We start from the raw sequence: 44,022 nt of genomic DNA, 5'->3' as shown, positions 1-44,022 counted from the left end.
CTCAAGGGAATCGGGATAACGCCCGGTGTCGCCGTAGTAGTGATCCAGCGCTTCGCGCATCGCCGACAGGCTCTGGTGCAGGGTGGTCTCTTTGGAGGCCTCCAGGGTGTTGAAATAGCGTGGCAAGGCGATCGTCATCAGGGTTGCGATGATTGCCATGACCACCATCAATTCCAGCAGGGTAAAACCCTTTTCCCGACGCATATGCTCACCACTCCCGGTAGGCGATGCCATTGAGACCCTTGCCCCGAGCCTTGGAGTAGACGTCAAAGACGTCTTCGCCATCGCGAGGGTTTTCGGCCGAACTGTCATAGGAGCGCAAGCCCCATCCACCCTCGTCGTCACGCTTGCTCAGCGTCAGCGGGTCGTGGGGTATGCGCCGCAGAAAGTAGAACTTGGCGCCCTTGGCATTGCGCACGTCACGCACGCCATCGACCAGCACTTTCAGGTTCGGCGGGTAGCCGTTGCTGTCGAGCGTCTTTCGATATAACCCGCGTCGAAAGCGCGTTTGTAGGCGTCGATGGCATCGCGGATCTGGTACAGCGCGGTACGCAGATCCTGCTCTTTGCCCCGGCGCACCACGGTCTCGGTCAGCGGCGCGGCCATGCCGGCCAGCAGGCCGATCAAGGCCAGCGTCACCACGACTTCGATCAAGGTAAAACCGCGTTGCGAGGCGTTCATGATCAAGGCTTCCCGACGCTGACTTGCACGTTGGTTGCGGCGACTGGCCGACCGATAGGCTTAGCCTGTACTGAAGGCTTAGCCTGTACCGAAGGCTTAGCCTGTACCAAAGACTTAGCCTGTACCGAAGACAGATGTTGTTCCGGAGACTCAGGTTGTTCCGGAGACTCCAGCCGGCGATCCGGCGCCTGGATGTGCATGCTGCTTTCGGTGCCGGTAGTGAATTCCATGTCCGACGGGCTCTGGTACGGCAGGTTGCGCACGATCCGTGGCGTGATCGACAGCACCAGCTCGGATTTGCTGACGTCGTCCTTGTTGCTGCCGAACAGACGACCCAGGCCGGGAATGTCGCCCAGGCCAGGAATCTTGTTGCCGGTGGCGCCATGGTCGTTACGCATCAGCCCGGCGAGGATCTGGGTTTCGCCATCGTGCAGGCGCAGTGTGGTCTGGGCGTTGCGTGTATCGACCTGCACCGGAATCGTGCCCTGGCGGGTCGGTTCCAGCGGCGTGGCGTTACTGACCTCAAGCGCGATCTTGATCGCCACTTCGTTGTTCAGGTGCACGGTTGGCTGCACCTCCAGTTTCAAACCGACATCGAGATAAGTCACGCTTTCGGTGATCACCGGTCCCTGGGTCGACGGCACCGAGGTGGCACTGATGATCGGCACGCGCTGACCAATGTGGATGCGCGCCTGTTCGCGGTTGCTCACGCGGATCACCGGGCTGGCCAGGGTGTTGATGTCCTTGTCCTGGGCGTTGATCTTGGCCTGAGGCGATGGATTGATGGTGATCCGGCTGGAGTCGATGCCTTTGAGCTGGTCAAGCAGGGTCACCGCCGAACCGTCGCTGTTGAGCACGCCGAAGGTGTTCGGCCATTGCAGGCCGAGATCGAGAATCCGCTGGGTGGCGACTTCCATCACTTCCACTTCCAACACCACTTCGGGGTTTGACTGGTCTTGCGATTGCAGAAGTTTTTCCGCCATGCGCACAGCGTCACCGGTGTCGCGCATGGTCAGGGTATTCAGGCGTTCATCAACGAATACGTCGCGGGTCTTAAGCATGGTCTTGACCATGTTGAGCGCGGTGTTGGCATCAATGCTGGTCAGGTAGAAAGTACGCATCACCAGCTCCTGATAATCCTTGAGCTTCTGTGGCGAGTCCGGGTAAATCAACAGGGTGTTTTCGTTCACCACCTTCTGGTGCAGCTGATTTTGTTGGAGCAGCAGTTCCACGGCATCTTCGATACGCACGTCACGCACGAAGATCGTCGCTTTCATGTCCGGGCGCAGGTCTTTGTCGAAGATGAAGTTCAGACCGGCGACCTGTGACAGCACTTCGAAAATGGTTTTCAGGTTGGCGTCGCGAAATTCCAGAGTCACCGGTTTGTCCAGGCGGGTGCGCAGTTGCGGATACGGCACCACGTTGCGGCTCTGTACCAGGCGAACATTGCTCTGCAGTTCCAGGGCGCCTTCATTGTTCGGGTCCAGTTCGAGGATCTGTTTCACCTGACGGTCTGCGGCGTAATGTCGCCGCGACGCAGGTCGCCACGGGCCAGTTCGAGTTTTTCATCCAGATTGCGCATGTGCTCAAGCTGGCGCAGCGCGTCCTGGGCCCGGCGGTTGTTCGATTCAATGGTCAATACCCGGCCGTAAGCCGTGCGGGCCGAAGCGAAATCGCGCTGGGCACGGTCCATGTCGCCCTGGGTCAACAGTGCAGTCACCGCACGGGCACGGTTGGTGTTGAGTGCCAGGTGCAATTCGGTATCGCGAGGGTTTTCCCGCAACCCCTCCTGAATCCGCGCCAGACTGGCTTCGTACTGACCCGACTCCATCAGGCTCGAAGCTTCGTCCCTGGCAACCTGCGAAGAACTGCACGCGGCCAGCCCGGCACACAGACCAATGCTTAACAGCAAACGGAATTTGTTCATTGCGCGCTCCCCACAGACAACGTCTGGGACAAATGCAGAGGCAAATAGACCAGGCTCAGTTCCATGTCGGAATCCCCTCGATCTTCCATGTTTCGTCGATCACATCCCCTTTGCGCACGACGTAGATTTTCTCGCCGTTCTGCAAGAACACTTGCAGGTCGGTGTGGTTATCCATCCTGCCGATGAACTGGAAAGGCATGGTCGGTGCAGTGGGGACCTGCGCGACCGGGGCTACGTTAAGAGCTTGTTCGTCGACGCTGGCCAGGGTCGGCGCCGCGTTCCAGCTGCGGGCGGCGAACAGGTCGCCGGCCGGGCTCAGATCCTTGATCACCACTGGCGCACCTACAGCTTTGGCGGCATTGGCGGCTGACAGCGCGCCATGGGTCTTGCCCTTGGCAGAGGTGGCTGCCGCGCTCACTTCAACGTCAGTGTCGTCGGCCTGCTTGAAATAATCGGGCAACCAGGTCAGCGCCGCCGCCACACCGAGGAATGCCACCCAACCCACTACTCGTTTGTTGTTCATCATGACCTCGACAGGTAAAGGGTCATGCGGATCCGCCCGGACAGGTCGGTGTCGGCGATCTTCTTGCGTTGCAGCTCCAGGTCCTCCACCACCACCGCCGGCAACTGGGCAAGCAAGGCGTGCATGAAGCGCCGCAGTTGCGGGTAGCTGCCACGCACCGGCAGCAGAATCTGATAACGGGCCAGGTGCGTCTTGGGATCGATGCCCAGCGAGTACTCACCGCGAGAGAGAGTGATGCGCTCCTGGGCGGCCAGCGCGTAGATCTTGTCGATGGCGATGGTGGCCTGAGGCTGGGAGGGCAACTTGCTGCGAAAATCATCGAGCTGACGTTGCGGAACAACCGGGGCGGCCACCGTGCCGTCTTCGACCTTGGCCAGGTACTCGCGGGCTTCGCGGGTCTGCTGGCTAAGGCCTTGCAGTGACTGCCAGTCCGGCAACAGCCCGGCCAGGCCCAGGTCAGCGCCAGCACCACCAGGGCCAAACCTGCCAGACCGGGCACGCCCAGGCGTTGCAGGTATTCGTGGACGATCAATCTAGGGATTTGCATCGCCAATCTCCCAGGTAGCCGACAGGTTGAAACGGACCGGTTGCTCCGGCACGTTCGCGACGATTTCGTGGCTCAGCAGCGACACATCGGACAGCTCATCGGTGGCTTCCAGGCGCCGGTGAAAGTCGAGCATGGCCTCCAGGTCCCGCGCTTCGGCGCTGATTCGCACCTGACCTTTTCGGGCGTCAGGGGTCAGGGTCAGCAAGGCAATGTTGTCGCGGGGCATGGCTTCGAGCGTGGCGAACAAACGTTCCCAGGGACGACGAAGTTGCTGCGACACCTTGCGCATCTCGGCCAGGTTCTGCGCCTGCTCGCGAGTTTCCGCCGGGGTCAGGCTGACCTTGGTGCCAGAGCCGGTGCTGGTATCGCCACTGAGGACACGCTGGGTGGTTTGCAAGTGACCTTGCTGTAGCTCGACCTCTCCGCTGAGGTGTTGCTGGATCACGATGCAGGTCAGCGCCAGCACCACGCCACCGGCCAGCAGGCTCCAGCCCAGAGGGGTCGAGCGGCGGCGCGGCTGAAAGTCGAGCGTCAAGGCGCGCATGTCAGGCCACCGCCCGGGACATGACGTACAGGCAATCGTGTACGGATGTCCGGTCCTCTTCGAGGGTTCGCAGGTGCACACCGGGAACGTCCGGGTGCGAGTCGATGCGCGCCGGAGCGTGCAGGTATACGTTCAGCGGCCGTTCGCTGGTGGAGGCCTGTAAATGGCTTTCGCGGCCGATCAGCGCGGCCAGTGCGACATCGCTATCGCTGCTGCCCACCGAACGTACCGATGCCCAGCGCCCTTCGCGGGCCACCAGCAACACGCTGCGCACTGGTTCCGCGACCACGAACAGGAAGTCCCCGGCGTCGAGGCTTTTATCGAAATGATTGAATGCAGCCATCAGGTACGGCTGCACCGAACGCAGGCGCAGGCCACGACCGCTGACCAGGGTGCGCAGACGCTCCAGCAGCTCTTGCGGCAGCGCGGTGGCGATCCGGTCGTAGCCTGCAGGCTCGGCTGAAAGCACCAGGCTCCAGGGTTGGCCCGGGGCCCCATAAAGGTCTTCGAAGCACAGCTGGGCAAAGCCTTGCAGCTCGTCAGGACTGCTGATCTGGTCGCTCCAGGGCACCAGGCAAAAACGGCTGAAGTGGCCGGAGATCACCACGGTCAGGTCGGAGCCTGCGCGGGCATGTTCGCCCAGCAGGCAATCGAGGGTTTCCAGGGCCACGGTCCAGGCATGGAAACCTTCATCGATGAAGCCGACGCTGCCCAACCACAGGGTTTGACTGCCCTGCCGCTGGCCGAGGCCGACACCACTGGCGCCGATGACGGCGACATAACGCTCACGAGATAAAAGTGACACGATTGATCTCCTCGAGTGTGGTCCGGCCTTGTTGCACCAGTTCCAGCGCTGATTCGCGCAGCAGGCGCAAGCCACGTTTGCACGCGTGGGCCTTGATTTTTGAAATGGGTTGGCGCTCGACGATCATTTGCCGCAGTTCGTCGTCCAGGTGCAGCAGCTCGGCGATCGCGCTGCGCCCGCGGTAACCGGTGCCGCGGCAATGACCGCAACCCTTGCCATGGACGAAGTGGTAGTGCGCGACCTGTTGCGGATCGAGCCCCGAGGCTTCCAGCTCTTCTTCGCTCGGGGTGTAGTGGCTGCTGCAGCTGGCGCAGACCAGGCGAATCAGGCGCTGCGCCAGGACGGCATTGAGCGCGCTGACCAAACTGTAGGGATCGATTTCCATTTGGGTGAAACGGCCGATCACATCAAACACGTTGTTGGCGTGGATGGTGGTGAACACCAGGTGCCCGGTCAGTGCCGACTGCACGGCGATCTGCGCGGTGTCGGGATCGCGGATTTCACCGACCATGATCTTGTCCGGGTCGTGCCGCAGGATCGAGCGCAGGCCGCGGGCGAAGGTCAGGCCTTTCTTCTCATTGACGGGGATTGCAACACGCCCGGCAGTTGATATTCCACCGGGTCTTCAATGGTGATGATCTTGTCCACACCGTGGTTGATCTCGGTAATCATCGCGTACAGCGTGGTGGTCTTGCCGCTGCCGGTGGGGCCGGTGACCAGCACCATGCCGTAGGGTTCGGCGGCCAGGCGGCGCAGTTGGCGCAGGGTGTCCTCTTCGAAACCCAAGGCCTGTAGTTGCACGCCGCTGACCTTGTCGGCCAGGTCCTGCTTGTCGAGCACCCGCAGCACCGCGTCTTCGCCAAAAATGCTTGGCATGATCGAAACCCGGAAGTCGATCTGCCGGCCGCTGATGCCGATCTTGAAACGACCGTCCTGAGGCACGCGCTTCTCGCCGATGTCCAGTTCGGCCATGACCTTGACCCGGGAAATCACCTGTTCGGCGAACTCGCTCCCCTGGATTTTGCTGATGTTGTTCAATACGCCGTCGATGCGGTACTTGATCACCAGGCCGCTGCCAGTGGTGCCCAGGTGAATGTCGCTGGCGTGCATTTTCAATGCGTCGTAGAGGGTCGAGTTGACCAGTTTGACCACCACGCTGGAGTCTTCGCTGATGCTGGTCAGTGACAGGCTTTGCAGGGTATCGATTTCGGTATTGCCGTCGGCCTGGGCGTTGAGCGATTCCACCGCGTGAAAGCTCTCTTCGTGGCGCGCCAGATACGCTTTCAGGTCGTCGGTGTGCACCAGGTACAACGGCGCGCCGTGCAGGCAATCGTCGATCCAGGCCAGGCGAGCCGTGTCGAAGGGGTCGGCAAATACGCCGATGACCGCGTCGTCGTGACGCAGCAGCATGAATTCACGCTTAAGGCATTGGGCCAGGGTGATCCGGTCGAACACCGGGGTGGATTGAAACAGGCTGTCGGTGTCGAGCACCGGATAATGCAGGGTAGCGCCCAGGCACTGGATGAAGGGCATGGGGGCAGTTCACACAGCTGCGCGAGGGCTGCCAGGACTCGCTCGCCAGAACTGGCGGCCAGGGAGCGCGCCTGGACCAGTTGTTCACTGGAAAAACGGGTGGGTACACAATCCAGCGGCACTGCATCGATGACAAGTGATAGACGGTCCATGGCTTGCTCTCCAACGCCCGGGGCTTTGAGCCCTGTCGGCGCGGCGAGCAATTGCGGCGGGTGCCGGAACGTCTTGTCGCGCCACTACTCCCCGGTGAGCAATTGTTCGTCGTCTGGCGACTTGGAGACCGTACTTCGTCGGCGATCTGCAAGCACCCAACTACCGTCGTACAACTGCAGCGGGAAACTTTCGGTCCTGCTCTGGCGTCGTTCGACGAATCCTTGTGAAGTGCTCGCACCCGCTTTGGGTTCGCGCTGCATCCCCAGAAGATCGCAGACTGCCCGGGCCAATTCCGCCATCGGAAACGGTTTGAACAGGATGTGGCTGACTCCCAGTTTCCGGGCCTCTTCGCAAACTTCTGCGGTCGGGTGCCCTGTGATCAGCACAAAATGACAATTCCTGTTCTGGCGGACGGCATCGAGTACCTCAAAGCCTTTCATATCGGGCAAGTGGTAATCGAACACCATCACATCGGGAGAAAAACTTTCGGCTTCGCCGATCGCCGTCTCACCGTTGTGAGCTATCCGGACTTCCAGCGCTTGCGCCTGCAGGTAACCCTGGAGGTTTCCGCCAGCAGCTGTTCGTCTTCAACAACCAGTACTTTGTTTAACAAGGTGGACTCCTTGAAACCGCAGATCCGAATTCCGAACCTGGCGGAGTGCGCGCCTTGATAGGTCTAACGCACACTTCATGCCAGGCTGAACAACGGTAATTTTAAGTCTTCATGTCCTTGAATCTACTGACAATGCCTTTTCGTCCACGTATTTCACCCCCCAAAAGCGGGGAATACCGAACGGGTGTGCATTGAAGCTTTCCCCCACTTTTGGGGGACCGCTCAATCATCGTCGATCCTTTCGATTTGATTGCTGGAACGCAGTTGTGCCAGAACCTGTAGACGAGCTTTAATCTGTTTCTGTCGGGCAAGGTAAGCCCGAACCATGTCAAGTCCTTGCAACTCTGTGACATTGGTAGCCTCCATTCGGTTCTGTACATAAATCAGATGCCAGCCCACCGCCGTGCGTACCGGCTCGCTAACCGCTCCCGGTGCCAATGCGAAGGCAGCCGCTTCGAACTCAGGCATCATTCGACCACGGGGAAAGTAGCCCAGATCGCCCCCTGGCTGGCCGAAGCGTCTTCAGAACTGCTGCGGGCGACACTGGCGAAGTCTGCTCCCTTTCCGATGTTTTTACGCATCACCTCTAAGCGTAGCCGCGCTGCCTCGACAGTGGAAGCATCCGCACCCTGAGGCACTTTGATCAGGATATGCCTGACCTGTATCTCTTCAGGCCGGTTCATCTGCGCGCGGTACTCTTCATAAAACGCCCGAATCTGATGTTCGTCCGGCTCACCGACTCTCTTGATCTCGGCAATGTTGAGTTCGGCAAACATCTGCTGCGCAGCCAGATCACGGCGGGTGTACTCGATATAAGCGGCCTCATCGAAACCGGCGTCTTCCAGGCGGCGGGAGAACACTTGCGCGCCGCCCATGGCCTGACGCGTCTGATCCACCTGGCCTTGTACCGTGGCATCGCTGATCACCACCCCGTGCTTGACCGCTTCCTGCCAGAGCAATTCCTTGTCGATCAAGGCATCCAGCGCAGCCTTGCGCAGCTGTTTGTAAGCGCTGGGACTGCGGATGCTGGCGACCGCCCGGCCTTGATCCTCCAGATACTCGGTGAAATAGCGCTCCAGGCGCAGCTGGGAAATTTCCTCGCCATTGACCCGTGCCGCGACCTGGCTATTGCTGCAAAAGGCCGCCGGCACCCGCAACGTCAACAACACCAGCAAAGTATTGAGCTTCATCTTCAGCCTCCGATCAGGGCATGGCGGCAATGGGCTTGTAAGGGGCAACCAGGTAGAAACGCTGGTCGGACAGGTCCACCGTGACAACATGGGCGCCATTGAGGCCCAGCCTGCGGCCCGGTCCGAAGCTGATCAGCGGGGTCAGGCCGGTATCGAAGTCATGCAGGCCCTCCAGGGCACTGACCAGTTTTTCGCGGCTGGCATCGCGCCCGGCCTGCTTCATGCCTTCGCTGAACAACATCATCGAACTGAACGCACCGACCTGCAGTACCGCATGTTCACCGCCGAGCCGCTGGTGTTGGCGTAACTGGGTCAAGGCCAGGCGCCCCGCGATCGTCCAGTCGCTGGGTACGAACGGATAGGCCAGAAACACTCGCCGGGAAAAATCGTCGGGTATTTGCAACAGGTCACCGGCGACCTGATTCGACGCGGCGAACAGGTAAGGCACTTGCCCCGCCGTTTGCAAGCGTTCGGCCAGGCGACTGAAACCGTTGCTGCTGCCCAGGTAGAACACCGAGCGTGAGCCCAGTGGCAATTCGTTATGCGCCAACGGGTAGGTTTGCAGGCGCACTTTTTGCCACGCGTTGTCTTGCAGGTACCGGGCGAGTTTTTCCGCTGCCAGCCGGAGGCCGGGCTCGTCCGTGAAGGCGATCAGCGTCGGCCCCTGCAGCACCCGCAGACTGGCGGCAGCGTAATTGGCCAGGGCGATCATCTGCTCGCGCAACCCCGGCAGCGGTTCGAATATCTGCCGGCTGACCTGGGCCGTGCCTTGCAATGACAGGGGGCCGATCAGGGGCACACCGGCCTGTTCCAGACGCGGCGCGAGCTGCGAATCGAGTGCCGGCACCAGCGGGGCGATCAGGGCGAACACTTGTTCCTGTTCGATCAGTTGATTCAGCGCCCGCTCGGCGCTGGCTCGGTCGGGACCCGGGTCGAGGATGGTCAGGCGCAATTGCCGTCCATGAATTCCGCCCGCTTCATTGATGCGCGCCACACTACCCTTGAGCACCGACGCCACCGTGGCGCCCTCTTCGCCCAACGCACCGGTGCTCGGCAACAACGTGCCCAGGTGCAGGCTGTCGGCACTCAAGCCCGGATCGCGGTCATCAGCCAGACGCTTGAGGTACGCCGTGAGGTTGCTTTGATCACGCATCGACAGCACGAAGCGCGGCATCGCCGGGTCGAGGCGATTGTTGCCGGGATCGCGCCCCTCCTGCACCGCTTTGGCCAATGTGGTTTCCGTATAGGCCGGTAGGTGCGCCCGTTGATCTGCTGCTGTCCATAGGTGCTGGTAAGCCGCGACCAGCTCAGATCCGGTGGTCGCACCCCGCCCTCGGGACGCCCGAGACCATCGGCGCCATGGCAATTGGCGCACGGCAGACTGGTCGCCGGCAGTAACATGCCCGCCGCCCCGACCCGGGCCATGATCGGCTCACCACTCGCTGACACACCCTCGCGGTACAGCCGTTTGCCGGCACTTTCGCTGGGGGTCAGCGGCAGTGCCTGGGCGGTCACGCTGGCACTTTGCAGAACAAGCAAAGCGAGCATGAACAGGCCGGCGTTGAGGGCGTTTTTCATGGCGCAGCTCAACGACCGGCCACGGGCATTGCCAGCAGCTGCAAGCGCTGGGCAATGACGGCGGCCGGGGCGTCGGGGCGAATTTTGCTCCAGCGTTTGTTGGCCACATCACCGACGATCAACTGCGTGGAGTGTTGTTCGGGAGTCGGCACGATCTGGCCGATACGGCCCAGAACCAGATCCATTTGTGCCTTGTCGCCAGTAAGAAAAAGCCAGTGGGGCCCATCGACGCCCTGTTTCAAGGTGTAAGCCTTGAGCACCGCCGGAGTATCCCGCAGCGGATCACTGGTAAGGGAGATAAAGGTGATGCCGTCCGCCTTGTCGCCCAGCACTTCACGCACTTGCTTGAGCTTTTGGGTGATCAATGGGCAGGCATCGTCGCAACTAGTAAAATCACATTGAGCAGCACCACACGGTTCTGCAACGCGTCGCTGTAGAAGCGCTGGGTATTGCCGTTCTGGTCCTGCAACGGCGTATCGGTGAACCAGGTTTTCGCGTCCCGGGTGCCACCCGCCGGTTGTGCGGCAACCGCTGCTGGCGCGGCCGCTTCAGAGGCAGGCGCGGGTTGTCCATGCTCTTCGTGGGCAAAGGCCATGAAGCTGATAACGCAATAACACATGGTAAGGAGGATCAACACGAGTGCTTTCATGGCTGTTGCTCCATGGCAATGGCAGTGTGCTTGGCGTGGGTGTTGCGCTGGCCGCTGAGCTTCTCGACTGCACGGCTGAGCACGGCCGGGTCGGTGAAACCGTAGTAGCGGGTCCAGTGGCGGCTGTTGCCGTCGCCCACCAGGATCAAGGGTTGATGGTTCTTGAAGTCGCCGCTGAAACTGCCCAGCCCCTTGAGGGTTTCGTTGACCGACTGCGGGGAGCCGGTCAGCCAGCTCCAGCCCGGACCGCTCTGGAAGTTGCGGGCGTATTCATTCAGGCGTTTGGCGTCGTCGCGTTGCGGGTCGATGCTGATCGACACCATTTGCACCTCGGTGCCGACCCGTGCACCCAGGTGTTTCTGCACCTTGCCCATGATCGACGACACCACCGGGCAGACCGTGGTGCAACTGGTGTAGATGAAGCTCATGACCACGATCTTGTTGCTCACCAGGTCTTTTTCCAGGCGTACGGTCTTGCCGTTCTGGTCCACCAGCGCCACGTCGGCGAACTTGACCTGGGCGCTCTCCGAACTGGCGCTTTTGGCCGGTGTGTGGCCGGCATGTTCATCCGCTGAGTGAGCCAGGGCCTGGCCGATCCCGACGGCCAACAGGCAGAGCGTCAGCAGTCCACGATGTGCAAATCGGTTCATGTCGATGTCCTCTTCAATGAGCGTCGCTCGGCAGTACCCGAACGCTGGCAAACGTCTGGTCGCCGAAGGTCGCGCCCAGGGATGCCGCACGCACGTGCAGGTACCAGGCGCCTTTCTGGTCGAGGGTCACCGGGGCTTCATAAACACCGTTGCCGACGTCCCGTGCCGCGACCAGCCGAGGCCGTGAACTCGGTGCCAGGAAGTAGCGCACCTGCACGTCCTTGACCCCGCTGCGCTCGGCCTTCTGTTTGCCCTGGACGATGCGAAAACGCACCGTGTAAGGGCTGCCCAGTGCCGCGGTGGATTTATCGAGCATGAATTCCACTTTCGGCACGCCTGCGTGTTGCGCAGTGCTCTTGTTCGCCTCAATCACGGTGCTGAAGCAATGGATGATGTTGGGTTGATTGAGCAGGAACGCCACGTCGAAACGTCCGGCCGGTGGCAGTTTGATCCGCGCGCTGTACAGCCCCGGCTCGATTTCGCGCAGGCTGCGGTCGATCACCAGTGCCGCCCGCGCCACTTGCCCGCGATTGGGGTAGCCGGACATCGGCGCGTTCATGCCTTCGGCGTAGAAGTAGGTGGTGTTGTCCGACGGATTGACCACGAACACCGAATTTTCGTCCCGCGATACCGCCAGGCTCGACGCCAGCGGCAGATCACCAGCCAGCCGTGGCGGCTGGGTCCCGGCTTCAAAGCCCTGGCTGATCGGCTTGCGGCCCTCACCCAGCGACGACAGGTTGATCATCGTCACCTTGGGCGATGCAAGCCCGCGAACGTAGGCATAGGCCTTGGTGAATACCACTTGAAAGGGTTCGGCGGACACGTCCAGTTCATGGATCAGCGAATCGGTGGCCGCGTCGATCACCGAGGCCTGGTTCTCCAGGGTGTTGAGCACGATGCCCAAACGTCCGTCGGCGCTGAAACCCATCGGGCCGATACCCTGCTTCATCTTGATCACCCGCCGCACTGACTGGCTCGCAGCGTCGACCACGGTGACCGTGCCGTCCTTGCCATCGGCCACATACGCGGCGCCGGACAGCGGTGAGTACACCACTGACAACGGGTGCGAGCCGGTCTTGAGCTGTTTGATCAGGGTCAGGCTGGCGATATCGATGATGCTCAGGGTGCCGTCGTCGCGATTGGTGACAAAAGCAAAGCGGCTGTCCTTACTGAAGGCAATTTCGTGGTGCCCGCCACCGGTGGCCAGGTGTTTGAGGGTTTTCAGGCTGGCGGTGTCGATCACCGTGACCCCGGATCGCTCCGCGGATTTGGCATTGTTGCCGACCCACAGCAGGCGTTCGTCCGGTTGCAGGGCCACGCGCACCGGGTTGCTGCCGGCTGCTACCGAGTCGACCACCTTGAACTGTTCGCTGTCGATCACCGCGACCTCATTGGCGGTCGGCATCGACACGAAGACTCGCTTGTTGTCTCTTGGGTTGACCCAATCCATCGGCGGTTGCTTGATGTCGATCCGTGCCATGGTGCTGGTGATGCCGCCCACTGACACTGAAGGATCGATTACCGAAACGCTGGCATCGCGGTTCATCACCAGCAGGAAGTAGCTGTTGAGATCGAGCAGCGGCCGCGCGCCGATGCTTGATTTAAGAAACACGCCGACCCGGGACTTGCAGCTTTTTTCGCGGCCCTGGGCCTGGTCGGCAGCAGTGGCTTCAGGGTCGAGCCAGGCGCCGGGGGCGACGCCCGCCAGCGGTTGTCCCGATGCCTTGTCTGTGACACGAAATTGCACGTCGGCAAATTCACCTTCGCGCAGCACGCCGTCCTCGGCCAGTGGCCGCACGTCGAGAACCACCGATACGCCGTCGCGTTCAAGGGTCTGGCCGGTCCAGGTGTTGGGCAGCGCAACCTCGTTGAGCATGACCGGGGGGACGTGCGCGACACTCCGAGCCATATCAGCGCCACCCCGACGGCTAGCGCACAACTGGCGAATTTGATGGTCCTGTTCATGTCACTTCTCCCCTTTACAGATCTGTACCTGCCTCACCGCCGTTCTTCTGTAGGAGCGAGGCTTGCCCGCGAAGGCGTCATCTGTCGCACCACCACAAACCGAGGCCACCTCGCCCTGTAGGAGCGAGGCTTGCCCGCGAAGACGTCATCCGCCACACCGCCAAACCGAGATGACCCCTTCGCGGGCAAGCCTCGCTCCTACAAAAGCGGCCTGTAGCGAAGGCGTCATCTGCCGCACCATCACAAACCGAGGCGACCCCTTCGCGGGCAAGCCTCGCTCCTACAGGGAACGGTGTTGTTCCCATTCCGGCGTTACGGCACCGGTGCCGGTTCCAGCTCGTTGGTCACCCGCAGCAATCCCCATAACCCGGCGGTATTACCGAAGGAAGCGTTGTCGCGGTACAGGTAATCCCCCGCTATCGCATTGCTGCCCCCGGCGCTCGGGTGCATGAAGCTGAAGTGCGCCGCTGGCAACACGCTTTCCCGGGCGCCGATGTACATCGACATTGGGTTAAGCCCGAACTTCACCGAACCGACCCCCGGCGTGCCCATCGGGTAGCCGCCCACATCGCTCTTCTCCGACTGGAACGGGTTGACCGACCAGAGGTGGCCATCGAGCTGGAAGGTCGAACCGCGACTGCCACCGGACGGCATCAGGATGTGCGTACGGAACGGTTGCCCCGGTTTGACGTAGAACACCGGCGTCTGCGGATCGCTGCCCACCAGCGCGTTGCTGTAGGCCATGTGCACGTTCGGCACATCGCCGTAGCCATGGCCATCGGCGCGACCGAACGGTGCATCCGGCGCCAGGCCGAAGCGGAACCACATCGGTTCGACCTTGTAGTTGATGGCCATGCTGGCGTTGTCTTTCGGATCGTTCGGTACACCGTTGCCTTCCGAAGCAATGCCTTCCACCGGCCGCCCATTGGCCCAGCGCGTGTTCAAGGCGCGCTGCCAGACCATCGCAAAATCGCGGTAGGTGGTCTGGCCCGACGCCGTGACCGTGGCCGACGCGCGCTTGGCATCCTCGACCCAGGTGGCGCCGACCGGCAGCACGCTCATCGCACCGCCCAGGCCCTTTTGCGGCTGCTTGATGACGTCCGCCGGGGTGAAGTTCAACCCGCCGAATTCCACCGCCGTGGCGTTGATGTTGTCGACGTTGCGCCCCAGTTGGGTGATCGGTTTGCCTTCACGCTCCAGGTGCCCGGCGTAGTACTGGTAGGTACGGGTCGGGTATGCGCCAGTGTTGCCAACGCGAGGCGGCACGGTCTGGATGGGGTTGGCGCCGACGTTGGCGCCGTCGGATTTGGTGATGTCATAGGCCAGCAATTGTGCGTGCAGGCCGACATGGCTCGATGGCCGCAACAGGTTGTTGTTGAAGGTGGTCGAGCCCATGCCGTCGTTGCGGTCACGCTTGGCCAGGCCCTGCATGATCGCGGTCTGGGCCAGGTCCGGCATCACCGTTGGCAGGCGGTTTTCCAGGGTGATGTTGATGCAATCACCGGCCGCTGCACGCAGGATCAACGGTTCGACAGGCACACCGGGTTTCAGCTTGCCGGTAGTCGCGTCGAGGTCGCCCTTGCGCACATACAGGATCGCGGTCGGGTCATGCAGCGGCCCGCTTTTCCCGCCGATGGTGAAGGTCTCGCCATCTTCAGGATCGGTCACCGTGACCTGCGGGATGCTCATTGTCCGCGAGTTCAGCACCAGGGTGCCCCCCGTCGGTTTCAACGGCCCGCCGACATGTTGCCCGATACCCGCCGGGTCGCCGAGGGACAGGCCCAACGGGTTGGTCAGGATGTCATTGGCCAGCGCCGCGACCACATCGTAATTGCGTTGCACGGTTGGCCGGGTACCAATGCCATTGGGGTTGGCGCCGATCCGTGGGCAAATGCCGTCGAACGCCACGGTGTTGCGCATGCCGGTCGGTTTCGCGTTGTTCGGCAGCGCGAACAGATCGCTGCGTTGCGCGGTGTAGTTGCGCATCACACCCCATATTCCGTTCCAGTAACCCTCGATGGACGCGTCCATGGTGTACAGATAGTCACCGGTGGTCGCCGCGGCACTGGAGATCATCGACACCGGCGCATTGAAGCCCATCTGCTCGGAAATCCCGACCATCTGCGAGGCGCGCCAGCCGGAGTTGGAGCTGTTGCCGAAACCGGAACCGCTTTGCAGCCATTTCACGCCGTGCAGGGTGACGTTGTGCTCCTCTTCGTGGCCGCCCGCATGCACCCGCAGCCGCACGTTGTCACCGGTGTAGGTGCGCAGCATCGGGGTGAACGGATCGCCCGGCTCCGCGCCGCCCTTGTTGATGTGCGGCGGGAACAGCGTGGTGCCACCGGTTGGACCGGTGGCCGCGGTGATCAGGTTCGGCGCCAGGTTCATCGCCGGGATCGCACGGTCGGTGCGGCTTTGCATGGCGTACGCGAGGTCACCGCCGAGGCCATCGGCCTGCATGCCGCGCTTACCGTCCGGGCCGACCTTGTTCGGGTCGAACACCCGCAGGGCCAGCGGTTCGTTGCGGTAGTTGACGACGAACATGCCCGGATCATCCACCGAGATCGCTTGTGGACAAGGCCGGCTCGGGCAACCTGGTTTCACGCCGCCACGCAGCTCCACCACCGCTTCGAGCAACTGGCTGGTGTTGTCGCGCACCGGCGGATTGATCGCGTAGCGGAAGCTGTCGGCCGTGGCCGGGAATGCTTGCCGATTCGGTACGCCATTAGGGCCTGCGCCCACGTACACACCGGCTTCATAGGCGTGCTGGAAGTCGCTGTATTCGAGGAAGAACTCACGAAAGCTGTCGTTCTTGCCGTCATTGTCCAGGTCACCGGTGGAAATCACCGCCTGCCATGAAGTCGGCCCGCCGTCCTGCCGCGCGCCGCTGTACAACGGCTCGCCGGTTTCGGCGTGGAACCAGGTCGAACCGGCTGGTTCTGCCAGCACGGTGGCGTACAGGCCAATCTGTTGGTGAGTCGATGGGCCGAGGTGGTCGTGGGTGAAGATGGTGCCCAGGCCACGGTCAACACCTTGGGTATTGACCACCGGGTCGACGAACCAGCGTTGCATGGCCGTCCGCGCCCCAACCCAGTCGGCCCGGCCGAACTGTCCGAAGTACGGGTGATTTTTGGCTTTCGGGCAGGCTGGCGTGCCGTCACGCGGGTCCGTGCCTTTGCACTGGTTGTACTCGCGGATGGCGTGGATGCGTTCTTGCACGGCACCTGGGGAGAGCACGCCGTCTTCATAGTTCCAGCCGTTGGACGAACCGTCCGCGGCGGTCAGGTCCCATTTCGGCAGGTGAATGTGCTGACCGATCACGTCGGTCGGCGTGCGCACCTGATAGTCGTCCATCTCATAGGTGGCCGGCACCAGGTTGGTTTGCTGGTACTGCACGCAGTCGAAGGTGTTCATGCGCATCACCAGCGGTTCTGGCGGACGCTGCTTGGTGATCACCGGCCAGGCGTCTTCCCACAGCGCCAGGATGCGCGCTTGCGGGAAGTGGTAGCCGACCTTGTTGTACACCGCGTCGAACTGGATATTCGCCGCTTTGTAGACCCGCGGCCGGTCGGCGGTAAAGGTCGAGGAACCGATGAAAGACATGCCGTCGAGCCGCTCGCCACTGTTGAATTCCCCAGTGCCGGCGCTGCTGGTCAGGCGTTTTTGCCGGTCATCCATGCACGGTTCGTAGTACGGCGCACCGGCAATCGGCAAAGCGCCGTTGGTGCGGAAGTTGCGCGCCACGATCTGGCTGCCTGGCAGCACGGCGTAGCTTGGGTGATCCTTTTTCGCGTGGAAGGCCATGGCCGCCTGTTCGACTTCAGTGCCCTCTTCCGGCAGGTAAATCGGTTTGGCGCGGGTCACCGACTTGGAGAAGTCCAGCGACGTGGTAATGGTCTGGGCCTCGCCACCCTCGGATACACCGCCCAGTGCATGGCGCGGCAAGCCGCCGTTCCAGCCACCGGATTGATTAGGGTCCAGGTTGGCCACAAGGCTTTGCCACTGGCCTTCAAGGCTTGCGCCGTGGCGGCATCGAGCATGTCCAGCGGTGGAGTCGGCGGGCGTTGGCCGACCGAACTTTCCATGCCGCCGATCCAGAATGGATAGCCTGGGTTTTTCAGGGTGCCGTCGGCATTGCGATTGGCTTCGCTGCGATCGATCAGCGCGAGGGAACCGATGGCTGCACTGTTGGTATGAGCACCGCCGCCATAATGCTCGCCGTCATCGTCGCCTACTTCGTCATGGTCATCGTCGTTGGCGGCCACCAGGGTTTCGCCGATTTTCGGTACGACGGCGACTTTGCCTGGCATCGGCGCCATGGCTTTGCCAGGCAGCGGCACCACGGCTGGAATCGGCGTGCCGGCAACGATTTCGCCATCGGGCAAGGCTCGTGCACCTGCCGCCGGTTTACCGTTGCGCAGGGCATAGGGTTCGGTGTGGAAGCCGTCGGCGCCTTGTTGCGAGACTTCGAGTTTGGTGCCCTCTTCAAATACATCGTGCACCCGCCACATGGCCCACATGCCTTGGGCGAAGTGCGGGTAGAAGTGACAGTGATAAATCGCATCGCCTGCTACCCGGTTACGGTTACCCGAACCACCGTTGGCGATTTCATAGGTATAACCGGCGCCCGGACCGATGCCCTGGGCGTCCACGTAGTCGGAGTTGTCATCGTTGGGGTTGAACAGCCACTGGTGGCCGTGCAAGTGGAAAATATGGTGCTCGTAGCCGTTGTGGGTGTTGCGGAATTTGACGAAGTCACCGATGTAGCTGTGGGCAACGTTCGACGGCTCCGAGGGGTACAACGCCGCGGTCGCCTTGACGCCGACCTGATCGGCCTTCGGCTTCTGGCCGGGGGTGATGCCTTCAAGGCCGGCGTTGGCCGGTACGTCCACCAGCATCGCCACGTCGCCGACGGTGTGGGCACTGAGGAAGAATTCTTCATAGGCGCAGGACAGGCAATCGTGCATCGGCCCCACGCCCAAACGGTTGGCAACCACCTCGGCGCCCATGCCGCCGGAGCCGTAGTTGATCATGAACGAATCGCGGGTCGGCTCCAGTACGTGGGCCATGACCGGGTCTGCAAAATACGCCGGGAACGCCTGAGTCACTGCGGTTTCATCCTGGAACTGCGCGGAGAAATCGCGGAACGGCTCCAGCCGATTAGGGATTGCCGGATTACGTTTACCCATACTTTCCAGCGGATAGGTCGAGGCCGGGAAACTGCCGTCGGCGTTGCTGCCCATGACAATTGCATCGGCTTCACTGGAAACGATTTCATTGCCGTCGACCATGTTGATGATCGGCTTGCCGGCCTTGCCTTCGCGAATCCAGGGTTGACGCTGCGGATAGCGCGCCTGGTAATCGACGATCGGATGACCGGCCGGCGTGCGGCCGGTGCTGGCCAGGCGCATCTCTTCTTCGGTGATGGTGTTGCGGTAGCTGCGACCGCCCTTGGGCATGACCGCCACCTGGCCGAACAGGCCGTTGGCGTTGTTGCCGGCCGCGCCCTCGCCACCGAACGTCGCGCCGCGGCTGCTCACCGTGAACGCACCCTCGCGTTCGGCGTACAGGGTGTAGGAACGACTGGCGCCAGGAGCGACCAGGGTATTGGCGTTGCGCCCGGTGTACGAAGAGATGTCATCGATGCTGTTGACCGCTTGCATGCCGTTGACCTGGAAGCCGACATGGCGGTCTGCGACCTGCTCGTCGACCTTGAACGCTTCACCGCCAGCGCGGATTTCGCCACCTTCGCTATGGGAGCCGGGGTTGGCCTGGTAGGCCAGCAGGTTTTGCAGGTTGACCGTCAGGCAGTCACCGGCGGCGACCCGCAGGACCAGCGGACGCGGACGCTTGTCGGCCCGCAGCGAAACCTTGCCCGGCACCGCAGCACCACCTTGAGCCAAAGAAATCTGGTGGTCGTCGACCACGTCGCGGCGCAGGGCGAACATCATGCCGTTGACGTTCTGCGCACCCAGGCGGTTGAACATCAGCGGCTGATCCAGCGCCACGACGTTGGCCACCAGATTGCGCTCACAACGCGCAGCCGCTTCGGCGAACTCGATACCAAGCACCGATGCAGCCAACAACAGCCAGGGAAGAATGGATGGAATATGGTGTATGCCGGTCATGATCACGGGCCTCGCTGTGGGTGCGCACAGGGAATAATTCTCGACAAATCTGCACAGCAATCCGCATGCCACAATTAATTTTGTTTATTTTCAATAAGTTATGATCAGAACTTGATACGCAGGGGGATATTCCCCACTTTTTCCCCAATTTTTCGCTGGGGCTACCATCCCCCAAAGTTGGGGAAACCCACCCCCGGAGTTCCGGTTACAGCGGGGCATCTGCCGACAGCCCTGCAAACGCCGGTACTGATTCAATACATTGGGTACATAACGCTGGGTTTCGGCGAACGGCGGGATCACTCCGCCACGGCTGAGCACGGCCTGGGGACCTGCGTTGTAGGCGGCTACGGCGAGGGTGATGTCGTTGTCGAACATCGTCATCAAGCGCTTGAGGTATCGGGCGCCGCCCTGGATGTTGGCCTTGGGGTCGTAAACGTTGGTCACGCCCATCTCGCGCGCGGTGTCGGGCATCAACTGCATCAACCCGCCCGCGCCCTTGGGCGACAAGGCCCTGGCGTCATAGTGGGACTCGGCCTGGATCACCGCGTGCAGCAGGGCTGCGGGCAATTTGTTGTCCGTGGCCGCCTTTGATACCAGCGCGGCATAGGGCCGCGCGGCAATCATCTGCGGCTGCCGGTCGATGCTGACCACCGCCGCTTCGGGCTCGTGAATGACCCGCTGATAGTGGCGACCGGGGCGGTGGACATTGGACAGGACGAAGTTGCCCCTGGCGTCCACCGAAACGAACACGTCGGCTTGGGCAGTGCCTGCCAGCAGCGTCAAGCCGAGCAGTCCTGCGGTGAGAGTTTTCATTGTTCTACCTCCCCTGCCCAGCCCCGAAAAATGGGGGTATTGCCCCAATGGCCGGTCGTTTATCAGCCATACGCAAGCACTGTGCCGAAAGCGCAAATGGCCGTAGCACGGGGGGTGTAGAAGCAAGCCTCAACCTTTACCAGTCCTTTGCATGGCAATTGCATAAGCCTTTCTTGCGACCCTTCTGCCGACTGTGTGAGGTCATCATGAAACAGCGACTGTATTGCGCCCCACGTGATTCTTTCCCCAGAACCCAGCGCGGGTTCACCCTGCTTGAACTGTTGGTGGTGCTGGTGGTGCTGGGGCTGTTGGCCGGCATCGTCGCGCCGAAGTATTTCGCGCAGCTGGGCCGTTCCGAAGTGAAGGTGGCCAAGGCGCAGATAGAAGGCCTGGGCAAGGCCTTGGACTTGTACCGGCTGGAGGTCGGCCATTACCCGACGACCGAACAGGGTTTGCAGGCGCTGATCACCGCGCCCAGCGACGAACCCCACTGGACCGGCCCGTACTTGCAGAAAAAACTGCCGCAGGACCCGTGGGGCCGGAACTACACCTACCGTTGCCCCGGTGAGAACGGCGAGTACGACCTGCTGTCCATGGGCAAGAGTGGCCAACCCGGCGGCGTAGGCGAAAACGCCGAAATCACCAGCTGGCAATGACGGGGATGGCGACCATGCGTTTTCACCTCAAAGCGGTAGGCAAGGCCGGTGTGGTATCCATGACCGTCGATGCGCCGGGCCATGGCGAAGCCCGACGAATCGCCGAAGACCAGGGTCTGCGGGTGGTCAGCCTGCACGCCGAGCGACATTGGGGGGCGTTGCGCCTCAAACAGCGGGAGACGTTCAACCTGGTTTTGTTCAGCCAGGAACTGACTACGCTGCTCAATGCCGGGCTGCCGTTGATCGATGCGCTGGAAAGCCTGGCGGAAAAGGAAAACGCGCCACACGCCCGCAAAACCTTGAACGAGCTGGTGCGCCTGCTTTACGAAGGCAAATCTTTTTCTCAGGCATTGGGCCAGCTATCAGCTGTTTTCCCACCCCTGTACGTTGCGTTGGTACAGTCCAGTGAAAAGACCGGTGCCGTGGGCGATGCCCTGGGCCGATATGTCAGCTATCGCCAGCGCATGGACGAGGTTCGCCAGAAGATCGTCAGCGCTTCGATCTACCCCATGTTGTTGCTGGTGGTGGGCGGTGGCGTGGTTTTGTTTTTAATGGGCTATGTAGTGCCGCGCTTCAGTCTGGTGTTTGAAGGGCTGGGGTCTAACCTGCCGTGGCTGTCGCAGATCCTGATGAGCAGCGGCATGTTCCTGCACGCCCACCAGGCCGAATTCTTCGGCGCCTTCGTGACCTTCATCGTCACCATTACCCTGCTCCAGCGACAGCCATCCTTCCGTCGTGGCGTGGATCGCGTGATCGAGAAACTCCCGGCCGTGCATCAGCGCATCTTCATGTACGAACTGGCGCGTTTCTACCGTTCCCTGGGCATTCTGCTGCAAGGGGGTATTCCCCTCGTCACCGCCATGGGCATGGTTCGTAATCTGCTGACCGTGGCTTCCCGCACGCGCCTGGATCAGGCTTGTGAGCGGGTGCGCGAGGGGCAATCGTTATCGACCGCGCTGGAACTCAACCACCTGGTGACCCCGGTATCCCTGCGCCTGCTGCGCGCCGGCGAACAGTCCGGCAACCTGGGGCAAATGATGGAGCGCAGCGCCGACTTCTACGACGAAGAAATCAGCCGCTGGATCGAGTGGTTCGTGCGGCTGTTCGAACCGTTGCTCATGACCTTCATTGGCCTGCTGATCGGGGTGATCGTGATCCTGATGTACATCCCGATTTTCGAGCTGGCCTCAAGCATTCACTGACCCACTGAATAAATCAGTGCGTTGCAGTGTTTATCAACGTTCCTACCGAATAAAGGAACCGAGTGAATAAAGGAACCAGGCAGCACGTTGCATTGCTCATCAACGTTCCAACTTGAAAAAAGAAACGGAGAACGACATGCACATCAACAAGCTTTTACTTGCTGTAGCTATTGGCGCGGTTTTGTCGGCGTCTACCGTTCTGATTCCGGACAGCCTGTCCGACGTGTCGAGCGCCCACGCGAAAGAAGGCGGTGGTGGCGGCGGCAGCGGTGGTGGTGGCGGCGGTGGCGGTGGCGGTGGTGGCGGTGGCGGCGGCGGCGGCGGCGGCGGCGGCGGTAACGGCGGCGGCAGTGGGGGTGGAAGCGGCAATGGCGGTGGAAGCGGCAGTGGTCACGGTGGCGATAGCGCCGGCAGTGATCACAGTGACAGCGACCATGGCCCGGGACACACCGGCGACACAGCTTCAAACTCCGGACGCAGCAGCACCCATGCCGAGCCGGGTGACGATCATGGCGTTCATCGTGCGGGTGAAATCGGCGATGACCACGGCGTTCATCGTGCCGGTGAAGTCGCTGACGACCATGGAGTTCATCGCGCTGGCGAAGTCGGTGACGATCGCGGAGTGCATGCAGCTGGTGAGCCTGGTGATGACAAAGGCGTGAACTGACTCCCACAATGCATACACAGAGAACGCTCCTCCTGTAGGAGCTGAGCTTGCTCGCGATGGCGGAGTGTCAGGCGACGTTAATGTTGAATGAACCACCGCTATCGCGAGCAAGCTCAGCTCCTACAGGGGGGCGTGTGAACTGTCCAATCGCTCGCGCAAAAATTCGATCAACGCCTGCACCGGTCGCGATGACTGACGGTGTTGCGGATACACAGCCGACAGCGTCAACGCCTGCGGCCGAAACTCATCCAGCACCGGCACCAGCCTCCCATCCTTCAGCGCCGAACCGACGATAAAAGTCGGCAGGTAAGTAATCCCCATCCCGGCAATCGCCGCATCCTTGAGCAACTCGCCATTGTTGACCCGCATCCGCCCCGTGACGTTGACGGCCAGCGGCTTGCCCTGCCCCGCAAAGTGCCATTGCACCTGACGACCGTGGCCGTAAGGCAGGCAGTCATGGGTGAGCAAGTGTTCCGGTTTGAGCGGCGTGCCACGCTCGGCCAGGTAAGCCGGGCTCGCGCAGTACACGCGCTCGATGGACGCGATGCGGCGGGCGATCAACGTCGAGTCTTCGAGAATGCCGATGCGCAGGGCCAGGTCGTAACCCTCACCGAGCAAATCCACCGGGCGATCGCTCAAATCCACTTCCACCGTGACGTCACGATAGAGCGCCAAGAACTGCGGCAACAGACATCCCAGATGCGCCAGTGCAAACGACAGCGGCGCGCTGACGCGGATAGTGCCGCGCGGCTCGGTGGTTTGCCCGGCGATACCCTGCTCCACTTGCTCGACTTCGCTGAGCAGGCGCAGGGCCGATTCGTAATAACTCTGGCCCAGGGGCGTAACGTCAAGGCGCCGGGTCGAACGATTGAGCAGCCGCACGCCCAGGCGCTCTTCAAGCTGCATCAAGCGTCGGCTGACAAATTGCTTGGACAGGCCCAGTTGATCGGCGGCGGCCGTGAAGCTGCCGGAGTCCATGACCTGGCAAAAAAGACGCATATCTTCGAACGGGTTCATTGTCATGCCTTGGTTGACAGTCAGGCACTCTATAGCTGTTTTTACCCTTTTCATCACCCTGTTCGAGTGAATAACACAAAACAATGTGGGAGCGGGCTTGCTCGCGAAGACGGCAGCACATTCAACATAGATGTTGACTGATCCATCGCCTTCGCGAGCAAGCCCGCTCCCACATTAGGTTATGCGTCTTGCCAGAGAACGCTTACTTGGCAGTAAACGTCGTGTAGCTGTTGATCAGGTTGCGGTAGTTCGGCAGGCGGTTCGACAGCAGGTTGGCCAGGCCTTCCATGTCGTTGCGCCAGTCGCCTTGCAGCTCGCAAGCCACGGAGAACCAGTTCAGCAAATGTGCACCGGCGGCCGACATGCGCGCCCAGGCCGCCTGCTGCACGGTGGTGTTGAAGGTGCCGGAAGAGTCGGTCACCACGAACACTTCAAAACCTTCGGCAATGGCCGACAGGGTCGGGAACGCTACGCACACGTCGGTCACCACACCGGCGATGATCAGTTGCTTGCGACCGGTGGCCTTGACGGCTTTTACGAAGTCTTCGTTGTCCCAGGCGTTGATCTGGCCCGGACGGGCAATGAACGGCGCGTCGGGGAATTGCGCCTTGAGCTCCGGTACGATCGGACCGTTGGGGCCCTGGTCGAAACTGGTGGTGAGGATGGTCGGCAAATTGAAGAACTTGGCGATGTCGCCCAGGGCCAGCACGTTGTTCTTGAATTCGTTGGGCGAGAAATCCTGCACCAGCGAGATCAGGCCGGTCTGGTGATCGACCAGCAGCACAACAGCGTCGTCTTTGTTCAAGCGAGAGTACGGAACGTTGCTCATGAAAAACTCCTTGGTGGATGGTTTTAACTTGCTGCGCCGGTCCCTCAACTGAAGGTATTGACCCCGGCGCTTTTGGGTATTCGTCAGAACGCAAAGCACGAGCAGCCGAAGGCGCCCCAGAAACCCGCGAAATCGCTGACCGGCGCATTCGACAGGCGTGCCCGTTCATGGCTGTGGGAATGCACCCCACATGGCCCGCTGCACTGGTGAACCATAGCTTGCATCGGTGAATTCGCCCGCCAGTGACCCGGGACCTTGACCACCGGCGACCAGTCCGGCAGCACCGGAACACTGGCAGGGCCCAGCTTCTCGAAATCACCCGCGGCGTACACGACCTTGCCGCCGACCACGGTCAGCACCGACTCGATCCACTTGATCGCTTCTTCGTCGACGCTGAAAAAGTCCGCGCTCAATGCGGCCACGTCCGCCAGTTGCCCGACCTTGATCTGGCCTTTCTTGCCCTGCTCGGACGAGAACCAGGCGCTGCCGTGGGTGAACAGTTCCAGCGCGGTCAGTCGCGGCAGGCCTTCGGCGTGCAGCGCCAGACCACCAACGGTGCGACCGCTGACCATCCAGTACAGCGAAGTCCACGGGTTGTAACTCGACACCCGCGTCGCATCGGTGCCGGCACCCACCGGCACGCCTTCAGCGAGCATGCGCTGGATCGGCGGCGTGGCTTCGGCAGCCTTGGCGCCGTAGCGTTCGACGAAGTACTCGCCCTGGAACGCCATGCGATCCTGAATCGCAATGCCGCCACCCAACGCCCTCACCCGCTCGATGTTCTGCGGGGTGATGGTTTCGGCATGGTCGAAAAACCACGGCAAGCCATTGAACGGGATGTCGCGGTTGACCTTCTCGAACACGTCGAGCATGCGGCTGATGGACTCGTTGTACGTAGCGTGCAATCGGAACGGCCAGCGCTGCTCGACCAGATGGCGCACCACCGGCTCCAGTTCGTCTTCCATGCTTTGCGGCAGGTCCGGGCGCGGCTCGAGGAAGTCCTCGAAATCCGCCGCCGAGAACACCAGCATCTCCCCGGCGCCGTTGTGCCTCAGGTAATCGTCGCCCTGATGCAACTTGACGCTGCCGGTCCAGTTCTGGAAATCCGCCAGCTCTTCCTTGGGCTTCTGGGTGAACAGGTTGTAGGCGATGCGAATGGTCAGTTGCTGGTCTTTCGCCAACTGCTCGATCACCTGGTAATCGTCCGGATAATTCTGAAAACCACCGCCGGCATCGATGGCGCTGGTCAGGCCCAGGCGATTGAGTTCGCGCATAAACTGGCGGGTCGAGTTGACCTGATATTCCAGCGGCAGCTTCGGCCCCTTGGCCAGCGTCGAATACAGAATCATCGCGTTCGGTCGCGCCACCAGCATACCCGTGGGGTTGCCATTGGCATCGCGGACGATCTCGCCACCCGGCGGGTTTGGCGTGTCGCGGGTATAACCGGCCACGCGTAACGCGGCACGGTTGAGCAGCGCGCGGTCGTACAGATGCAGAACGAACACCGGGGTGTCAGGTGCGGCCTGATTGAGTTCTTCGAGGGTCGGCATGCGTTTTTCGGCGAACTGGAATTCGTTCCAGCCCCCCACCACCCGCACCCATTGCGGCGTCGGCGTGCGATCAGCCTGTTCCTTGAGCATGCGCAGCGCATCGGCCAGCGACGGCACACCTTCCCAACGCAGTTCGAGGTTGTAATTCAAACCGCCGCGGATCAGGTGCAAGTGCGAGTCGTTGAGGCCGGGAATCACGCAACGGCCCTTGAGGTCGATCACCTGAGTGCCCGAGCCGCGTAATGCCATGGCCTCGGCATCGTTACCGACCGCAACGAAGCGACCATCGCGGATGGCCACGGCGCTGGCGCGCGGTTTTTCGCGGTCAACGGTATGAAACTGACCATTGAACAAAATCAGATCGGCGTTCATCGCGTTTCCTTGGACTGAGTGGAAGGGGAAAGCCAGGGCGCGAACAAGCGTGTCGCCATCGGCATGAAGACGTAGACCACCGACAGCACGATGGTCAGGGTGATCAGGAAGGTCGCGACCACGTAGTTGGAGAGCAACGCGTTGAGCTGCAACAGCGGCCCCCAGATCAGCGGCACCAGCAAGGTGTGCGGCAAAATCACCAGCAATGTCACCACGGCCTGCTTCCAGCGCGGCGGCGGCGAAGCTGCATCAGCCTGCGGTGCGAACCAGAACTCGTTGACCGGATTGACCTCGGTCTGGTCGCCGTCCGCCAGCATCGGCACGGCTTCATCAACCAACGCCTGGCGCTGCGGCGAATCGAGCCAGCGCTGCATGGCCTCGGTGGTGCAAAAGCGCAGCACGCAGGTAAACATCTGCAGGCCAGCCTGCTTGCCGCGAATCACGTCGACGCCCAAATGCCCTTCGCTCTTAGCGGCAATGCCGACGATGCGTCGCAACCAGGCTTCATAGGGTGCTTCAAAACCGGCCTTGATCCGATGCTTGACGATCAGTGTCACGATTTCATCGAACCCCGGCGCTTGCGTGCTCTGGGTATGGACTTCAGGCATGGCGAAGGGCTCCGGCGAGACTGGGTAGAGAATGAAGTAAAGACTGGATTGGATAGTGCGGGGACGGGGAAGGAAAAAATTGGATGTACGTGCTCTTTTTGGGAGGGCACGAAGATCTTCAGGCCCATACAAATCCCCTGTGGGAGCGGGCTTGCTCGCGAAGGCTGCGTGTCAGGCGATGGGTTTTTTGATGGTGTGCATATCCATTCCTGCGGTAACGGCGGCTTATGGTTTCGCCCTTACGGCGAGTCCCTTTCCAAACGCCGAAAAGGAACCAAAAGGCTTTGCCCCACCACTCGGTGCCTCGCTTCGGCTCGGCATGCCCTCACTCCGGCATTGCTCCGTGGGTCGCCGCGATGGGCCATCCCTGGCCCAGCGCGGCTAAACCGGCGTCCTGCCGGTTTACCCACGGAGCAATGCCTGCGTTCGGCCATCGTGGTTTAACGGGGCGCCTAAATCAAAAGCGCGCGAGGCGGCCTGACAGCCGACCTGATTTTTGACTTGCCTGTGATCCCCTGTGGGAGCGAGCCTGCTCGCGATGGACGTCAACGAAAATGCGCCCTGTCTGAATGATCGCGTTGTCTGGACGTTTTTCGCGAGCAGGCTCGCTCCTACAGGGGTACGAATACATCCGCGAAATCAGGTCGGCTGTCAGGCCGCATCGCTTTTGATCTGGCTTTTGATTTTCTTGCGCCATCGAGAGGCCGAGTGGAGGTTCTGCGCAGTGGGTAAACCGGCATGGATGCCGGTTTACCCGCGCTGGGCCAAGGATGGCCCATCGCGGCGGGCCCACGGAGCAGGACCGGAGCGAGGGCATGCCGAGCCACAGCGAGGCACCGAACGACAGGGGCAAGAGCCCTTGGTTACTTGGGGCTTTTCCAAGTGACTCGCTGTAAAAGCGAAACCGATAGCGGCCGTTACCGCAGGAATGGATATGTACACCAAAAAAATACGGCGCCTGACACGCAGCCTTCGCTGGCAAGCCAGCTCCTACAGTTTGATCGGGGACAACCGTGAGATTCAGGCAATCTCCAACGGTGCCGACATGAACTGACTGATGCGCGAACGCAACCAGCGCTCCGCCGGATCGTTGTCATGCACCCCGCTCCAGGCCATCGACAATTGCGCCGCCTCAATCGCAAAGGGCGGATCCTCGGCACGCAAGCCACACCCCTCCACCAATGCACAAGCCGCATAATCCGGCACGGTGGCAATCATCTCGGTTCCGGCCAGCAACGCGCGCAAGCCACTGAATTGCGGCACGCCGAGCACCACCTTACGACACCGCCCGACCTTGGCCAGATCCAGGTCGATGTTGCCGCTCAGGTCACCGGAAAACGACACCATCGCATGGGGCCGCGCGCAGTATTCGTCGAGGGTCAGCGGCCCTGGCCGGGTGTCGCCGCGCAACACCTTGCAGGGGATGTCGCGCAGTGTCTTGCGCTTGGCATTGGCCGGCAGGTCCGTGGTGTAGCTCACGCCCACGGAGATTTCCCCGGAAGCCAACAATGCCGGCATCAACAGGTAATTGGCGCGGCGCACCACGACCACGATCCCCGGTGCCTCTTCCTGCAACTGGCGCAACAACGGCGGAAACAAACCGAACTCGGCATCGTCCGACAGCCCGATGCGAAACACATCGCAACTGGTTGTCGGATCGAACTCCTTGGCCCGACTGACCGCGCCGGAGATGGTGTCCATCGCCGGTTGCAGCTCCTTGAGAATCGCCAGCGCCCGCCCCGTCGGCTCCATGCCGCGACCGTTGCGCAACAGCAATGGATCATCGAACAGATCGCGTAACCGGCCCAGGGCAGCACTCACCGCCGGCTGGCCCATGAACAGTTTTTCCGCAACGCGGGTCAGGTTTTTTTCGAACATCAGCGCTTCGAAAATCACCAGCAGGTTCATGTCGACGCGACGCAGATCGTTTCGGTTCATAGGCACGGGTTCCTTGTGTATTGAGCCAGACGCAGGAGTGACGATTGTGTCTGACTTTGCTCAAGACTTCGCGCAATGAACGTGTAATTAACAACGTTTAACTCGCAAGCCAGAGCCCTGGGGTTCAAGAATGAGTCCTACCGACACGGACATTCGCCATGGCTCCCTTCCAGCAAAACGCCGCCCGCGCGACAGTCACGCAAACGCAAAAGAAAACCGCCGGCGGCCTCAGTGCGCAACGCGAACGGCTGGTGAAACAACTGATCCTCGAGCGCCTCGGCGAAACCCTGGAAGTGACCGAACTGGCCCGAGCCTGTTCGCTGTCGCGCAGTCATTTCTCCCGCGCCTTCAAATGCAGCACCGGTTTATCGCCCCAGGACTGGATTCGCCAGCAACGCATCGCCCGGGCCAAGCTGCTGATCCAGCACACGGACCTGAGTCTCACGCAAATCAGCCTGGAATGCGGCTTCTGCGATCAGGCGCACTTCTGCCACATGTTTACCCGCAGCGAAGGCATCAATCCGTTCGCCTGGCGTTGCCGGACCGTACGTTCCATACACCACGCCACCCTGTAGGAGCCCGGCTTGCCGGCGAAGGCGATTTCATGGACGCCATCGCCGGCAAGCCGGGCTCCTACAGGTATTGTGTCAACCCTTGAGGAACGCCAGCAGATCGGCGTTGAGCTGATCCTTGTGGGTATCAGTCAAGCCATGGGGCGCACCGGGGTAGACTTTGAGGGTAGAACCTTTCACCAATGCTGCCGAAGCGATACCCGCCGCTTCGATCGGCACCACCTGGTCCGCATCGCCATGCACCACCAGCGTGGGCACGTCGAACTTCTTCAGGTCTTCAGTGAAGTCGGTTTCCGAGAACGCCTTGATGCAGTCGTAGGCGTTCTTGTGGCCGGAAGTCATGCCTTGCATCCAGAACCAGTCGATCATGCCCTGCGAAGGTTTGGCGTCGGGTTTGTTGAAGCCAAAGAACGGACCGCTGGCGAGGTCCTTGTACAACTGCGAGCGATCCACCAGCGAGGCCTGGCGAATGCCGTCGAACACTTCGATGGGCAGGCCGCCGGGGTTGGCTTGGGTCTTGAGCATCAGCGGCGGTACCGAGGAAATCAGCCCGGCCTTGGCTACGCGGTCGGTGCCATGGCGACCGATGTAGCGTGCCACTTCGCCGCCACCGGTTGAGAAGCCAAACAGCACGGCGTCTTTGAGGTCGAGCAACTCGATCAATTGCGCCAGGTCATCGGCGTAGGTGTCCATGTCATTGCCGGTCCACGGTTGGCTGGAGCGGCCGTGGCCCCGACGATCGTGGGCGATGACCCGGTAGCCTTTGGAAGCGAGGAAAATCATCTGCGATTCCCAACTGTCGGCATTCAGCGGCCAACCGTGACTGAATACGATGGGCTGACCGCTGCCCCAGTCCTTGTAGTAAATCTCGGTGCCGTCGCGGGTGGTGAACGTGCTCATGGGAGTGCTCCTTAACGTGGGGTGTGGTTGGTTGGGTTGAGTTGAATCAATCAGATGCGCGGCCCATGCGCTCGGCCAGCCGCGCTACCCGCTCACCCAGATGCGCGGCAGTGCAGCGGTCTTCGGCGGGCGGTGCAAGGTCTGGGGACTGTTCGACATTTGACTGGGCCATGGCGCCCAGCGAGCTGCCGAGGCGATTGAGTTGCCCATCGAACACGCCCGTACCGGAACGCGCCGGCAATAAATCGAGGCCGACCCAGATCATCGAATGCTGGGCAGCGAAGACTGCCATCTGCAGCAAGGTGTTGAGCTTGTCGCCACACAGGCAGCCGGAATTGGTGAAGCCGGCCGCCAGTTTGTCGCGCCACGGTTGCGCCAGGTAGAACGCTGCCGTAGCTTCCATGAAACCCTTGAAGGCGGCCGAGGCGCTGCCCATGTAGGTCGGGGCGCCGAAAATAATCGCGTCGGCGTGGTGCAGGTGGTCCCAGTGTTCGTCCACCTCTTCAACGGAAATCAGGCGGCAGGTGCTGCCCGGATGGCGTTCAACACCCTTGGCCACGGCTTCGGCGATGACGCGGGTATGCCCGTAGCCACTGTGATAGACCACCACCACGTTGCTCATTACGGTGTCCTTGTGATGAGTTAAATCCCTCTGTACCTGTAGGAGCGATGCTTGCTCGCGAAGGTGTGTCAGTCACATTGATGTCGCCTGACACACCTTCGCGAGCAAGCATCGCTCCTACAAAGAACGAGTTTTGGGCGTAGAGCGGGCGTAGGACGAGTTAAACGTTGTTAATTTTTCATGACGCGCCTAAAGCACTGACGCCCCGTCATAGCCACCGTGCCCAATATATACGGAGCTACTATCAGTACCGGGCAACCGGCAGGCGAAGCGAACACCCGAAGTCAGTCAAGTGACGCATTGCGCAGATGAAAAAACCTGAGGAATATGCTCGGAAACCGCGAATTAGACGGCTGCAGACAGGAGTGACCCGTTGACCCTTTCCCTCGAACAGGCTGTGCATTTCGGCCCTTACAGGATCTACCCCGGACAACGCCTGGTGATGGAGGCCGACGAGCCCCTGCGCCTGGGCCGACGGGCCATGGACATCCTGTTGATCCTGCTGGAACACGCCGGGAACGTGGTCAGCAAGCAACAACTGATTGCCGAAGTCTGGCCCAACAGCGTGGTGGAAGAGATCAACCTGCGGGTGCACATGGCGGCCCTGCGCAAGGCCCTCGGCGACGGTCAGGCCGGCCAGCGCTACATCATCACCGTGGCGCAGCGCGGCTACAGCTTCGTCGCGCCCATTGCCCTGGAGCACGTCGAGCAACGCCCACAACGCGGTCCCGCTGAATCGAGTCGGCACAATCTGCCCCTGCGCCGCACTCGCCTGATCGGTCGTCAAACACTGGTCGACAACCTGGTAGCACAACTGCCGCGCCAGCGCTTCATCACCCTGGTCGGCCCCGGTGGCATCGGCAAGACCACCGTGGCCCTGCGCGTCGCCGAACATCTTATCGGTCAATATCGCGACGGCATTCGCTTGCTGGACCTGGCGCCAATCAACGACCCGTTGATGATCACCGGTCATCTGGCCACGCTGCTGGAGGTGTCCCTGCACGACGCCGAACCGCTGAATAGCCTCGCCCTGTTCCTGCGCGAGCGGCAGATGCTGCTGGTCATCGATAACTGCGAGCACCTGCTCGACAGCGTGGCCCTGCTCTGTGAAACCCTGCTGCGTGGCGCGCCGCAGGTGCACATTCTGGCCACCAGCCGCGAAAGCCTGCGGTCCGAGGGCGAATTCGTCCAGCGCCTGGAATCCCTGGACTGCCCTCCACCCATCGCCGTGCTGGACCGCGCCCAGGCCCTGAGCTTTTCCGCGCTGCAATTGTTCGTCGAGCGGGCCATGGCCAGCCACGACAGCTTCGAGCTGAGCGATGCCGAGTTGCCGCTGTTGATCGACATCTGCCGACGCCTCGACGGCATTCCACTGGCCCTGGAACTGGCGGCGGCGCAAGTCACCAGCCTTGGTCTCGACGGTTTGCTCGCGCAACTGCAAGACAGTTTTCGCCTGCTGACCCACAGCAGCCAGTCGACCCTGGGCCGGCATCAGACCCTGCGCGCGACGCTGGACTGGAGCTTCAAACTGCTCAGCGCCTGCGAACAGACTTGCCTGCGTCGACTGGGCGTCTTCCGCGGCAGCTTTACGCTTGAGTCGGCAGCGGCGGTGATCGCTGGCGAACACATCGAACACCGCGAGGTGTTTGGCTCGATCATGCAACTGGTGGCCAAGTCCCTGCTGAGCGTGGATGTCGGCGATGAAGAAGTGTTCTACCGCCTTCTCGACACCACCCGCCACTATGCCCTGGAAAAACTCGAACAGACCGCCGAGCTGCCCGACACCCGGGAACGTCACGCCGAGCGCTGCCTGGCCTTGATGCAACAGGCGCAGAAAGAATGGGAACAGATTCCGACAGTGTTGTGGATCGAGCGATATGCCCGCAGCCTGGAAGACATCCGCGCGGCCCTCGATTGGGGCCTGAATGCACAGGGCCCGAAGACGCTGGCGATCCGCTTAACGGCGGCGTCGACGCCACTCTGGCAAGAACTGTCACTGCTCAAGGAGCACGGCGGTTATGTGCGCAAGGCCCTGGCATTGCTCGATGCCGCGCCCGAGCCCTGCGCGCATTTGAAAATGACCCTGAAGCTGGCTCTCGGCAGCGCCTGTTACCACGTTCAGGGCGCAACCGCTGAAGCCATCGGCGCTTTCGTCACCGCCCGAACCCTGGCCAGACATTGCAATGACGTGGTCGGAGAACTTCGAGCCGTTTCCGGGTATCTGGCAGTCAACCTCCTTTGCGGCAAATATCAGATGGCTCTGGAGCAGAGCCAGCAATTCGACCAGTTGGGTCTGCACGGTGACCCCGTGCTGTCCCTCAGCACGCATCGCTTGCGGGTGTTGGCGCTGCACTTTGCCGGGGATCAGGCACGGGCGCGGGTGAATGCCGATGAGGTGATCCAGCGCATGGCCCACAGCGGCCACCTTAACCGCTTCACCCATGGTTTCGGCGTGCAGTACGACCAGAGCGTCGCCGCCTTGACGATCCTGGCGCGCATCCTCTGGTTGCAGGGTCAACCGGAACAGGCCTGGCGCACGGCCCGACAGGCGCTGGACATTGCCCTGCAGATCAATCACGGCACGTCCATCTGCTACACCCTGGCCCTCTCGGGTTGCCTGATCGCCCACTACAACGGCGACACCGGCACCGCCCGCGAACTGCTGCGCCTGCTGCTGGAACAGGCGCAGAAACATTCAGTGCTGCTGTTCTACACTTGGGCGCAACACTATGCGCAAGTCATCGACAGTGCCGATGCACAGACATCACGGCGTCCGGGCGTCGGCTTGATCAAGGAGATAATGGTCACGCTGGACAGCGCTTTCGTCGATGACGACTTGCTTGCGCGCGCCGACAGCGGCGCGGCAGGCTGGAGCACTGCGGAGATTCTACGGGCCCGGGCCGATGCGCTGCTGACGGCCGATTGCCCGGTGAAAAACTGCACCGCTGAAACCGTGCTGATCAAGGCGCTCAACGTTGCGAAATCCCAGGGCGCACTGGCCTGGGAACTGCGCAGCGCCACCTCGCTGGCGCGGCTTTGGCAGCGTCAGGGTCGCTACCGCCAAGCCCATGAGCTGTTGACGCCGATCTACCAGCGCTTCACCGAAGGTCATGCCACACCGGATCTGATCGCCGTGCGCCGCTTACTCGGCGAGTTGCAGGACAACGTTCGGATTTGATGCCCAAACGTGGTCCTGTGTAGGAGCGAGCCTGCTCGCGATGGGCTAGAGGTCGCCGCGTAAAACCAGAAATCACGCGTCATCGTTAACGACCATCGCGAGCAGGCTCGCTCCTACATTTTTTGTTTTTCCAGGGCATAGCCGCGGGTGGTGTTGAGGAGGCGATAACGGGTTACGCCGTTGATCTGCTCCTGCGACAGCAGCGATTTGAGTGCCAGACTTTCCAGCACCCTGGTCAGGCTGGCGGGCAACAGCGTGGCGCAACTGACCACGCCCTTCGCTGCGTCCAGGGTGAATGCCGACTTGAATACTGCCAGGCACTGCAACACGGTTTGCTCCGCCGGGCTCAGCCGTTCGTAGCTCCAGTCCAGCGCGGCCTTGAGGGTTTGGTGCCTTGGGACTGCGGTGCGCCGCCCCTGGGTCAGCAATTGAAAGCAGTTATCCAGTTGCGCTTGCAGACCCACCAGCGCCAGCGCATCGATCTGCGCCGCCGCCAGCTCTATCGCCAAGGGCAAACCATCGAGCCGCCGACAGATTTCACGCACGGCCTGGAGGTCCTGTTCACGCAGGGCAAACCCTTGCTGACGGGCGCGCGCACAGCTGACGAACAGCTGCACCGCCGAATACCCCATGAATTCATCAATACTGCACAAAGCCGACGCCGGCGGCACCACCAGCGGCGGCAACGGCAGCAGTGTTTCGCCGGTTGCCAGCAACGGCTCTCGACTGGTGACCAGAATCGACAGGCGCGGCGCCGACGCCAGCAGCGTTTCAACCAGGGTCCGGCAACGTTCGAGCAAGTGTTCGCAGTTATCGAGGACCACCAGCGCATGCCATTGCCCCAACGCCTCCAGGTGGGTGCCGACATCCAGTTCCAGGGTGCGCGTCAGGTGATCGACCACTTGCGCCGGGTCATCGATTATCGCCAGATCCACCAGCCATACACCGTCGCGATAATGCTGCAACAACAGTTCGGCGACCCGCAGGGCAACGGTGGTCTTGCCGATACCGCACGGCCCGACCAGGGTCATGAAGCGTCGCACCGGCAATTGCCGCACCAGACCGCCCACCACCGCATCGCGGCCAGTGACCGGCGTCAGCCGTGCAGGCAAGTTGTGTTGGGGCTTGTGCAAACTTTCGAATGAGATCGGCGTGGGCTCCGATACTTGCTGAACCGGCGCGACAAAGCTGTAACCGCGCTGGGGAATGTTGACGATGAAGCAGCGGCCGTCCTGCCCGTCGCGAAAGGCCCGACGCAGCGCGGCAATGTGCACCCGCAGATTGATTTCCTCGACCACCGACCGCGGCCACACCTGAGCGATGATTTCGTCCTTGCTGACCACCGAGCCCGCGCGCTCGACCAGCACCTGCAAATATCCAGGGCCCGCCCGCCCAGACGCAGCGGTTGATCGCCTTCCAGGACCAGTCGCTGATTGAGGTGGAATGCGTAGGGGCCGAATCGCAGCACCGTGTCGCTGTGTATGTCTCTCAGGCTATTCATAGACCTTCACCCGCCGGGAGCCTGCTCGGCACGCGAGTCCATCCAGGCTCCCGTACCTTCCTTGCAATGAGTTCATGGCTATCTTGGCAGGCCTAAGTGACGGTACAACCACCACGGGGGAGCGTCACGGCCATTACGGTGCGCACAACGGCCAAGGGCGTTAGCTGAATTGCTCGCGGTACTGGCTCGGCGTCAGGCCGAGTTTTTCACTGAACAGGAAACGCATGTGGCGCACGCTGCCGAAGCCGCTTTTGAAGGCCACGGTCTTGAGCGGCAAGTCGGTGGTTTCCAGCAGGTTGCGGGCGCAATCGATACGCGCACTTTGCAGGAACTCCATGGGCGTCATGCCCACCTCACGGGCGAAGACCCTGGCGAAGTGGCGCGCACTCATGGTCGCCAGACCGGCCATGCGTTCGATGCTGAAGGTTTCGTCCAGATGTTCGAGTACATGATTCTGCACCCGGGTGATCGCCGTTTCATGGGGCGCTACCGCCGCCATCAACGGGCTGAACTGCGCCTGGCCGCCCTGGCGTTTCATTACCACCAGCAACACCTTGGCCACGTCCTGTGCGACTTTCTTGCCATGGTCGTCGGCAACCACCGCAAGCGCCAGGTCAATGCCGGCGGTTACGCCGCCGGACGTGATGAGGTGGCGGTCCTGAACGTAAATGCGGTCGGTTTCGACGATGGTCCGGGGGAAAGCCTTGATCAAGCGTTCGGTGTAGTGCCAGTGGGTGGTCACGCGGTAGCCGTCAATCAAACCGGCATGCCCCAATACGAATGCACCGGTGCAGATCGAACCATAAGCCCTGGATTGACTGACGTTGTGCTTAAGCCAGTCGAGCAACGGCGGGTGTTTTTCGTTGTAGGCACCGGGCCCGCCGGGTACCAACAACAAATCAAAGCCGCCGCAGGCCTGATCGATATGCATATCGGCATGCACGTTCACGCCGTTAGACGCCCGCAGTGCACCGGGCTCGGTACCGATGGTCGTCAGTACATAGTGGTCGTCAGGCTTGAGATAGCGATTGGCAATGGAGAACACCTCCATGGGCCCGGCCATGTCGAGCAGGAGAAAGTTGGGAACAGCACCATTGCCACGGTTTTCATGGGTTGGATATCACTTAGGTCTTAAGAAAAGTCACCGGCCCCTGTAGGAGCGAGCCTGCTCGCGATGGTCGCCAACGAAAACGCTGGCTGTCTGAAACCCCACGGTGGTCAGGGTTCATCGCGAGCAGGCTCGCTCCTACAGGGGTTATGTGTACGGCGATGCTATGCATTATGGCGAAGTGTGTAGCCAGCGTCGTCTGCAAATAACTGTCAACCTGAAGGAGACAGTATTTCAATTTTCAGCTACTTATTGAACCAATCAGTAACCATTAACCTTCTCCTCACTCGGACGAATTCACGTCCCCACAGGAGATTTCATCATGCTGACCCTTCGCAAAGCTTCTGATCGCGGCATGGCCAACCACGGCTGGTTGAAGTCGTTCCACACCTTCTCCTTCGCCAACTACCGTAACCCGAAAGAACAAGGCTTTTCAGATCTGCTGGTGATCAACGATGACCGTGTGGCAGCCGGCAAAGGTTTCGGCCAGCACCCGCACCGCGACATGGAGATTTTCTCCTACGTGCTCGACGGCGCGCTGGAACACAAGGACACCTTGGGCACCGGTTCGGTGATCCGTCCCGGCGATGTACAGTTGATGAGTGCCGGCAGCGGCGTGGCGCACAGTGAATACAACCACTCGGACAAGCGCCCGGTGCACTTCCTGCAAATCTGGATCGTGCCTGAAGTCAGTGGCGCCAAACCGCGCTATCAACAAGAACACTTCAGCCCGCAAAAGAAACGCGGCCGCCTGCAACTGATCATCTCCCCCGACGGGGCCAAGGGTTCGCTGAAGGTGCGCCAGGATGCGCGAGTATATGCCGGCCTGATCGACGGCCAGGAGAGCGCCACCCTGGAATTGGCCGCCAATCGCTACGCCTACGTGCATGTGGCGCGGGGCAGTGTCGAACTCAATGGCATGCGCTTGCAGGAAGGTGACGGTGTGCGGGTTCGCGAAGAACAGTTGCTGACTTTGAGCAATGGTGTGGATGCTGAAGTGCTGGTGTTCGATCTGCGCCCGCAGGAATTGCCGGAAATGCCTTGATTCTTCTGTAGGAGCGAGCTCGCTCGCGATGGTCGTTAACGATAATGCGTGCTTTCTGGTTACACGCGGCGTTTCTGAATCCATCGCGAGCGAGCTCGCTCCTACAGGGCCTCGGAAAACTCCTCGACAATTTCATCGATTACCGCCCGCACCCTGGCGGTGTGCCGCAGGTCGGCATGGGTCACCAGCCACACGTCGTAGGGCAGCGGTCGGGTACGTTCCGGCCACAGCCTGACCAGTCCGTCCTTCTGTCCCATGTACACTGACATTCCCCAATTCCGAGCCCCGCCGCGATGGATCGGCGCACCAGCAGGCTGGAGCTCAGGCTTGAGACTATCCGCCCGCGTCCCAGTGGTTCACTGACCAGTGTCATGTCCTTGGTGCCCTGCAAATACGGTTGATACACCACCAGATCATGCCCCTCGAACGCCGATCCCGGCTCCGGCACGCCGTGGGCATCCACATACGCTTGCGAGGCAAACAGGCCTACTGGCCAACGGGCGATTCGCCTGGCGATCAGGTCCGGGTTGTCCGGCCGGGTATTGCGCACGGCGATATCGGCCTCGCGTTTGGCCAGGCTGAGGAATTGTGTCGAGGCGTCCAGTTGCACCCGCACATCGGGGTGTCGCTGATGCAAACGGGCAATGGCCGGAATCAGGAAGTCGATAGCCAGGGAGTCGGTGGTGGTGACCCGCACGATGCCGGTCAACCGATCGTCGAGGCCCTGAATCCGCCGCTCCAGCTCCAGCGCCGAATGCTCCATCTTTTCCACGGCGCGCATCGCCGCTTCACCCACGGCGGTCAGCGCATAGCCTTCGGAGGTGCGCAGAAACAGCGTCGCGCTCAATGACTTTTCCAGCGCCGTGATCCGTCGGCCGACCGTGGCCTGATCCACGCCCAGCACCCGTGCCGCACCCCGCAGTGTCGACTCGCGGCAGACCGCGAGAAATACCCGCGCGTCATCCCAATTCATGGCTCCTCCTTAGCGATGCACATATGCATCACTGGCACGTGAAATCGCAGCATTATTGCATCGAAAAACCTCGTTATGCTGGACACCAGAGAACACTTACGCCTGGTGCTGGCGGTGCGCTTGCTCGCGATGGAGGTGTATCAGGCGAATCGATGTCGAATGCGCTGCCGTCATCGCGAGCAAGCTCGCTCCCACAGTTTTGATCTGAATCCATTCCTTAAAGGTATCCAACATGAAGCGGCCACAAACCATGACGCTCATCGAAATCACCCAACCCGGTGGCCCTGAAGTCCTGCAACCGCGCCAGGCGCCCGTGCCTACGGCTGGCGCCGGTGAAGTACTGATCCGCGTACACGCCGCCGGGGTCAATCGCCCCGATGTGATTCAACGCGCCGGCAAATACCCGATGAAACCCGGCATGAGCCCGATCCCCGGGCTGGAAGTGGCGGGTGAAGTGGTCGCCGTCGGCGCAGGTGTCGGCGACTTCTGCATTGGCGACAAGGTTTGTGCACTGACCAATGGCGGCGGTTATGCGCAATATTGCGCGGTGCCAGCCAGCCAGACACTGCCGGTCCCCGAAGGCCTGAACTGGGAACAGGCGGCGGCGGTTCCGGAAACGTTCTTCACCGTGTGGGCCAACCTGTTCGAGATGGGCGGCGCCCGCCAAGGCAAACGCGCATTGATTCACGGCGGCACCAGCGGCATCGGCACCACCGCGCTGATGCTCTGCCGTGAATTTGGCATCGAGGCCTTCGCCACGGCCGGCAGTGAAGAAAAGTGTGCGGTGATTCGCCAACTGGGTGCCGAAGCGATCAACTACCGCGATCAGGATTTCGCTCAGGTCATCACCGAAAAAACCGCGGGCCGCGGTGTCGATGTGGTGCTCGACATCATGGGAGGCTCGTATTTGAACGGTAACGTCGCGGCTCTGGCGCTCGAAGGTCGGCTGGTGATGCTCGGCTTCCTCGGCGGCGCGATCGCCAAGGATGTCGACCTGCCGGCGATCATGGCCAAACGCGCCATAGTCACTGGTTCGCTGTTACGTTCACGCACCCTGGAAGAAAAAGCCGTGATCGCACAACAATTGCGCGAACACGTCTGGCCGGTGCTGGCGGCCGGTCGTTGCCTGCCGATGATCGATCAGGTCTACACGCTCGAAGAAGCCTCGCAGGCCCATGCGCGAATGGAAGCGGGCGATCACGTTGGCAAGATTGTGTTGCGGGTGGAGTGATCCACCCCCTGTAGGAGCGAGCCTGCTCGCGATGGTGTATCAGCCACATTGATGTCGACTGACACGCCATCGCGAGCAGGCTCGCTCCTACAGAAGGCCGGTGAACGGCTGTCGCAATTATTCCCATCCCACGCACGCATCTGTTAAAACGCGGACTTCATGTCTTTCCCGGTAAACCACCCGATGCCCTCTACCCTTCTCACCCGTCTGCACCGACGCTGGCTGGCGCTGCTGTGCATGGCTGCGCTGGTCGTTGGCCTGCCGGTGAGTTGTGGCGCGCTCAGGTATAAAGAGCGCGAGTTGCTGTTCCGCATTGAACCGGGTACGGCAGGCTGGTATCGCGGCTTGCCGCAGGATGTTCAGGAATTCGACATCAAGCCCGCCAATTTCAAGGCAGGGCAAAATCTACATGCCTGGTGGTGGCCCGCCGCGCGTCGCGACGCACCATCGATCCTCTATCTGCACGGTGTGCGCTGGAACCTCACCGGCCAAGCCTTTCGCATCGAGCAATTGCGCGCCATGGGCTATTCGGTGCTGGCGATCGACTACCGCGGATTTGGCCAGAGCAAAGGCGATCTGCCGTCGGAAGCCAGCGTGTACGAAGACGCCCGAGCCGCCTGGGAGCGCTTCACGGCGATGCAACCGGACGCCAGCAAGCGCCTGATCTACGGCCACTCCCTGGGCGGCGCGGTGGCCATCGACCTCGCGGCGGACCTGGCCGCACAGGCGAAAAAGGCGCATGTCGCCGTGCCCGTGCGCGGTCTGGTGATCGAGTCCACCTTCACCTCGCTGGGCGATGCCGTGGCGGAAGTGGCCGGCAACAACCTGCCCGTCAATTGGCTGCCGGTGCGCTGGCTGCTGTCGCAGAAATTCGACTCCATCGACAAGATCGTCGACATCGACATGCCGCTGCTGGTGGTCCATGGGCTGGCCGACCCGTTCATGCCATCGCGCTTCAGTCAGCAGTTGTTCAATGCCGCCAATCAACCCAAGCGCCTGCTACTGATCCCCGGCGGGACGCACAACAACAGCATGAGCCTGGGTGGCAACCAGTATCGCCAGGCACTCGACGGTTTGATGAAGGCAAAACCACAGATCGCCGGTCCGACGGTTTCACCAGGCGCGCAGGACTCCTGAGGGTTATCGATACCCCCGCGCCTGCAAATCGAACAATTGCGCATAACGCCCACCCGCCTCGACCAGGCTGTCGTGATCGCCGCGTTCCAGAACCCTGCCCTGATCCAGCACGATGATGTGATCGGCGTTACGCACACTGGAAAAACGGTGGGAAATCAGCAGAGTCATGCGATCTTGAGTGTTCTGGCTGAAATGCTCGAACACCGCCGCTTCCGCCGCCGGATCAAGCGCCGAGGTCGGCTCGTCCAGAATCAGGATATCGGCGTTGCGGCGCATATAGGCACGGGACAATGCGATCTTCTGCCACTGCCCACCGGACAGCTCCTGCCCACCGGCAAACCATCGCCCCAGTTGCGTGGCATACCCGCGATCCAGACGCTCGATAAAAGGCGCGGCCATGCCCTCTGCCGCGGCCTCCTGCCAACGCTGTTGATCGTTGAACGCCAAAGTGTCGCCCACACCGATGTTCTCGCCGACGGAGAACTGGTAACGAATGTAATCCTGAAAAATCACCCCGATGCGACGTCGCAACGCGTCTTCCTGCCATGCCTGCAAGTCGCTGCCGTCCAGCAGAATCCGTCCCTGATCGGGGCGGTATAAACGCGTCAACAACTTGATCAGAGTGGTCTTGCCCGAACCGTTCTCCCCCACCAGCGCCATGCTGTGCCCCGGTGCAAGATGAAAGCTGACACCTTCCACCGCAGCACGACTGGCGCCCGGATAACGGAAACCGACGCTCTCGAAACGTAAACCGTCGCCGGGCACCGCGCCCATGGTGAGGTTTGCGGTGTCGATTACCACGGGCTCAGCCAGGTACTCATAGAGACTGGACAGGTAGAGGCCATCTTCGTAAAGGCCGCTGATGGCGCTCAAGCTGCTACTCACCGCTGACTGCCCCTGCTTGAACAGCACCAGATACATGGTCATCTGGCCGAGTGTAATGTTGCCGTGCACCGCATCGACCACTACCCAGCATAAGCCAGATAAAACGCTGTGGTGCCGAGCAGACCGAGGACAAATCCCCAGCCATCGCGGCGCAAGGTCAATCGCCGGTCCTCGGCATAGAGGCGGGCGAACGTATCGCGATACCGCTGCAACAGCAGAGGCGCGAAACCGAACAGCTTGACCTCCTTGATGTAGGCCTCGTGGGACAGCAGCGTCTCGATGTAAGTCTGCTGTCGACTCTCCGGTGCACGGCGAGTGAACAAGCGGAAAGCATCCCCGGAAAAATGCGCCTCGGCAAAAAACACCGGCAACGCCCCGACCACCAACAGCACCAGTGCCCAAGGCGAAAAATGCACCAGCAACACACCAAAGCTGGTCAACATGATCAGGTTCTGGATCAGCCCCAGCGACTTCATTACCAGCGCCAACGGCCGGGTCGAGGCTTCACGCCGTACCCGCACCAACTTGTCGTAAAACTCGGAATTCTCGAACTGCACCAGCGACAGCGTCTGGGCCTTTTCCAGAATCATCGTGTTGACCTCTGCCCCAACTGCACGCGCAACAACGACTGCTGGACCGACAGTGCACGCTGGGTGGCAGACAGCAAAGCCAGCACGCCCGCCTCGAACAGCACATAACGCAGCACTGGCCATAACGGCGCACTGCCCTGCTGCGCATGCAACTGCATGGCATACACCACCGCATCGACAATGCGCTGTCCCAACCACGCCGCCAACGCCGGTAGCATCCCGGCGATCAGCGTTGCCAGCACCAGGCCAAGGAACAGGCCGCGGGAGGTGCCCCAGACCAGCAGCAAGGCGCGTCGGGCCTGGTCGAGCAATGAGGAGAAACGGGTAAGGACCGCGGGCATATTTATCTGTTGCGCCGACGCGGTCCCTCAGACTCTTTCTTGAAGGTGGAGGGCCGAGTGGAATCACCAACCCCGGGGAGGAGACCGCCGTTAATCCAGTCCTCCATTAGCCGCCGCACTTCAGGCGCATTTCTTGCGGTGCTCTGCTTGTCATTTGATCACCCTATTGTTTTCAGGAATTCGACCCATTGCACTTTTGAAACATCGATAACAATCACTTCGGCCCCGGTGTGAAATCTCTGGTCTGCATCTTCAATCCAGTGAGGGTGCTCGAGAACGAACTGCCCTCTTGCAGGCTCCGCCGGCCATTCTATCGGCCAGCCAAACAGGCGTTTACCATCGACCAAGTGCAGCACGACATGTCTTTGCCGAGTTGAAAAAGCACTGTACCACTCGCAAGGATATGAAGATTGCCGGGTTATGTTCAGCTTGCGCAGGAGAGCATGAAGCTTGTCGCTACTGGCAATGTGGCAGGAAATAAACCCCATCAGCACTGCAATCACCGCTGACCACAAGGTCTCTGACTTCTGTCCCACAACCCGACTGAAAAAAAGCGCTCTCCTGTAACCAACAGCAACGCTCCCAAACCAACAACAAGCGACTGGATACAAAAGTGAAAATCAGCGCCTGACTATTTGTCCAAAGGTGTCTGGCCGCTTGAAGGCTGTCAGTGAATAAAAGATCCAGGCGGCTAAAAATCCCGGAATCAAATACTGGAGTAGCGGAATCACTTCCTTGATCAAATCATCCATGCAAGTTTTCAATCCATTGAAAGCTCCGATCCTGACAAGAAATACCTCA

General features: G+C 61.2%; 19 protein-coding genes and 17 pseudogenes. 8 read left to right on the top strand and 28 right to left on the bottom strand.

Annotated features, from left to right (window positions below; genetic code table 11):
* The 16 genes and pseudogenes from CES87_RS30320 to CES87_RS30245 all read right to left on the bottom strand — a co-directional run.
* A partial coding sequence (locus tag CES87_RS30320; protein ID WP_141239476.1) for a type II secretion system protein occupies positions 1-204 on the bottom strand: 204 nt, incomplete at its 3' end.
* Between the two features lie 4 nt (positions 205-208).
* Positions 209-681, bottom strand: a pseudogene (locus CES87_RS30315) (type II secretion system protein).
* Positions 682-683: 2 nt separating this feature from the next.
* Positions 684-2,608 (bottom strand): annotated as a pseudogene (locus CES87_RS30310) (secretin N-terminal domain-containing protein).
* A pseudogene (locus CES87_RS30305) lies at positions 2,605-3,131 on the bottom strand (hypothetical protein). Before CES87_RS30305 ends, CES87_RS30310 begins: the two co-directional pseudogenes overlap by 4 nt.
* Positions 3,131-3,678: pseudogene (locus CES87_RS30300) on the bottom strand (GspMb/PilO family protein). Before CES87_RS30300 ends, CES87_RS30305 begins: the two co-directional pseudogenes overlap by 1 nt.
* On the bottom strand, positions 3,665-4,222 hold the full coding sequence (locus CES87_RS30295) for a PilN domain-containing protein (protein ID WP_128609017.1): 558 nt from the start codon (positions 4,220-4,222) through the stop codon (positions 3,665-3,667). Before CES87_RS30295 ends, CES87_RS30300 begins: the two are co-directional and overlap by 14 nt.
* A 1-nt stretch (position 4,223) precedes the next feature.
* Entirely contained in the window at positions 4,224-5,027 is an 804-nt protein-coding gene (locus CES87_RS30290; RefSeq protein ID WP_128609015.1) for a hypothetical protein, read from the bottom strand.
* Positions 5,008-6,137 (bottom strand): annotated as a pseudogene (locus CES87_RS30285) (GspE/PulE family protein). The gene CES87_RS30290 and the pseudogene CES87_RS30285 overlap by 20 nt, the downstream one beginning before the upstream one ends.
* Positions 6,138-6,796: 659 nt before the next feature.
* Positions 6,797-7,326 (bottom strand): annotated as a pseudogene (locus CES87_RS30280) (response regulator).
* A gap of 222 nt (positions 7,327-7,548) precedes the next feature.
* A pseudogene (locus CES87_RS30275) lies at positions 7,549-8,516 on the bottom strand (peptidylprolyl isomerase).
* A 13-nt stretch (positions 8,517-8,529) separates the two neighbouring features.
* Positions 8,530-10,094, bottom strand: a pseudogene (locus tag CES87_RS30270) (ABC transporter substrate-binding protein).
* 8 nt (positions 10,095-10,102) lie between these two features.
* A pseudogene (locus tag CES87_RS30265) lies at positions 10,103-10,743 on the bottom strand (SCO family protein).
* Positions 10,740-11,393 carry an SCO family protein gene (locus tag CES87_RS30260; RefSeq protein WP_128609013.1) on the bottom strand — a complete coding sequence of 218 codons (654 nt, stop codon included), beginning with the start codon at positions 11,391-11,393 and terminating at the stop codon, positions 10,740-10,742. The pseudogene CES87_RS30265 and the gene CES87_RS30260 overlap by 4 nt, the downstream one beginning before the upstream one ends.
* 13 nt (positions 11,394-11,406) lie before the next feature.
* A pseudogene (locus CES87_RS30255) lies at positions 11,407-13,358 on the bottom strand (cytochrome D1 domain-containing protein).
* A 312-nt stretch (positions 13,359-13,670) separates the two neighbouring features.
* Positions 13,671-19,486: pseudogene (gene mnxG, locus CES87_RS30250) on the bottom strand (manganese-oxidizing multicopper oxidase MnxG).
* A 205-nt stretch (positions 19,487-19,691) separates the two neighbouring features.
* A pseudogene (locus tag CES87_RS30245) lies at positions 19,692-20,299 on the bottom strand (lytic transglycosylase domain-containing protein).
* A 206-nt stretch (positions 20,300-20,505) separates the two neighbouring features.
* Here CES87_RS30245 and gspG point away from each other — a divergent pair.
* The 3 genes from gspG (at position 20,506) to CES87_RS33835 (ending at position 22,824) form a co-directional block, all read left to right on the top strand.
* Positions 20,506-20,955, top strand: coding sequence for a type II secretion system major pseudopilin GspG (gene gspG / locus CES87_RS30240; protein ID WP_128609009.1), 450 nt, complete (start codon positions 20,506-20,508; stop codon positions 20,953-20,955).
* Between the two features lie 14 nt (positions 20,956-20,969).
* Positions 20,970-22,157: a type II secretion system F family protein gene (locus tag CES87_RS30235; RefSeq protein ID WP_128609007.1), complete on the top strand. Its 1,188-nt coding sequence runs from the start codon at positions 20,970-20,972 to the stop codon at positions 22,155-22,157.
* Between the two features lie 136 nt (positions 22,158-22,293).
* Positions 22,294-22,824, top strand: coding sequence for a hypothetical protein (locus CES87_RS33835; RefSeq protein WP_256591146.1), 531 nt, complete (start codon positions 22,294-22,296; stop codon positions 22,822-22,824).
* 120 nt (positions 22,825-22,944) lie between these two features.
* Here the strand turns inward: CES87_RS33835 and CES87_RS30225 are convergent, their stop codons facing one another.
* The 5 genes from CES87_RS30225 to CES87_RS30190 form a co-directional block, all read right to left on the bottom strand.
* Positions 22,945-23,841 carry a LysR family transcriptional regulator gene (locus CES87_RS30225; protein WP_128609003.1) on the bottom strand — a complete coding sequence of 299 codons (897 nt, stop codon included), beginning with the start codon at positions 23,839-23,841 and terminating at the stop codon, positions 22,945-22,947.
* A gap of 202 nt (positions 23,842-24,043) precedes the next feature.
* Complete coding sequence (gene ycaC, locus CES87_RS30220) at positions 24,044-24,670, bottom strand: isochorismate family cysteine hydrolase YcaC (protein WP_128609001.1); 627 nt, start codon at positions 24,668-24,670, stop codon at positions 24,044-24,046.
* An 83-nt stretch (positions 24,671-24,753) separates the two neighbouring features.
* On the bottom strand, positions 24,754-26,592 hold the full coding sequence (locus tag CES87_RS30215) for an amidohydrolase (RefSeq protein WP_128608999.1): 1,839 nt from the start codon (positions 26,590-26,592) through the stop codon (positions 24,754-24,756).
* Positions 26,589-27,200 (bottom strand): antibiotic biosynthesis monooxygenase, encoded by a 612-nt coding sequence (locus CES87_RS30210; RefSeq protein WP_128608997.1) that lies wholly within the window; start codon positions 27,198-27,200, stop codon positions 26,589-26,591. Before CES87_RS30210 ends, CES87_RS30215 begins: the two co-directional genes overlap by 4 nt.
* Positions 27,201-28,220: 1,020 nt before the next feature.
* On the bottom strand, positions 28,221-29,138 hold the full coding sequence (locus tag CES87_RS30190; RefSeq protein WP_128608991.1) for a LysR family transcriptional regulator: 918 nt from the start codon (positions 29,136-29,138) through the stop codon (positions 28,221-28,223).
* Positions 29,139-29,296: 158 nt separating this feature from the next.
* Here CES87_RS30190 and CES87_RS30185 point away from each other — a divergent pair, with 158 nt between their 5' ends.
* On the top strand, positions 29,297-29,713 hold the full coding sequence (locus tag CES87_RS30185) for a helix-turn-helix domain-containing protein (RefSeq protein ID WP_128608989.1): 417 nt from the start codon (positions 29,297-29,299) through the stop codon (positions 29,711-29,713).
* Positions 29,714-29,785: 72 nt separating this feature from the next.
* Here the strand turns inward: CES87_RS30185 and CES87_RS30180 are convergent, their stop codons facing one another.
* A complete protein-coding gene (locus CES87_RS30180; RefSeq protein ID WP_128608987.1) occupies positions 29,786-30,610 on the bottom strand; it encodes an alpha/beta fold hydrolase in 825 nt (274 codons plus the stop codon).
* A gap of 46 nt (positions 30,611-30,656) precedes the next feature.
* Entirely contained in the window at positions 30,657-31,232 is a 576-nt protein-coding gene (locus CES87_RS30175) for a flavodoxin family protein (protein ID WP_128608985.1), read from the bottom strand.
* A 373-nt stretch (positions 31,233-31,605) separates the two neighbouring features.
* On the opposite strand from CES87_RS30175, the gene CES87_RS30170 reads away from it, so the two are divergent.
* Positions 31,606-34,410, top strand: coding sequence for a winged helix-turn-helix domain-containing protein (locus CES87_RS30170; protein ID WP_128608983.1), 2,805 nt, complete (start codon positions 31,606-31,608; stop codon positions 34,408-34,410).
* A gap of 125 nt (positions 34,411-34,535) precedes the next feature.
* Here CES87_RS30170 and CES87_RS30165 read toward each other — a convergent pair.
* A pseudogene (locus tag CES87_RS30165) lies at positions 34,536-35,911 on the bottom strand (winged helix-turn-helix domain-containing protein); the annotation flags it as partial.
* Positions 35,912-36,071: 160 nt separating this feature from the next.
* Positions 36,072-37,021: pseudogene (locus CES87_RS30160) on the bottom strand (GlxA family transcriptional regulator).
* A gap of 320 nt (positions 37,022-37,341) precedes the next feature.
* Between CES87_RS30160 and CES87_RS30155 the strand changes: the two are divergent.
* Positions 37,342-38,064, top strand: coding sequence for a pirin family protein (locus CES87_RS30155; RefSeq protein ID WP_128608980.1), 723 nt, complete (start codon positions 37,342-37,344; stop codon positions 38,062-38,064).
* Between the two features lie 101 nt (positions 38,065-38,165).
* Here the strand turns inward: CES87_RS30155 and CES87_RS30145 are convergent.
* A pseudogene (locus tag CES87_RS30145) lies at positions 38,166-39,037 on the bottom strand (LysR family transcriptional regulator).
* A gap of 232 nt (positions 39,038-39,269) precedes the next feature.
* Here CES87_RS30145 and CES87_RS30140 point away from each other — a divergent pair.
* Both CES87_RS30140 and CES87_RS30135 read left to right on the top strand, forming a co-directional pair.
* Positions 39,270-40,268 carry an NAD(P)H-quinone oxidoreductase gene (locus CES87_RS30140; protein WP_128608979.1) on the top strand — a complete coding sequence of 333 codons (999 nt, stop codon included), beginning with the start codon at positions 39,270-39,272 and terminating at the stop codon, positions 40,266-40,268.
* Positions 40,269-40,451: 183 nt separating this feature from the next.
* Positions 40,452-41,405: an alpha/beta hydrolase gene (locus CES87_RS30135; RefSeq protein WP_128608978.1), complete on the top strand. Its 954-nt coding sequence runs from the start codon at positions 40,452-40,454 to the stop codon at positions 41,403-41,405.
* A gap of 3 nt (positions 41,406-41,408) precedes the next feature.
* Here the strand turns inward: CES87_RS30135 and CES87_RS30130 are convergent.
* Positions 41,409-43,221: pseudogene (locus CES87_RS30130) on the bottom strand (ABC transporter ATP-binding protein).
* A 158-nt stretch (positions 43,222-43,379) separates the two neighbouring features.
* A pseudogene (locus CES87_RS30125) lies at positions 43,380-43,973 on the bottom strand (DUF6338 family protein).
* Positions 43,974-44,022 lie beyond the last annotated feature (49 nt).

It is taken from the genome of Pseudomonas sp. ERMR1:02 (genome assembly GCF_002277815.1).
Taxonomy (GTDB): domain Bacteria; phylum Pseudomonadota; class Gammaproteobacteria; order Pseudomonadales; family Pseudomonadaceae; genus Aquipseudomonas.
Note: the sequence above shows the minus strand (reverse complement) of the source record. Positions and strands in the feature narration are given on the sequence as shown.

Bases quoted from the DNA above. Each gene is read 5' to 3' on its own strand.
- CES87_RS30295 (WP_128609017.1), bottom strand. From the start codon at position 4,222: ATGCGCGCCTTGACGCTCGACTTTCAGCCGCGCCGCCGCTCGACCCCT.
- CES87_RS30260 (WP_128609013.1), bottom strand. From the start codon at position 11,393: ATGAACCGATTTGCACATCGTGGACTGCTGACGCTCTGCCTGTTGGCC.
- gspG (WP_128609009.1), top strand. From the start codon at position 20,506: ATGAAACAGCGACTGTATTGCGCCCCACGTGATTCTTTCCCCAGAACC.
- CES87_RS30235 (WP_128609007.1), top strand. From the start codon at position 20,970: ATGCGTTTTCACCTCAAAGCGGTAGGCAAGGCCGGTGTGGTATCCATG.
- CES87_RS33835 (WP_256591146.1), top strand. From the start codon at position 22,294: ATGCACATCAACAAGCTTTTACTTGCTGTAGCTATTGGCGCGGTTTTG.
- CES87_RS30225 (WP_128609003.1), bottom strand. From the start codon at position 23,841: ATGAACCCGTTCGAAGATATGCGTCTTTTTTGCCAGGTCATGGACTCC.
- ycaC (WP_128609001.1), bottom strand. From the start codon at position 24,670: ATGAGCAACGTTCCGTACTCTCGCTTGAACAAAGACGACGCTGTTGTG.
- CES87_RS30215 (WP_128608999.1), bottom strand. From the start codon at position 26,592: ATGAACGCCGATCTGATTTTGTTCAATGGTCAGTTTCATACCGTTGAC.
- CES87_RS30210 (WP_128608997.1), bottom strand. From the start codon at position 27,200: ATGCCTGAAGTCCATACCCAGAGCACGCAAGCGCCGGGGTTCGATGAA.
- CES87_RS30190 (WP_128608991.1), bottom strand. From the start codon at position 29,138: ATGAACCGAAACGATCTGCGTCGCGTCGACATGAACCTGCTGGTGATT.
- CES87_RS30185 (WP_128608989.1), top strand. From the start codon at position 29,297: ATGGCTCCCTTCCAGCAAAACGCCGCCCGCGCGACAGTCACGCAAACG.
- CES87_RS30180 (WP_128608987.1), bottom strand. From the start codon at position 30,610: ATGAGCACGTTCACCACCCGCGACGGCACCGAGATTTACTACAAGGAC.
- CES87_RS30175 (WP_128608985.1), bottom strand. From the start codon at position 31,232: ATGAGCAACGTGGTGGTGGTCTATCACAGTGGCTACGGGCATACCCGC.
- CES87_RS30155 (WP_128608980.1), top strand. From the start codon at position 37,342: ATGCTGACCCTTCGCAAAGCTTCTGATCGCGGCATGGCCAACCACGGC.
- CES87_RS30140 (WP_128608979.1), top strand. From the start codon at position 39,270: ATGAAGCGGCCACAAACCATGACGCTCATCGAAATCACCCAACCCGGT.
- CES87_RS30135 (WP_128608978.1), top strand. From the start codon at position 40,452: ATGCCCTCTACCCTTCTCACCCGTCTGCACCGACGCTGGCTGGCGCTG.